Source organism: Desulfatitalea tepidiphila, assembly GCF_001293685.1.
GTDB lineage: Bacteria > Desulfobacterota > Desulfobacteria > Desulfobacterales > Desulfosarcinaceae > Desulfatitalea > Desulfatitalea tepidiphila.
The window spans coordinates 629,311-686,064 of sequence record NZ_BCAG01000006.1 but is presented as its reverse complement, the minus strand read 5'-3'; the positions used below and the strand labels follow the sequence as shown (position 1 = coordinate 686,064).

Annotated in this window: 57 protein-coding genes and 1 tRNA gene (1 of these 58 only partly in view); 32 read left to right on the top strand and 26 right to left on the bottom strand. The window is 53.9% G+C overall.

From position 1 onward, the window contains the following. On the top strand, positions 1–230 hold the 3' portion of the coding sequence (locus tag DFT_RS23015) for an HU family DNA-binding protein (protein WP_439950920.1). 160 nt of this gene lie to the left of the window's left edge; 230 of the gene's 390 nt are visible here — the last part of the coding sequence; the start codon falls outside the window, past its left edge; its stop codon occupies positions 228–230. A gap of 205 nt (positions 231–435) precedes the next feature. Here DFT_RS23015 and DFT_RS23010 read toward each other — a convergent pair whose 3' ends face one another. Continuing rightward, positions 436–933, bottom strand: coding sequence for a regulatory protein RecX (locus DFT_RS23010; protein WP_054033727.1), 498 nt, complete (start codon positions 931–933; stop codon positions 436–438). Positions 934–1,240: 307 nt separating this feature from the next. On the opposite strand from DFT_RS23010, the gene DFT_RS23005 reads away from it, so the two are divergent. Continuing rightward, entirely contained in the window at positions 1,241–1,918 is a 678-nt protein-coding gene (locus DFT_RS23005) for a hypothetical protein (RefSeq protein WP_054033725.1), read from the top strand. 48 nt (positions 1,919–1,966) lie between these two features. On the opposite strand, the gene DFT_RS23000 is transcribed toward DFT_RS23005, so the two are convergent. From DFT_RS23000 to rplU, 7 genes are read right to left on the bottom strand one after another with little or no spacing between them, the layout of a single operon-like run. Next, a complete protein-coding gene (locus DFT_RS23000) occupies positions 1,967–2,521 on the bottom strand; it encodes a type I restriction enzyme HsdR N-terminal domain-containing protein (RefSeq protein WP_161807236.1) in 555 nt (184 codons plus the stop codon). A 20-nt stretch (positions 2,522–2,541) separates the two neighbouring features. Continuing rightward, positions 2,542–4,092: a 2,3-bisphosphoglycerate-independent phosphoglycerate mutase gene (gpmI, locus tag DFT_RS22995; protein ID WP_054033721.1), complete on the bottom strand. Its 1,551-nt coding sequence runs from the start codon at positions 4,090–4,092 to the stop codon at positions 2,542–2,544. Positions 4,093–4,102: 10 nt separating this feature from the next. Then, positions 4,103–4,513, bottom strand: coding sequence for a ribosome silencing factor (gene rsfS / locus DFT_RS22990; RefSeq protein WP_076750838.1), 411 nt, complete (start codon positions 4,511–4,513; stop codon positions 4,103–4,105). Further along, on the bottom strand, positions 4,510–5,205 hold the full coding sequence (nadD, locus tag DFT_RS22985; protein ID WP_054033719.1) for a nicotinate-nucleotide adenylyltransferase: 696 nt from the start codon (positions 5,203–5,205) through the stop codon (positions 4,510–4,512). Before nadD ends, rsfS begins: the two co-directional genes overlap by 4 nt. After that, the gene (gene obgE / locus DFT_RS22980) at positions 5,192–6,199 is read right to left on the bottom strand and encodes a GTPase ObgE (RefSeq protein WP_054033717.1); all 1,008 of its coding nucleotides are present in this window, start codon (positions 6,197–6,199) and stop codon (positions 5,192–5,194) included. The genes nadD and obgE overlap by 14 nt, the downstream gene beginning before the upstream one ends. After that, positions 6,196–6,450, bottom strand: coding sequence for a 50S ribosomal protein L27 (gene rpmA, locus DFT_RS22975; protein WP_054033715.1), 255 nt, complete (start codon positions 6,448–6,450; stop codon positions 6,196–6,198). The genes obgE and rpmA overlap by 4 nt, the downstream gene beginning before the upstream one ends. A gap of 38 nt (positions 6,451–6,488) precedes the next feature. Beyond that, positions 6,489–6,800, bottom strand: a complete 312-nt coding sequence (gene rplU / locus DFT_RS22970) for a 50S ribosomal protein L21 (protein ID WP_054033713.1) — start codon at positions 6,798–6,800, stop codon at positions 6,489–6,491. 245 nt (positions 6,801–7,045) lie between these two features. Between rplU and fdhD the strand changes: the two genes are divergently transcribed. Beyond that, on the top strand, positions 7,046–7,864 hold the full coding sequence (gene fdhD / locus DFT_RS22965) for a formate dehydrogenase accessory sulfurtransferase FdhD (protein ID WP_235506310.1): 819 nt from the start codon (positions 7,046–7,048) through the stop codon (positions 7,862–7,864). Continuing rightward, complete coding sequence (locus DFT_RS22960; protein WP_054033709.1) at positions 7,861–8,883, top strand: tRNA dihydrouridine synthase; 1,023 nt, start codon at positions 7,861–7,863, stop codon at positions 8,881–8,883. Before fdhD ends, DFT_RS22960 begins: the two co-directional genes overlap by 4 nt. Positions 8,884–8,945: 62 nt before the next feature. On the opposite strand, the gene DFT_RS22955 is transcribed toward DFT_RS22960, so the two are convergent. The 5 genes from DFT_RS22955 to DFT_RS22940 form a co-directional block, all read right to left on the bottom strand. Then, positions 8,946–9,125, bottom strand: coding sequence for a hypothetical protein (locus tag DFT_RS22955; protein ID WP_054033707.1), 180 nt, complete (start codon positions 9,123–9,125; stop codon positions 8,946–8,948). A gap of 118 nt (positions 9,126–9,243) precedes the next feature. Next, entirely contained in the window at positions 9,244–10,032 is a 789-nt protein-coding gene (locus tag DFT_RS27080) for a helix-turn-helix domain-containing protein (RefSeq protein ID WP_200907131.1), read from the bottom strand. Positions 10,033–10,063: 31 nt separating this feature from the next. Further along, positions 10,064–10,876 (bottom strand): electron transfer flavoprotein subunit alpha/FixB family protein, encoded by an 813-nt coding sequence (locus DFT_RS26615; protein WP_076750837.1) that lies wholly within the window; start codon positions 10,874–10,876, stop codon positions 10,064–10,066. After that, complete coding sequence (locus DFT_RS22945) at positions 10,873–11,652, bottom strand: electron transfer flavoprotein subunit beta/FixA family protein (RefSeq protein WP_054033705.1); 780 nt, start codon at positions 11,650–11,652, stop codon at positions 10,873–10,875. The genes DFT_RS26615 and DFT_RS22945 overlap by 4 nt, the downstream gene beginning before the upstream one ends. Before the next feature lie 98 nt (positions 11,653–11,750). After that, positions 11,751–12,893, bottom strand: a complete 1,143-nt coding sequence (locus DFT_RS22940; protein WP_054034133.1) for an acyl-CoA dehydrogenase family protein — start codon at positions 12,891–12,893, stop codon at positions 11,751–11,753. Between the two features lie 499 nt (positions 12,894–13,392). Between DFT_RS22940 and DFT_RS22935 the strand changes: the two genes are divergently transcribed. Next, positions 13,393–14,505, top strand: a complete 1,113-nt coding sequence (locus DFT_RS22935) for a hypothetical protein (RefSeq protein ID WP_054033704.1) — start codon at positions 13,393–13,395, stop codon at positions 14,503–14,505. A 282-nt stretch (positions 14,506–14,787) separates the two neighbouring features. On the opposite strand, the gene DFT_RS22930 is transcribed toward DFT_RS22935, so the two are convergent. After that, complete coding sequence (locus DFT_RS22930) at positions 14,788–15,168, bottom strand: response regulator (protein WP_054033702.1); 381 nt, start codon at positions 15,166–15,168, stop codon at positions 14,788–14,790. A gap of 207 nt (positions 15,169–15,375) precedes the next feature. Further along, a complete protein-coding gene (locus DFT_RS22925) occupies positions 15,376–15,792 on the bottom strand; it encodes a YkgJ family cysteine cluster protein (protein WP_054033700.1) in 417 nt (138 codons plus the stop codon). A 103-nt stretch (positions 15,793–15,895) separates the two neighbouring features. Here DFT_RS22925 and DFT_RS22920 point away from each other — a divergent pair, with 103 nt between their 5' ends. The 13 genes from DFT_RS22920 (at position 15,896) to DFT_RS22860 (ending at position 26,670) form a co-directional block, all read left to right on the top strand. Then, the gene (locus tag DFT_RS22920) at positions 15,896–16,483 is read left to right on the top strand and encodes a thioredoxin family protein (RefSeq protein WP_083453725.1); all 588 of its coding nucleotides are present in this window, start codon (positions 15,896–15,898) and stop codon (positions 16,481–16,483) included. A gap of 286 nt (positions 16,484–16,769) precedes the next feature. Beyond that, positions 16,770–18,833: a PAS domain-containing hybrid sensor histidine kinase/response regulator gene (locus tag DFT_RS22915; RefSeq protein ID WP_054033697.1), complete on the top strand. Its 2,064-nt coding sequence runs from the start codon at positions 16,770–16,772 to the stop codon at positions 18,831–18,833. Then, entirely contained in the window at positions 18,823–19,140 is a 318-nt protein-coding gene (locus DFT_RS22910; protein WP_054033695.1) for an Hpt domain-containing protein, read from the top strand. The genes DFT_RS22915 and DFT_RS22910 overlap by 11 nt, the downstream gene beginning before the upstream one ends. 189 nt (positions 19,141–19,329) lie before the next feature. Continuing rightward, on the top strand, positions 19,330–20,235 hold the full coding sequence (locus DFT_RS22905; protein ID WP_054033693.1) for a hypothetical protein: 906 nt from the start codon (positions 19,330–19,332) through the stop codon (positions 20,233–20,235). An 81-nt stretch (positions 20,236–20,316) separates the two neighbouring features. Then, positions 20,317–20,994: an outer membrane lipoprotein periplasmic chaperone LolA gene (gene lolA / locus DFT_RS22900; RefSeq protein WP_054033690.1), complete on the top strand. Its 678-nt coding sequence runs from the start codon at positions 20,317–20,319 to the stop codon at positions 20,992–20,994. A gap of 29 nt (positions 20,995–21,023) precedes the next feature. Next, entirely contained in the window at positions 21,024–21,938 is a 915-nt protein-coding gene (gene nadA, locus DFT_RS22895; RefSeq protein WP_054033688.1) for a quinolinate synthase NadA, read from the top strand. A 91-nt stretch (positions 21,939–22,029) separates the two neighbouring features. Further along, a complete protein-coding gene (thiM, locus tag DFT_RS22890) occupies positions 22,030–22,836 on the top strand; it encodes a hydroxyethylthiazole kinase (RefSeq protein ID WP_076750867.1) in 807 nt (268 codons plus the stop codon). Positions 22,837–22,841: 5 nt separating this feature from the next. Then, positions 22,842–23,084, top strand: a complete 243-nt coding sequence (locus DFT_RS22885) for a hypothetical protein (protein ID WP_054033684.1) — start codon at positions 22,842–22,844, stop codon at positions 23,082–23,084. A 4-nt stretch (positions 23,085–23,088) separates the two neighbouring features. Further along, on the top strand, positions 23,089–23,976 hold the full coding sequence (locus tag DFT_RS22880) for a diacylglycerol/lipid kinase family protein (RefSeq protein ID WP_054033682.1): 888 nt from the start codon (positions 23,089–23,091) through the stop codon (positions 23,974–23,976). Further along, a complete protein-coding gene (locus tag DFT_RS22875) occupies positions 23,973–24,701 on the top strand; it encodes a lysophospholipid acyltransferase family protein (protein ID WP_083453723.1) in 729 nt (242 codons plus the stop codon). Before DFT_RS22880 ends, DFT_RS22875 begins: the two co-directional genes overlap by 4 nt. 17 nt (positions 24,702–24,718) lie before the next feature. After that, complete coding sequence (locus tag DFT_RS22870; RefSeq protein WP_054033677.1) at positions 24,719–25,435, top strand: SIMPL domain-containing protein; 717 nt, start codon at positions 24,719–24,721, stop codon at positions 25,433–25,435. Positions 25,436–25,666: 231 nt separating this feature from the next. Then, a complete protein-coding gene (locus DFT_RS22865; RefSeq protein WP_054033675.1) occupies positions 25,667–26,155 on the top strand; it encodes a YchJ family protein in 489 nt (162 codons plus the stop codon). A gap of 59 nt (positions 26,156–26,214) precedes the next feature. After that, positions 26,215–26,670 carry a chemotaxis protein CheX gene (locus DFT_RS22860; RefSeq protein WP_054033673.1) on the top strand — a complete coding sequence of 152 codons (456 nt, stop codon included), beginning with the start codon at positions 26,215–26,217 and terminating at the stop codon, positions 26,668–26,670. Between the two features lie 7 nt (positions 26,671–26,677). On the opposite strand, the gene DFT_RS22855 is transcribed toward DFT_RS22860, so the two are convergent. The 5 genes from DFT_RS22855 to radA form a co-directional block, all read right to left on the bottom strand. After that, positions 26,678–28,138 carry a glutamate synthase subunit beta gene (locus tag DFT_RS22855; protein WP_054033671.1) on the bottom strand — a complete coding sequence of 487 codons (1,461 nt, stop codon included), beginning with the start codon at positions 28,136–28,138 and terminating at the stop codon, positions 26,678–26,680. Positions 28,139–28,149: 11 nt separating this feature from the next. Then, positions 28,150–32,691, bottom strand: a complete 4,542-nt coding sequence (gltB, locus tag DFT_RS22850) for a glutamate synthase large subunit (protein WP_054033669.1) — start codon at positions 32,689–32,691, stop codon at positions 28,150–28,152. A gap of 21 nt (positions 32,692–32,712) precedes the next feature. Then, positions 32,713–33,453 (bottom strand): YebC/PmpR family DNA-binding transcriptional regulator, encoded by a 741-nt coding sequence (locus DFT_RS22845; protein ID WP_054033667.1) that lies wholly within the window; start codon positions 33,451–33,453, stop codon positions 32,713–32,715. A gap of 12 nt (positions 33,454–33,465) precedes the next feature. Beyond that, positions 33,466–34,080: an RlmE family RNA methyltransferase gene (locus DFT_RS22840; protein ID WP_054033665.1), complete on the bottom strand. Its 615-nt coding sequence runs from the start codon at positions 34,078–34,080 to the stop codon at positions 33,466–33,468. Positions 34,081–34,147: 67 nt separating this feature from the next. Further along, on the bottom strand, positions 34,148–35,512 hold the full coding sequence (gene radA / locus DFT_RS22835) for a DNA repair protein RadA (protein WP_235506309.1): 1,365 nt from the start codon (positions 35,510–35,512) through the stop codon (positions 34,148–34,150). 183 nt (positions 35,513–35,695) lie between these two features. Here radA and DFT_RS22830 point away from each other — a divergent pair, with 183 nt between their 5' ends. The 3 genes from DFT_RS22830 to DFT_RS22820 all read left to right on the top strand — a co-directional run bounded on the left by DFT_RS22830 (position 35,696) and on the right by DFT_RS22820 (position 37,001). Continuing rightward, a complete protein-coding gene (locus DFT_RS22830) occupies positions 35,696–36,589 on the top strand; it encodes a lytic murein transglycosylase (protein ID WP_054033661.1) in 894 nt (297 codons plus the stop codon). A 7-nt stretch (positions 36,590–36,596) separates the two neighbouring features. Further along, positions 36,597–36,800 carry a PLDc N-terminal domain-containing protein gene (locus tag DFT_RS22825; protein WP_054033659.1) on the top strand — a complete coding sequence of 68 codons (204 nt, stop codon included), beginning with the start codon at positions 36,597–36,599 and terminating at the stop codon, positions 36,798–36,800. 126 nt (positions 36,801–36,926) lie between these two features. Next, positions 36,927–37,001, top strand: a tRNA-Glu gene (locus tag DFT_RS22820). 54 nt (positions 37,002–37,055) lie between these two features. On the opposite strand, the gene DFT_RS22815 is transcribed toward DFT_RS22820, so the two are convergent. Both DFT_RS22815 and DFT_RS22810 read right to left on the bottom strand, forming a co-directional pair. After that, positions 37,056–38,162 carry a site-specific integrase gene (locus DFT_RS22815; protein ID WP_054033657.1) on the bottom strand — a complete coding sequence of 369 codons (1,107 nt, stop codon included), beginning with the start codon at positions 38,160–38,162 and terminating at the stop codon, positions 37,056–37,058. A gap of 347 nt (positions 38,163–38,509) precedes the next feature. Further along, complete coding sequence (locus DFT_RS22810) at positions 38,510–40,369, bottom strand: DUF927 domain-containing protein (protein WP_054033656.1); 1,860 nt, start codon at positions 40,367–40,369, stop codon at positions 38,510–38,512. Positions 40,370–40,720: 351 nt separating this feature from the next. Between DFT_RS22810 and DFT_RS22805 the strand changes: the two genes are divergently transcribed. From DFT_RS22805 to DFT_RS22790, 5 genes are all read left to right on the top strand, one after another. Further along, positions 40,721–42,025, top strand: a complete 1,305-nt coding sequence (locus DFT_RS22805) for a site-specific integrase (RefSeq protein WP_054033654.1) — start codon at positions 40,721–40,723, stop codon at positions 42,023–42,025. Between the two features lie 356 nt (positions 42,026–42,381). Beyond that, complete coding sequence (locus DFT_RS22800; RefSeq protein ID WP_054033652.1) at positions 42,382–43,899, top strand: hypothetical protein; 1,518 nt, start codon at positions 42,382–42,384, stop codon at positions 43,897–43,899. A gap of 140 nt (positions 43,900–44,039) precedes the next feature. After that, a complete protein-coding gene (locus tag DFT_RS22795; protein WP_054033650.1) occupies positions 44,040–44,834 on the top strand; it encodes a radical SAM family protein in 795 nt (264 codons plus the stop codon). Positions 44,835–45,001: 167 nt separating this feature from the next. Further along, positions 45,002–45,169 (top strand): hypothetical protein, encoded by a 168-nt coding sequence (locus DFT_RS26400; protein ID WP_161807235.1) that lies wholly within the window; start codon positions 45,002–45,004, stop codon positions 45,167–45,169. Then, positions 45,169–47,493, top strand: coding sequence for a DNA primase family protein (locus DFT_RS22790; protein WP_054033648.1), 2,325 nt, complete (start codon positions 45,169–45,171; stop codon positions 47,491–47,493). Before DFT_RS26400 ends, DFT_RS22790 begins: the two co-directional genes overlap by 1 nt. Positions 47,494–48,060: 567 nt before the next feature. On the opposite strand, the gene DFT_RS22785 is transcribed toward DFT_RS22790, so the two are convergent. Next, on the bottom strand, positions 48,061–48,993 hold the full coding sequence (locus tag DFT_RS22785; protein WP_054033647.1) for a hypothetical protein: 933 nt from the start codon (positions 48,991–48,993) through the stop codon (positions 48,061–48,063). 429 nt (positions 48,994–49,422) lie between these two features. Between DFT_RS22785 and DFT_RS26395 the strand changes: the two genes are divergently transcribed. Next, positions 49,423–49,587 carry a hypothetical protein gene (locus DFT_RS26395; RefSeq protein WP_161807234.1) on the top strand — a complete coding sequence of 55 codons (165 nt, stop codon included), beginning with the start codon at positions 49,423–49,425 and terminating at the stop codon, positions 49,585–49,587. After that, positions 49,580–50,566, top strand: coding sequence for a hypothetical protein (locus tag DFT_RS22780; RefSeq protein WP_054033645.1), 987 nt, complete (start codon positions 49,580–49,582; stop codon positions 50,564–50,566). Before DFT_RS26395 ends, DFT_RS22780 begins: the two co-directional genes overlap by 8 nt. 524 nt (positions 50,567–51,090) lie before the next feature. Here the strand turns inward: DFT_RS22780 and DFT_RS22770 are convergent. Further along, positions 51,091–51,882 (bottom strand): heterodisulfide reductase-related iron-sulfur binding cluster, encoded by a 792-nt coding sequence (locus tag DFT_RS22770; protein ID WP_054033639.1) that lies wholly within the window; start codon positions 51,880–51,882, stop codon positions 51,091–51,093. Positions 51,883–52,649: 767 nt separating this feature from the next. On the opposite strand from DFT_RS22770, the gene DFT_RS22765 reads away from it, so the two are divergent. Further along, positions 52,650–53,744, top strand: a complete 1,095-nt coding sequence (locus tag DFT_RS22765) for an SPL family radical SAM protein (protein ID WP_054033638.1) — start codon at positions 52,650–52,652, stop codon at positions 53,742–53,744. A 77-nt stretch (positions 53,745–53,821) separates the two neighbouring features. Then, on the top strand, positions 53,822–54,049 hold the full coding sequence (locus tag DFT_RS26040; protein ID WP_152972124.1) for a hypothetical protein: 228 nt from the start codon (positions 53,822–53,824) through the stop codon (positions 54,047–54,049). A 114-nt stretch (positions 54,050–54,163) separates the two neighbouring features. Here the strand turns inward: DFT_RS26040 and DFT_RS22760 are convergent, their stop codons facing one another. Further along, entirely contained in the window at positions 54,164–54,790 is a 627-nt protein-coding gene (locus DFT_RS22760; protein ID WP_054033636.1) for a tetratricopeptide repeat protein, read from the bottom strand. A gap of 329 nt (positions 54,791–55,119) precedes the next feature. Between DFT_RS22760 and DFT_RS22755 the strand changes: the two genes are divergently transcribed. Further along, positions 55,120–55,443, top strand: coding sequence for a hypothetical protein (locus DFT_RS22755; RefSeq protein WP_054033634.1), 324 nt, complete (start codon positions 55,120–55,122; stop codon positions 55,441–55,443). On the opposite strand, the gene DFT_RS22750 is transcribed toward DFT_RS22755, so the two are convergent. After that, a complete protein-coding gene (locus DFT_RS22750) occupies positions 55,429–56,265 on the bottom strand; it encodes a hypothetical protein (protein WP_054033632.1) in 837 nt (278 codons plus the stop codon). The two genes, DFT_RS22755 and DFT_RS22750, sit on opposite strands and share 15 nt — an antisense overlap. A 123-nt stretch (positions 56,266–56,388) precedes the next feature. Between DFT_RS22750 and DFT_RS27410 the strand changes: the two genes are divergently transcribed. Then, on the top strand, positions 56,389–56,574 hold the full coding sequence (locus DFT_RS27410) for a BRO family protein (RefSeq protein ID WP_369688342.1): 186 nt from the start codon (positions 56,389–56,391) through the stop codon (positions 56,572–56,574). Positions 56,575–56,754: the final 180 nt, after the last annotated feature.

Here is a 56,754-nt window from a genome sequence, read left to right as displayed (position 1 = left end):
GCGTCACAAAAGCAGCGGCCCAGACCGCGCTGGAATCTTTTGTGGACAGTGTGACCAAAGCACTGAAGAAAAAAGACGGCAAGGTCACCTTGGTGGGATTCGGCACTTTTCAGAAGGCGCGCCGCAAAGCCCGAAAGGGTAGAAATCCGCAGACAGGAGAAGTAATCAAGATCAAGGCCTCCAATGTTGTTAAGTTCAAACCCGGCAAAAAGCTCAAAGAGTCGATCTAGTTTTACACCTCAGGTGTTGCGCCCCAAGAAATCTTTACGAAAGGCAGCCCTCTATCGGGACGGGCTGCCTTTTTTCGTTGTGTTGGGATCCTATTCTTAAAGAGTTCATGAAGCAAACCGGCCTTTGAACATTTGATGACCGCAATGGCGATGGGACCAACCGGTTTTCCGAAGATATCGCAAGTAAATTTTCAGCAACCGATATTCAGATCCCATCGAGATCGAAACCTCCCGCGTCGTTTATGACTTTGAGGATCACTTCACTGGAAAAACCACGTTGCTGGAGAAAACGAAAGATGCGAGATCTGTCGCGCTCGCAAAAGATCTCTGGATGGCCGGGTTCCGTCTGTGAGATCCGCTTCTTTTGAAAAGCCTTTCGGCAATCTTCGATTTGAGATTCCTCCGGGCATTGGCGTTCGATGGTCCTCTGGATATAAGTCGCATCGATCCGCGCTGCCTTCAACTTCTGTACGATGCGCAACACACCATAACCTTTGCGACGCAACCGGTCCGCGTAGCCTTCACAAAAGCGCCTATCATCGAGGTATTTCATCTCGATGCACGTGGCGATCACCGGAGAGATCATATCGCCTGAAAACCCCCGCTGCTTGAGTTTCTGTGAAAGCTCGAAGCAGCTGTGGTCGCGACGGCTCAGCAATCGCAATGCGGCCGTGAGGCAGCTTTTATCCGTGTGCCGATTCATAATGGAGATCGGTTCCTTCGTGGGTTCGGCAAATAGACAAGGATCAGATCAAGTGTCATGGGTCCTCTTATTGTCCTTGTCTATAACATTGACCATGGTGCGCCTCAAGATGGAAGGGCTCGTATCCGGTAGGCGCACAGGGCGAGGGTGCGGATTTGACACGGCTGCATCAAGACTTAAATTACCCCTTAATGTTTGCAGGCCTGAGGGGTATGCTGGTACCGGGCTAATTTGAGAATGGATCTGCCGGATCCATCGTGTGCGGGACCGGCAAAACGATCCAACATAAAGCACATTGGAGAGACGTATGGCCATAGAAACAAGGCAGGAATACATGGAACGGGTGATGGCGATGCCCAAACCTCGTTGTCCCTACTGCAATGAAGAGATGAAGCTGTGGGAGGTGCCGCCGATCACCTTTTCGGATGGGCTGGGATGGGGGGTCCCCTACCTGTTTCTCTGTTTTAACGATGAGTGTCCCCTTTACAGCCAGGGATGGAAGGATATGGAAGAGAACTACGCCCAGCATGCCTCCATGCGCTGTTTCAACTATCCCGGAACAGAGCAGTTCGAGTGCATGCCGGTCTTCAGTTCCATGGGGGGACAGGGGCAGATTATCGATGATGAGGTCCTCGCCCAGGAGGAGATGCTCAAAGAGCAGACCAAAAAAGGGTTCTCCATCCTTGCGGATTGTTATGTGAACAAAGACAATTTGACCATCATCCGATTGCTGAGCGACGCCTGTGAGCCGATACGTGTCCGTATCAAAGCCGCGGAGATGATCGGGGATATCGGTGAATTGGACGCCATCGAGCCGTTGCGTTTCATGAAGGCGGCCAATCAGAAACTCCAGGAGGCCATCGACGCCGCCGTGATGCATATACATGAACGCTTTTTTACCCGTGAATGCCCGTTTTGCGCGGAGATTATCAAAAAGCGCGCCAAGATATGTAAAAACTGCGGCAGAGAAGTCGCCGGACTGTAATACGGTATGGGCACGCGTTGGTAAGCTTATCGTGAATGTGCGCGTGCCCTACCGGCCGGATGTGGGCAACCGCTTGTTGACGTTCATGATGTCGTATGATCGAAAGATCAGTTGCTGTCTCGCACGGCGGATCTCGGCCAAAGGCAGTAAGCGGTTTGGATCGAATGACTCTCTTACCTGCTGCTTTGATGGAATGGCCCCCGGACCCTCGCCGATTTTTCTTCCGCTGACCGTATCCCAGACGATGGACGTCCGACCATCCGATGCCACGGCCAGCGGAATCTGGTAATCACACAACAGCCTGGCCGCTGCGATCACTTCCCGTTCACGTGAAGCCAGCGAACCGGGTGCGCATTTGATGACCATGTATCGCCATCCGTCGATGTGGACCACCAAATCGACGAACGAGCGGTACGCTTCTTTACCCATATTAAGAACGATGGGTGCATCGACTTCGATATCTTCCCTGGCATACCCCTTTGATTCCAAGAGAAGGCGTTCCACCGCCTGACGATTGGCCTCCGCACCCGAATCGGGAATTTCACGGCCGGTGATATGATCGATCAGGGTTTCTTCCATGAGGGTCTCTTCCGTCCTGTCCATGATACTCAAATGCCTTTCCATCAAGGTGTATCGGTAATCAACGGCTTGCCCGTCATTTGGGCTGGCTGCGGGATATTGAGCAGCTTCAGAATGGTAGGGGCGATGTCACCCAAAACCCCTTCCCGGAGTGGTGCCTGCTTGTGCCGATCGTTCATATAGATGATGTGTACGAAGTTGGTGGTGTGAGCCGTGTGCATCTTGCCTTCTCTGTTGAGCATGGTTTCCGCATTGCCGTGGTCGGCGGTGATCAGGATGGCCCCCCCTTTGGATTGGACCGCCGCCACAATGCGTCCCACACATCGATCCACCGTTTCACAGGCCCTGATCGCCGCCGGGATGTTGCCGGTGTGACCGACCATGTCCATGTTGGCGAAGTTGAGCACGATCAAATCGTATCGATCGGAGGCGATGCGGTCGAGCACCTCGGCGGTGACCGCTTCGGCACTCATCTCCGGTTTGTGATCGTAGGTTGGTACGTCCCTGGGCGAGGGGATCAGGCAGCGATCTTCATTCTCAAACGGCTTCTCTTCACCCCCATTGAAAAAATAGGTGACATGGGCGTATTTTTCGGTTTCGGCAATACGCAGCTGGCGCAGGCCGGCCTTGCTGACCACCGCCCCGAGGATGCCTTCGAGATGCTCGGGGGGAAAGGCTATCGGCAGATCAAAGCTTTCGTCATACAGGGTCATGCAGACATAGTCGCTCAGTCGGGGACGGATTGCTCGCTCGAATCCCTTGAACCCGTCGTCGGTGAAGGCCCGCGTGAGCTGGCGGGTGCGATCGGCTCTGAAATTGAAAAAGAGAATGGCATCCTCATCGCGCACGGAAGAGAGCGGCTGACCGTCCGGGCCGACGATCACGATGGGTTTGACAAATTCATCGGTTTCACCGCGGGCATATGCTTGGCGTATGGCTTCCAGGGGATCGCGTTGGTGCAGCCCTTCGCCCAGGGTGAGGAGACGATAGGCCTTTTCGGTACGTTCCCAACGGGTATCACGATCCATGGCGTAATATCGGCCGCAGATGGAAGCAATGGCCCCGTTGCCGATGGTTTCGATGTGTCGTTGGACCTGTTCAACATAGCCGATGCCCGCATCCGGGGAGGTATCACGGCCATCTAGAATGGCATGCACATAGACCTTGGCCAGACCCTTTTGCTTGGCGAGATCCAGCAGAGCCAGGAGGTGGGTCAACTGGCTGTGTACGCCGCCGTTCGATATCAGGCCGATCAAATGCAGGCGGCTGTCTTTTTCGATGACACGCTGCATGCATCGGTTGATCGCGTCGTTTTTGAAAAAGGAACCGTCCGCGATGGCGTTGTCGATGCGCAGCAGGTCCTGATAGACCACCCGGCCGGCACCGATATTCAAATGGCCCACCTCGGAGTTGCCCATGATGCCATCGGGCAGTCCCACCGATCGACCGCAGGTTGTCAATTTAGTGTGGGGATATTCGGCCAGGAGTTTGTCCAGGTTGGGGGTGTTGGCCAGGGTGACGGCGTTTCCGGCACCCGGCGCATCGATGCCCCAGCCGTCCAGGATGACCAGCATGACGGGTTTGGGTCGTTGCATGATTGTCTCCCTATTCGATAAAGACCTCTTCGCCTTCGAACCCCTTTGCATCGGCCTCCCGCTGCTCGGCCATGCTCTTGGTGGTGATGCGTTTGGCATCGCTCCACAAGCCTTCGAGGTCATAGAAGGCACGGGTGGTTTCATAAAAGACGTGAATGATCACGTGGCCGTAATCCATCAAGACCCACAACCCTTCGGTTTTGCCTTCGACACTCAAGGGCTTGATGGATTTTTTTCTCAAAAAGCGCTGAATATGATCGGCAATGGCGCTGACCTGCCGGTTGGAGCGTCCGCTGCAGATGATGAAGGTGTCGGCGATGGACGTCAATTGTCGCACGTCCAGTACGACCACGCCTTGCGCCTGTTTACCCAGTACGGACTGAACGAAGAGATCCAGGTCGGCCTCGCGCTTATCTTTCATGAATATAGACCCTTTTGGTGAATGTAGCGTGCGACCGGAGCCGCAACCCACTCATCGATTGATGCCCCCGCCTGGATGCGGGCGCGAATTTGAGAGGACGATATGTCCACAGGCGTAACCGATACCAGATAGATGCGCTGCTTTTGATGATGCGTCAAGACGGTCCCATCCGATTCGGGTGCGTAGGCCCGGGAGATGTGTGTTTGAACATAGGCCAAGACCTCCTGGCGGGTGGTTGGCGACCAGAGCCCGGATCCTGGTCGGGACATGACAACCATCGCCGTTTCCTCGAAGAGACGATCATACGCTTTCCATGTATGAATTTCCATAAAGGCGTCCAGGCCCAGAAGGAATACAAGCAGTTGCGTTCGGGACAATTTGCTTTTGATCAGGCGCACCGTATCGATGCTGAACGAAGGCCCCGTGCGTTCGAGTTCCAGAGAACAGACGTCGAGTCCGGGCTGTCGATTGAGGGCTAAGCGGACCATCTCCAGCCGATGCTCGGCTTTCGCCAGCTTGCCGGTGCTTTTGTGGGGCGGCAAGGCACTGGGGATGAAATAGACGACGTCCAGGTCGAGCTGCCGCCGGACATCCAGAGCGACTTGAAGGTGTCCGCGATGGATGGGATTGAAGGTCCCGCCGAAAAGACCGACGCGCTGGGCGCGGTCCTGCTGCCGTTCATTGGGTTTCATCCAGAGCGTCTAACTGCCGGCGAATGTGTTGTTTCAATGCGTCAAGTCCCTTGTGGGTCGCCGCGCTGATCCTGAGAATCTTGGAGCCCGGCAGGGCTTGGCAGAAAGGATCGGCCAGCTGGTCGGTTCCGGCCAGATCGATTTTATTCAGTACCACCAACTGGGGCTTTCTCGCAAGGGCGTCGCTGTACATGGCCAGTTCGTGGTTGACCATGCGATACGATTTCAGCGGGTCGTCTGGGGTCAAGGTGCTGGCGTCGATCATGTGCACCAGCATGCTGGTGCGTTCCACATGGCGCAGGAATCGGATACCCAGGCCGGCGCCTTCGTGCGCCCCTTCGATCAATCCCGGAATATCGGCCACAACGAAAGGTTCGCCCTGGTGGGATGCGACCACCCCCAGATTGGGGGTCAAGGTGGTAAACGGGTAATCGGCGATTTTGGGCCGTGCCGAAGAGATGGCACTGATTAACGTGGATTTGCCGGCATTGGGCAGCCCGATGATGCCCACATCGGCTATGGATTTGAGCTCCAGCTTCAAGGTCAGACGCTGGCCGGCCTCCCCCGGTTGGGCAAAACGCGGTGTACGGTGGGTGGCCGATTTGAATTTGGCATTGCCCTGGCCGCCGCGTCCGCCCCGGGCCACTACGACGGTCCGGTCGGGATCGACCAGGTCGTATAGCAGGTCGCCGGTTTCGGCATCGAAGATAGCGGTGCCTACCGGCACCGGGATGATCAAATCTTCGCCGCCCCGGCCGCTGCGCTGGCTGCCTTGCCCATGTCCGCCGGACGGGGCTTTATACTCTTTTTTGAATTGAAGATGATAGAGGGTGCGTTTGTTGGGAGCGGCTTTCAGGAGGACATCACCGCCTTTACCACCATCACCGCCGTCCGGTCCTCCCTTGGGAACGAAGCGTTCACGCCGGAAGCTGACGCATCCGCGTCCACCGTCGCCGGATTGAACGATGATGGTGGTTTCGTCGATGAATTTCACGCGGCATAAACACTGACCTTTTTGCCGGTGCGGCCCTTGCGTTCAAAGGTGACGATGCCGTCGATCTTGGCAAAAAGTGTATAATCCCGACCCATGCCGACGTTGTTGCCGGGATGGATTCTCGTGCCCAGCTGGCGTACGATGATGTTGCCGGCTTTGACCGTTTCTCCGCCGTAGCGCTTGGTGCCTCGGCGCTGGCCCTGACTGTCGCGCCCGTTTTTCGAGCTTCCGCCCGCTTTTTTATGTGCCATGGTAAATTCTCCTTACAAATCAAACGAATCGGATGCGGCTAGGCATCGATGCTATCGATTTTGACGGCCGTATAGAGTTGGCGATGCCCTTGTTTGCGACGATAGCGTTTTCGTCGTTTGTACTTGAAAACGAGCACTTTCTTGCTTTTGCCCTGTTCGACGATGTGGCCTTTGACCGAGGCGCCTTCCACCACCGGTTGGCCGATACGAACCGCTTCACCGTCACCGAGCATCAGTACATGATCGAAAGCGACCTCGGCGCCGACATCTCCGGTTAACTTCTCGACACGCAGGATCTCCCCGGTCTCGACTCTATATTGTTTGCCGCCAGTGGCAACGACTGCGTACATGTGTCAACCTCCCTGAAATCAAATGCCTGTCCTGAAAAATGCGGAATATTAAGCTATTGAATTTTTTTGTCAAGAAAAATGTGTTGGGACTTTTCGATTTTCCGCGTTGGCATTCGGGCCGAAATCCGATATTCGGGTATCGGATTTTACACTCGCCAGGACATCCTTATATACTATCTGCGCGGGTGCGAATATAACTTAGGCGCCAGGCGATTGGCAATCCCAAACAAGGAAAGCGACCCATCGTGAACGACACGCGATCAACCATGATCCAATGGCACAACGGCGAGCGGCGGCCGCTCGAAACCGAATTCATCGAAGAGGAGCCCCTTTCGATTCGCGTCCAGGGCAATCCTTATGCCGTGGTCATGCGTACGCCGGGCGACGAACTGGCCCAGGCGGCCGGGTTCTGCCTGACCGAAGGCCTGGTGGACGACCCGGACGACATCGTCAACCTGGCCTCTTGCGATACGGACGACACCAACGTGGTGACCGTCACCCTGACACCTCGACGCAGCACCCAAATGGCCGGTCATCTGGATCGGCGCGGCTATATCAGCCAGACCGGCTGCGGGTTGTGCGGCAAGACCCTTATTGCCGAGCTGTTTCAGCAGTTGCGCCCCCTGGACGACAGCACCACCATATCTTTGCCGGCAGCCGAGGGGTGCATTCGTCGTCTCGATGAATTCCAACCGTTGCGGCGCCGCACGCGGGCCAGCCATGCGGTGGCCCTGTTCGATGCGCAGTTGCGGCCTCTCGTGGCCATGGAGGACGTCGGCCGCCACAATGCTCTGGATAAAGCCATCGGCCGGCTTTTCCTCGACCGGCGCCTGGACCTGGCTAAAGTTGCGGTGCTATCTTCCCGCATCAGTTATGAACTGGTCCAAAAAGCCGTTCGGGCGCGCATCCCCATTTTGCTCGCCATGTCGCGCCCCACCACCCTGGCCGTGGCATTGGGTGCGCGTTTGGGGATGTCATTGGCCGGTGCCCGCCGACCCGAAGGTCTTTACCTCTATTGCAACACCCAGCGGTTCGTGGATGATGCCGATGGTCGCTCCCAATGAATCCTCTTCTTTCAGATAGGCTCGGCCGGCCCCTCGTCGTGGGCGGGCGCACCCTTCCCAGCCGGTTGGTGCTGGCCCCCATGACCTGTCTCGGGCATGTGGCCTTCCGGCAACTTTTGGACGAGATGGGCGGTTGCGGCCTCTTTTTTTCCGAGATGTGCAGCGCGGCCCGCATTCCCCAGGAGAATCGGCACATCTCGTCCTATTTTCGTTGGCGGGACGAAGAGGCCGATCGGCTGGTGGTCCAGATCCTGGGTTCCGATCCAGCGCGCATGGCCGCTGCGGCGCGTAGGATCGATGCCGAGGGGCTTTTCGGCGTGGACGTCAACCTGGGTTGCGCGGTGAGCGAAATCTGCAAGTACAACCAGGGGGCGGCCCTGCTCAAGGATCCGCGTGGCGCGGCCGCTCTGGTGGCACAGATCCGGCGGGAGGTGACGTGTCCCCTATGGGTGAAGTTTCGCACCGGCTGGCAGGACGATCCGCGCATCCCGGTGGACCTCGCCCGACGGCTGGAGGATGCCGGCGCCGACGCCCTCACCTTTCACCCGCGCGTGGCCCCCGACGTTCGAAACCGCCCGGCCAAGTGGGACTACATCGGCCGGGTCAAACAGGCCGTCCGCATTCCGGTGTTCGGTAACGGTGATGTATTTGACGCCGACGACTGCCTGCGGATGTTGCAGACCACGGGGTGCGACGGCGTGGCCCTGGGCCGCCTGGCCATCTCCCGGCCCTGGGTCTTTGCCCAGTGGACCGGTGCCGAGCCGCCGCTGAATCACACTCCGATCGATGCGGCCCTGCGATTGATCACGCTCCTCGAACACCATTTCGACGCCCGGCGCGCCTTGCGGCGCTTCAAACGCTATGGCGCCTATCTGGCTGCCAATTTTGCATTCGGCAATACACTGTACAACGCGATTCGCAACGCCGTCGACATGGAGGCTGCCCGCCGGGCGTTGATCGCCTTTTTCGAATCCGACCCTCGCCTGCTCAGGCGCCCCAATATGAATTTATTGAGATAGTTTTAAGTGTTAAGTTTGAAGTGAAGGTATGCGTCCGTCTGGATGACGGCCGCAGGTCGTTTTCAACTTGAGAAACTGCCGCAGCGGCCTTCCAGGATGCAGACTTTGATGAATTTTTTTTCGGCTTCCCGATAATCTTCGACCGAGTAATATTGGGTGTTTTCCCGTATGCGGAACAGCTCCCGGCCTTGCCGGATGAGCCGGCGAAGCCCCCAGTCGTGCTGCGGTCTGATTTTATTCATAGGCGCTTCCCGTCGTTATCTATTGGTGAATTGGAATGGGCACACGAACCTTGCATGGGCGTGTCGTCATCGAACATCGATTCTTACCATAGGCTTGATCCGGGAATTGGCAAGGGCGCTAGACGGTATAGAGGACGACCAGACAGCGGGTGGGAAGGCTGGAGAGACTTTTGAGTTTGTGGGGCACGTCGGAATTGAAATGGATCGACTCCCCGGGTTTGAGGACGTGCTGTTTAGCGTCCAGGGTAAGTTCCAGGTCGCCCTCCATCACGTAGATAAACTCTTCGCCTTCATGCTTGTAGGCTACCGGCTTATGGTCGTGGTGGGCTTCGATGGTGACCATGAAGGCACGCAGGTGGCTGTTGGCCGCTTCCGGGGTCAGGGTGGTGTAACTGTAGGCCTGGGTACGTTGATAGTAGGCCTGGGCGCGGCGGTCGCGGATGGCAGCCTGGGTCTCTTTGTTCAAAAAAGTGGAGGGGTCGATCTTCATGGCTTGGGCCATGCGCAGGATAAAGCCGACGGGAGGCGAGAGCTGGCCGGATTCGACCTGTTCGATGAATTCGGGACTCTGGCCGGTGGCATGGGCCAGGTCTTCCTGGCGCCATTCGCGCGCCTCCCGCAGTTGGCGGACCAGGGCGCCGAACCCAGCCTTGGCGTCGGTGGCCGATTCGTCAGCGCCGATGCCGCAGGTGGCGTCGGCCAGTTGCCGCATGGCGGCCTGCTGGGCGCGCTGATTCAGCAGCGGCAGAAAAACGGTGGCGTCGGCCACGATGCCGATGTCGGCAATTTGAAAAATGGGCGCCGACGGGTCACGGTTGATGGCCACGATGGTTTCCGCGTCCATGATGCCCGCCGTATATTGAATGGCGCCCGACGCTCCGGCCGATATGAGCAGTTTCGGCCGCACGGTTTTTCCGGTCTGGCCGATCAGGCGCGCTTCATTCCACCCAGTGGTAGAGCACCGGCGGCCGGGTGGCGCCGACCTCTCCGCCCAAGGCGGCGGCCAACTCCCGGACCAGCCCGAAGCCGCGCATGTCGCCCAATCCAGCGCCGCCCACCACCACGGTTTCGGCATCTTCCATGCGTCGGGTTTCGCCGGATTCCATGGTCCGCCGCACGATCTGCAGGCCCGCCGGCAACTCAACGTTTTCCAGTGCGATTCGTTCGATGGCGGCCCGGTCAGGTTGAGGTTGCGCAACGGCGACGCCATGGGGTTGCACGGTCACGAAGGCCATGGGCCACCCGTCGGCCATGGTGATATGCGCCAGGATCTGACCGCCCCAAGCCGGGCAGCGGCCGACGAAGCGGTTGTTGTCGCAGGTCAGTTCGGTACAGTCGGCGATCAGGCCGGCTTGGCAGCGTTGGGCGCAGATGGCGGCCGTTTCCCGGCCGAAATCGTTGAGCGGCATCAAGACCAGCCAGGGTCGCCGGGTTTGAATGAATTCGGCCAATACGTGGGCGTACAGATCGGCGCGGGGCACCCGCAGATGCGGGTGTTCCAGGCAGATGACCGTCGTGACCCCCAGGGCGGCGGCGTGTTCGGCGGCTCCTTCGATGGGTACGCAGGCCGAAAGATCCAGGGTCGAGCGCTCGGCAGCAATATCGCCGGCGCTGGTGCCGAGCAGCAGCAAGTGGATGTCGGCGCCTGCCGTGTGCGCCAGCGGCAACGCTTTGGCCAGCACTTTCTGGCAATCCTGCCAATGGCGTGCGGTACGCAGATCGCCGTATACCCAGATGGATCGCTTTATCATGACGGTATCTTACCCATGGTTGTCAATTCCGCGATCAAGGCTTCGACCTGTTCACGGGGCTCGCCACCGAGCATCCGGCAGGTGCGCTGGTGCTTGATCTTTTCCAGTTTGGCCACCCGTGTGGGCGAACCGGCCAGTCCCGCATCCTCGGCCTTCAAACCGATATCGGTGAGGCACCAGGTCTGCACGTCGATTCCATCGTGCGCCTGGGCAATACCGACCAGCGGGATCGGCCGAGGTGTAAATGCGCGCGGGTGAATGGTGACGGCGGCCGGAAGGGTCACCTGCCACGTCTCCTCCCAGTCATCCATCTGGCGTTTCATCTTCCACCGATTCGTTTCGGGTTCGATCGCTTTCACACCGCCCAGAAAGGGCAGTCCGATCACCGTGGCGGTCTGGGGTCCGACCTGGCCAGTGTCGCTGTCCGAGGTTCGGGTGCCGAACATCACCAGGTCGAACGGTGCCAGGTGGCGTATGGCAGCCGCCAGCACCCTGGCGGTGGCCAAGGTGTCCGAGCCGGCCAGGGCCGCATCGCTGACCAGGACCGTCTGATCCACACCCATGGCTCGGGCTTCGGCCAATGCTTCGATGCTCACCGGTGGTCCCATGGAGAGCGCCGTGATCCGCCCACCCGTTTGATCCTTCAGGCGCAGGGCGGCCTCCAACGCCGGTCGGTCATAGGGATTGAGTTCGCTGTTTTCAGGCGTACGTCGGCCGACACCCTGGGGCGCCTCGCGAACCACCGACTTGATGCAGACAATCATGTGTACCGACATTACTGGACCCGAACCGTTTTCTTGGATTTTCGAATGGCAAACCCCAAGTTAAATCGACAACATACCTTCACGTTAAACTTAAAACTTTAAACTATCTTTTACCCCAATACCTCCCGTGCGATGACCATGCGGTGCACTTCCGAGGTGCCTTCGTAGATGCGCGTCACCCGCGCATCGCGGTAGTAACGCTCCACGGCATAGGCCTTGGAGTAGCCATAGCCGCCATGGATCTGCACGGCCAGATCGGTGACCCGACAGGCGGCCTCCGACGCGAACAGCTTGGCCTGGGCGGCCGCCCGGCTCACCGGCGCGCCCCGGTCCTTGAGCAGGCCCGCTCGATAGACCATCATGCGGGCCGCATCCACATCGGTCGCCATATCGGCGATCATCATCTGGATGGCCTGGTGGCGCGCCAGCGGAACGCCGAATTGCTGGCGCTGATTGGCATACCGCACCGCTTCGTCCAGGGCGGCCTGGGCAATACCAAGGGCCTGGGCCGCAATACCGATACGGCCGGTATCCAGGGCCGCCAGTCCGATGGCCAGACCCTGGCCGAGTCGTCCGAGCAGGTTTTCTCTGGGCACCTGACAATCGTAGAGGCGGATGGATGAGACCGGGTTGGCGCGCATGCCGCACAGATCTTCCAGATCACCGACCACAAAGCCCTTGATGCCCCGTTCCACCACGATGACGCTGATGCCTTTGCGGCCCGCCTGGGGATCGGTGCGGGCAAAAATCAGGCAGACATCGGCAATGCCGCCATTGGTGACAAAGACCTTGTTGGCGTTAACCAGCCAATGATCTTGGGCAGGTAGTGCCGTGGCGCTGATGGCACTGGCATCGGACCCCACATTGGGTTCGGTGAGGCAAAAGGCGCCGATTCTGCGGCCGCTGGCCATTTCCGGGACCCAGCGGGCATGCTGTTCGGGGTTGCCGAAGGCCAGGATGGGGTAAAGGGCAACGCTGTTGTGAACGCTCAGGCACAATCCGATGGCCGCGCTGACGCGTGATACCTCTTCGATAATGATCGCATAGCTCAATGCGTCCAAACCGGCCCCTCCCAGTTTTTGGGGGGCCTGTATGCCGAAATAGCCCAGCGGGCCCATTTTTTCCACCACCTCCCAGGGAAAACGCGCTTCCTGATCGATTTCGGCGGCAATGGGGCTTAGTTCATCTATGCAGAACGCCCGGACGCTTCGGCGCAGCACGCGATGTTTGGCCGTTATGAAGGGTTCGCTCATCACCATACCTATCTAGTGCCCCTCCACAAATGGCCAATTGATCCGATATCAGCGTTCTGCTCAAAATTTTATCCTCGGAATATCAGCCATATGCCTGCGGTAAAATTTTTCGCACGGCTTGATCTCAAGCCAATTTGCCTATTTGTGGACGGGCACTATCTGTGTTCATGCGGGCCGCAACCCACGGCGCAACCGCAAGCACGGGTTATTACCTGTTTCGGTAAGGGTTGTAAATAGTGTCCATCCGTAAAAGGCGGAATTGCCGCTTTCCGTCAAGGTTTCAGCGGAAAAGCGTCCATGCGCCGGGTCACCGACAGGAGGATTCGGCCCCATCGGACATGTCGCACAATTGAAGAGTTTTAATATTAACAATTAGATGTCTTGATTTTGGGAGGTTTTTTCCGAGGGTGCGGGTTGGCCTGCTTTTTGCTGTTTTCAGGCCAGGGCGTCCGACATTCCGATGTGCGGCTAAATCGAGCCCTGGTGTCCGGAGGTTGCCATGTACCCGGCCATAAAATCGGTCATTGTCTCCATTACCATCGGGTTGTTGATCCATTTTTCGTCCATAGGGCTTTTGTATGCCCAGGCCACTTCATCGGATATCGTCGTCGATGACTATTCACGCCTGCTCCACTTCATCAACGGGGATCATCTCGAAGCGCCCCTGCTGCTCCTGGCCGACAGCCAGGGTGAGTTCGATCAGCGTCTAAATCGCGAGAATCTGGATTACTTGAATCAAAACAAGAGCTTGTTGGAACGCATCCGGGGTCGGCTGAATGCCGACACCATGAAATGGGAGCTTTCCGGATCGAGCAAACGGCTGCTCGTGGTGCCCGAGCATCGTCCGGAATATGCCCGCCTGTTTGAGGGGTACTGCCGCCGCGCCGTCGATTACACCCTGAATCGTACGCAGTTGGCCAATCCCTATCTGCAGATCGCCACATTGCAGGCGCCGGTTGCGCTGGAAAACGAAGATGCCGGCCGGGGAATCACCGCCTATCTGGTTCACAACATTGCCGACGAATATATCGAAGAGTACCTCTTTTATACGCAGGAAGACCGCCGAACCAAAATAAAGATCAAACTGAGCAATCGTGTTTTTACCGGCCGGATCGGCTCTTATACCTCGAGGCTGACCATCGGTCAGGACAGCCGCATCGAATTCGTGCGGGACCCATACACGTTGTGGCAAAACAGCGCCAAAAACCCCATCAACGTACTGGTTGTCCCCATCGAAGAAACCTTGCACATTGCCTTGCGCCCGGCCACCGAAACGGCGATCCGAACCCGCCTGGAACAATACAAGCCGGAAAACATCCAGGATGTGGAAGCCGTGGTGCAAGAGTGGATGGCCGTGGAAGAGGCGATCGTGGGGGGCCTGGTGTCCCGGTTGATGCCTGAAATTTTTACGCATCTGCTGTCCAGTGCCATGGAAAAGGAGATGGCCGACTCTCTGGCCGAACGGGATGCCCATGAACAATATCGCTATCTGCATCAGGGTATCCGGGTGGTGACCGACCTCGGCGTGCGGTCGGCCATCGACCTCTATCTCTCCGAGCCGGCCCGCTTTCAACGACTTATTGGATCGGCGGAACTGGCCGCGGCATTGTAAGTCTTGACGGCAACGGCATTTTTCATGGCTATCAAGGCTTTGACGATACAGTAAAAAGTCGCAGAGGCGTCATGCCGGACTTGATCCGGCATCCAGAACATTTTGAATAAACCGGATCCCGGCTTTCGCCGGGATGACGGGAAACGCGAATTTCGGACTTTTTACCAGATTGTCAAGTCTCTAAAGGGCGATTAAAAAGGGCAGGGAGTTTGCATTTCCCTGCCCTTTCTATAGGTCTAAAAGGAGCTGTTGAGTGGGTTTTTGAGGATGTCCGATATGCAATCAATCTTTGGGTTTAAGTTTGAGAATGGCCATGGCGCGTTCGAGCAATTGATCGCCTTTGAAGGGTTTGACCACATAGTCGCGAACGCCCATTTTGACGATTTTCATGACGTTTTCCTTGCCCGATTCCGCCGTGAGCATGATGACGGGAATTGCCTTGAGGTCTTTTTCGGATTTAAGTTTGGCCAGCATCTCGATGCCGGTCATCACGGGCATGGTAATGTCAAGGATGATCAGGTCGGGTTTTTCCTTGTTGGCGATCGCCAGGCCTTCCACGCCGTTTTCACCCTCGAACAGTTCACAATTGTAAGGTGAGAAAGCTTTCTTAACGATCATGCGGATGGTTTTACTATCGTCAACCGTCAATATCTTGTAGGCCATACAGTTCCTCCTAAAAATTCACCATCTTGAAAATCGACGCGCGTTGGCCCGTGAGTCGGCCTGGCCGGCGGGCATATGCCTGTCCCAAAAGCGTTCATACTGATTAACGGCAATTTCGGGATTTTCTTTAGAGTTTTCTGATGTAAAATTGGCGACGGAAATCCGGAGATGGCCGGTCCACGGCAACCTTGGGCGACAGCGTTCCTGTTAGATCTCCATGGTGCTGAGCGCAATTTCCATGATCTGCGCTTTGCTGTATCGTTTGCCATGGCCGATGCCCGGACATTGGCGCGCCGCTTCGCGCCAGCGGGATTCGGACCGTACGTTTCTGAACCAGAAAGGAAATGTGCGGCACTGATGGGGACGGACCGAATAGATCGTGCAGCCTTCGCGATAAAAGAGGCAGTTGCCGTGGTCGTCTTCTTTGATGCTGAAGCTGTTTTTGTAAGGATACAGATAGCCTTGGATCAGGTCGGAGACAGACAGGCCCAGGTAACCGGCTATGGGACCGATCTCCCCGGAGGCCGCATAAATGGTGCCGGGCGCACCAGTGCAGCACTTGCCGCAGCGCTTGCATTCGAACGACAGGCCCGTTTCGAAAAAGGTCTTGGTTTCGGGACACATAGAGGCAACCCTTCGTTTACAAAGCCGATATCATTATTATGATAGGATCCTTAAAGCCCCGGCGCGCGAGTGCCGGGGGTCATAAAAAGCAGGGGGTACCCGCATGAGTTCGTCGATTGTCACCTGCCGCCACTGTGGCGCTAAAAACCGTATTCCCCCCGACAAACCTCCAGAGGATGCCAACTGTGGCCGGTGCCACCAGCCGCTGATGGGACCATCGGCCCAACAGGGCGCAGAGAGCCCGAAGATCACGCTGCGCTGCGGTCAATGCCGGACCAAGAACCGGGTCCCGGTGAGCAAACTCCATGAAGGCGCCAAGTGTGGTCGCTGTGGTGCGCTGCTGCCCCATGGCGATGTCTTGACCGGTCGGCCGGTGCTGGTGAGCGACACCAATTTCGAGCACCTCGTACTGCGATCGCCGTTGCCCGTCCTGTTGTACAGCTGGGCGCCGTGGTGCAGTGTCTGCAGCGGCATCAATGCGATGGTGGATCAATTGGCCGACGAGGTCAAAGGAAAATTCCGCATCGGCAAACTCAATGTCGATGCCAATCCCAAGTTGGCCGGTCAATTCAATATCCTGAGTGTTCCCACCTTTTTTGTTTTCGACGGCGGCGAATTGAAGCAGCACCTGCCCGGCGCCGTTCCCAGGCACGAATTGCTGCTCAAGATGGCTTTCTATATATATGCCTGACAACGGTCCCCACCCGGTTGCGGGCGCCGCGTTTCAAAAGCGCCGCCGGTCGCATGACCCTGAAAAGCCAATTCCGTTTACTTAAGATGTTCAGATTTTCATACGGGCGGGACTAAACCCCGCCCCTAAGTTGCAGGGTTATGGCAACTGCCTGTAATACAGCTCCAATCTCGTAGGGGCGGGCTTTTTGCCCGCCCACGGCATCCGCGTCGATATCGGGCAAATTGGCCATTAATGGATCGGCACAAATCTAAAGTGCACCGCAAAGCGGACCGATATATATCGCATGCCAACGGCGAACCAAACCACTATCATCGAGCTGGTCAAGCGCATCAAGGCGCTTGAGGTCGAGCAGGAAAAGACCCGCAGGGCGCAGGAGGCGCTCAAGGAGAGCGAGGAGCGCTTTCGCCTGATATCCGAAACCATCCATGTGGGCGTTTTCGAGATCGATGACCGTGGCAACTGCCTCTACACCAACACCCGGTATCAGGAAATATTCGGGCTTAACCTGGTGCAGAGTCTGACCACCCACTGGCATGATTTCGTGGCCGACGAAGACAAGAGCGACATCATCCGAAAATGGCAATCGGCATCGGAAAAAATGGGTACCTTTTCCACCGACTGCCGCATCGTCAATGCCGCTGGAACCCGTCGGTGGATTCACGTGCACGCCTCTCCGGTTTTTTCCGACGAAGGGGGGCGCTACACCGGCACGGTGGAAGATATCACGGCGCGCAAGGAAAACGAGCACGAGCTGGAGCAGGCCAAGGAGGCGGCCGAAATGGCCAGCCGGGCCAAGAGCCAGTTTCTCGCCAATATGAGCCATGAGATCCGGACACCCATGAACGGCATCATCGGGTTCACGGATCTGCTGCTGGAGACGCGGCTCAACGAGGTGCAGGCCGACTACACCCAGACCATCAAACGCAGTGGGGAAGCCCTGCTGCTATTGATCAACGACATCCTCGACTTTTCCAAGATCGAATCCGGCGAACTGGAGTTCGAAGCCATCGAGTTCGACCCCGAGCTGCTCATCTACGACGTGTGCGAACTGGTGCGACCCAAAATCGGCAACAGACCGGTGGAGTTGATCTGCAACATCGGCGATACGATTCCTCCCCTGGTCAAGGGGGATCCCCTGCGGTTTCGCCAGGTGATCACCAACTTGCTGGGAAACGCCCCCAAGTTCACGGAAAAAGGTGAAATTTGTATCACCTTGCAGGTCGATGCCGAGACCGATGACAGGGTTTTTCTGCACACCCTGATCCGGGATACGGGCATCGGGATCCCCGCAGACAAGCTGGCCATCATTTTTGAACCCTTTCAGCAGGCGGACGGCTCCACGACGCGCAAATACGGCGGCACCGGGTTGGGCCTGTCGATCTGCAAACAGCTGGCCACCATGATGGGCGGCGATACCTGGGCCCAAAGCGAGGTGGGCGTCGGCAGCACCTTTCATTTCACCGCATGGGTGCATAAGGCCGTTCGCCAACCGGCGGCGAGGGTCATGCCGCCCCTGCTGAAGGACAAGCGGGTGCTGGTGGCCGATGACCATCCTGCCACGCGTCAGATTCTCGAGCAGATGCTGACCATGGCCGGGATGCGTGTCGTGAGCGTGGATGGGGGGCAACAGGTGGTGCCCGCTTTGACGGCGGCCGACGTGCCTTTTGATGTGGGGCTGATCGATCTGGACATGCCGGACCTCAACGGTTATGCCGTGGCCGAACAGGTGCGCGGCGCAGGTTTGCCGCTGACCCTGATCGCCCTTTCATCGGCCCTGGAGCGCGATGCGGCCAGGTGCGAGGCGGCCGGCTTCGACGGATTTCAGGCCAAACCGGTTCGCCGGGAGCGATTGCTGCAGATGGTGGGGCGCCTCGTGGGCGAGGGCGCCAAAGACAGAACGGCGCCCCAGGTTCAGCGCAGGATGCACACCCAGTATTCGGTACGCGAAGCCATGAAGCATTCGGTCAGCATTCTTCTGGCCGAAGACAATCCCGTCAACCAGAAATTGGCGGTGATGATGCTGGGCAAGGCCGGTTACCAGGTGGAGGTGGCCGGCAATGGCAAAGAGGCAGTGGAGAAATTTCACCAGGCGCCCGAGCGGTTCGACATGATTTTCATGGATGTGCAGATGCCAGACATGGATGGCAAGGAAGCCACCCAGGTCCTGCGGCAGATGGGGTACGCACAGGTGCCCATCGTGGCCATGACCGCCCATGCCATGAAAGGGGACCGGGAGATGTGCATAGAAGCCGGTATGAACGATTACATCACCAAGCCGATCAATCGGGAAAAGGTGTTTGAAGTGATTTCCAAATATGTGTTCGAGGGATGCGCTCATGGACTTTAAGGTGTTGGGAGAACAGCTGGGACTGGACGAGGACGAGTATCGGGAGTTGATCGAACTGTTCATTGATTCCGGCGGCAGCGATTATCAGAAGGTTCTGGATGGTCTGGCCAGCGGTGATGCCGACCTGGTGCGCAGCAGCGCCCATACGATCAAGGGGGCCTCGGGAAACCTGGGATTGATGGAGGTCAGCGACGTGGCTTCTGCCATCGAGGTGTGCGCCATGAACCATCAGTTGGACCGGGTGTGTCAAGCTGTCGAGAAGCTCAAAAGCCAATTCGAAGCCATCCAGGCCTTTGTCAGGGCATAAGCAGCAGGTCCAACTGAATGTGATTCACCCTGAAGGGTGTGTTTTTCCAAGCGTAGTCTAATAAAAAATTCGCGTGGCATCGGCGACCTGTCCCACCCGGGCCGGGTTCAAGGAATGGCATTCAGTTAGAATCGCTGGGGCAAAAGCGCCCACCTGGCCAAACGCAACCGCTTCTGGTATGCTGGCCCCATGAACACCAACGCATCACTGGCGGGACTGGCTCGTTGGATTCGGGATCGGCTGCAAGACGGTATCCGTATGGACCCGTCGCTCCTGGACCATCTGGAGGCCACCTTCGGGACCAGCGATGTCGCCGCCGTTCTGTCCGATCCCACCGGCAGCGAAGCGGCCTCTTTCCTGGAACTGCTTCTATTTCCGGATGCCCGAACGCGCCTCGAATTCGAACGCCGATGGGGCGGCAACCGCTATACAGTACAAGATTTCGACGCCCTGTTGTATGTCGTCATGGATCGGCCCGTAACGGTCGCCATTCATTCGTCCCCCGAATCCGAACCTTTCACGTTGCAGCTCCCAGAATCCGCAGTCACCGCGTTCGTCGAGAGATTGAACATCACCTGGCAACCGGTGGCAGGCTTGGGTGACATGCTGGGGGGCACCCTCACCGGCGAGCAGTTGCCCGCGGTCCGCTGCCGACTGCGCCACCTGCGACTGATTTGGCACCTTTCCCAGATTGAACTGCTCGAACGCTTCCTGACACGGTTTCCTGGGGATGCCCCCGATGTTGACGCCTCTTTTGATTTTCTGTCGGCCCTTTTGGCGGAGATCGGGCCGGAACAGGAGCCGTTCGCCTTTCTCGTGGCTCAAAAATTTGGCTTCTTTCAAGCCCTTTGCAAAGCCGAACGTTTCGAACGCCTGCGACAGACCACCAACATGGAGACGCTCATGCTCCAAGGCGCCCGGGCCGCCCATGGCAGTATGGACGAGTGGCGCGAAAAGATGCGCCGAATCGATCGCCTCTGTGAATCACTTTACGGACAGACCCGTTTTTTTCATGAGCCCGGCGAACAGTCCCTCGATGCCCCGCGGCAGGCCGATGACCGACAGATGGCCGATCTGGTTCGCTGGTTAAGCTAGCTATTTACAAATCCCGTTGAGTTTCTTAAAAATAGCTTTTTCATCGTCTACTACGGAACGATCCGACTTGGAGGCATTTGGATGGGCCCATTCACAAACAGACTGATCAGGTTGGCGGCATGCTTGGCCCTGGTCGCTTTTACTCCCCTCGCATCACCGGCCGATGCCGGTTCCCCCTCATTGGATCAGATTCTCAAAGGCATCGAAAAACGATACGCCGGCAAGGGGTTTTCGGCCTCTTTTTTTCAGGAGTCGATGCTCAAGGCCATGCAGATCACGGACACGGCCGAAGGACACCTCACGGTCAAGCGACCGGGCAACATGCGTTGGGAATATACCATTCCCGAGCAGCAGAGCATCATCACCGACGGCAAAACCATGTGGATTTACCGGCCGGCCGACAATCAGGTCATGGTGGGCAAGGCGCCGGCCTATTTCGGCCACGGCAAGGGGGCCGGATTCTTGTCCGATATCCGGCTGATTCGCAAAAGCTTCACCATAGAGCAACAGCCGGCAGACAACGAGGATTACTACCGTTTAAAGCTTCTGCCCCGCGAACCCACCCAGGAGTTGGCCGATATCATTCTTTCGGTGGCCAAGCAGACCTATCAGATCGACCAGGTGGTTTCGCACAATGCCTATGGCGACGAGACCCGCATCGTGTTCAGTGACTTCAGCTTCGACATCGACCCGGCCGACGACTTGTTCCGTTTCACCATCCCCGCCGGTGCGGACGTGGTGCAGATGGACCAGTTCTAATCTGTATTACCTATAGAAAGGGTGACACCATGCATTCCGATTCAAGAGAGTGGGTCGCCGAGATCAAGACGTTGGCCCGGCAGCGCAAGGCCATTATCCTTGCCCATAATTATGAGCCGCCCGAGATTCAGGATATCGCCGACTTGTGCGGCGATTCATTGGAGCTGAGCCGCCAGGCGGCGCGGACCGATGCCGAGGTGATCGTGTTTTGCGGCGTTCATTTCATGGCCGAAACCGCGTCGATCTTATCGCCGGAAAAGAGGGTCCTGCTGCCCCGGCCCGATGCCGGCTGCCCCATGGCCGACATGATCACCGCCGAGGCCCTCACGGCAAAAATGGCGAGCCTGCCGCCCATGCCGGTCATCACCTATGTCAATTCTCCCGCCGAGGTTAAGGCGCTCTCCACGGTCTGCTGCACGTCGGCCAACGTGGTCAAGGTGGTCAACAGCCGGCCGGAAGACGAACTGTTGTTGACGCCGGACCGCAACCTGGCCATGTATGCCGCATCCCAGAGCACCAAAAAGATCCATCTCTGGGATGGGTTCTGCCCCATTCACGAGAGCCTCACAACGGAAGATGTGAACCGGGTCCGGGCCGATCATCCCGAGGCGGTCTTTCTCGCCCATCCGGAATGCCGTCCGGAAATCCTGCGCATGGCCGACGTCGTCGCCAGCACCTCGGGCATGTTACGGCATGTGGCCGCAGCAAAGGAACGGGCCTTCATCATCGGCACGGAGCAGGGGTTGATTCATCCCCTTCAAAAAGCCAACCCAGACAAGCGATTCTATTCGGCCTCCAATAAGTTGATTTGCAAGGACATGAAAAAGATCGGGCTGGCGGATGTCCATCGCTGCCTCAAAGATATGGACAACGAGGTCAAGGTGCCAGAGCATATCCGACGGCCTGCGCTCAAGGCCGTCGAGCAGATGATCGCACTGGGTTGAAGACGGGTCCGGTTGGCAGAGTTTTTCTGGGGTGTCGGGTTCATCGGGTTTATCGTACGAACGAGGTGTATAGGGATTATTTGAGATGCAGATGGATACGTTTACCCTGGATGCGCTCGAACGTGTCAGAACCAGCGCACCCTTGATTCACAACATCACCAACCTGGTGGTCATGAACAGCACGGCCAATATCCTGCTGGCCGTCGGTGCTTCTCCGGTCATGGCCCACAGCCGGGCCGAAGTGGAAGAGATGATCGCCATGGCCGGCGCCCTGGTGCTCAATATCGGCACCTTGCAGCAGGATTGGGTGGATACGATGATCCTCGCGGGCCGGGCGGCCAATGCCAGGGGCATTCCGGTCATTCTCGACCCCGTGGGGGCCGGCGCCACCCGTTTTCGCACCCGCGCCGTCCACGCCATCATGGCCGGTTGTGCCATATCGGTGCTGCGCGGCAACGCCTCGGAAGTGCTGGCCGTGGGGGCCGCCGATATCCGCACCAAGGGGGTGGACTCCTCCCTGGCCCTGTCCGAAGAGATCGTCGCGGCGGCCAAGGACATGGCGCTCTCCCGGAACTGCATCGTCGCCGTGTCCGGCGAAAGAGATTGCATCACCGACGGCAAGAGGGTATTTCGCGTGGGCAACGGCCAACCCCTCATGACCCGGGTGACCGGCATTGGATGTGGGTTGTCGGCGGTTGCGGCTGCATTTTGTGCCGTGGCGCCCGACGCCTTTTTAGAAGCGGTGACGGCGGCGTTTGCCTTTTACGGCCGATGCGCGGATCTGGCGATCGGCGTGAGCGACCGGCCGGGCAGTTTCTATATAGCCTTCCTGGACTGGCTTTATTCGGCGGGGAAAAACGAAATCACCCAAGGGCTCAAGATCAGCATGGAGGGGTAGCCAAGATGCGTGTCGATCTGGGATGGGACATGATCGTGTGGGGAGACCTGACCCTGGCCCGGCTGCTGCAATATGCGATCGTGGCCGTTGTCGCCTTCATCTTCCTCAAGATTTTCAAGCGGCTGTTTTTCAAGAAGAAGACCAACCTGCAAAACACCGTTTACTTCGTCTGCCGGCACTGCGGATGGGAAGGGCAGGTGAGCAAATTCGGCACCCGCTGCCCCAAGTGCAACCAGCCGATGCGATGATCCTATGAAGCTTCTCATGCTGGTGAATCCATTGGCCGGTCGCAGGCATGGTATCAAGATTGCCCATGAAACCCGGGCCATTTTCAAAACCCTGGGCATAGACGTTCAAATCGGCTGTTCCCGTCACGTGCGACACCTGGCGGCCATCGCCGAGATGGAGGTCGACAACGGCTGGGACGGCATCGTGGCCCTTGGCGGCGATGGGACCGTTTTTGAGGTGGTCAACGGCATGATGCGAGGCAATCCTCGGCCGAAAATTCCCCTGGGTATCATTCCGGTGGGCTCGGGTAATTCCTTTGTCCGCGACTTGGGCATCCGGCGCCGGGAAGACGCCATTCGCAAAATCGCCGCCGGTAAGACCCGACCTGTCGATCTGGGCCGATGCGACTGCGACGACCAGACGATTTATTTCATCAATATCCTCGGCTTCGGGTTCGTTGCCGATGTGGCCCTGAGGGCCGCCCGGTTCAAACGCTGGGGAGACTTCAGCTATCTGATCGGCGTGTTTTTCGAAACCCTGCGGTTGGCTCCCTGCCCCCTGGAATTTGAAATCGACGGACAGTGTTTTCGACGCGACAATGTCTTCGTCGAGATCTGTAATTCCACAAAAACCGGCGGCAACATGATCATGGCACCCCACGCCCGCATCGACGACGGGCTCCTGGATGTGGTGCTGCTCAATCGTATCGGCCGGCCGCGCCTGCTCTCTGCCCTGCCGCGAATTTTCAACGGCACCCATCTTCGGCTGCCCGAGGTGGAAACATTCACCGGCCGCACGATGCGCTTTCGACCGGCCCGACCCCAGTCGTTGACCCCCGACGGCGAGATCGTCGGTCAAACCCCCATTACCGTAACGGTCTTGCCCGGCCGGGTGCAGGTGTTCGACGCATGATGGATCGAAGGATGCGTGTCAGGGAGAGACTCATTTGCCTGCTGGCCTGGACGAGCGGTCTGTGTGCCTTCGTGCCCATCGGCCTGGCGGTGCTCCTGGCCGGCGCATTCCTCCACCCGCGCCGTTTCGACCACTGGACCAAACTCGGCTGCCGGATCATCGTGCGCGCCCTTGGCATCCGGGTCACGGTGGCGGGCCGCGACCATTTACCCCGCAACCGCATCTGCCTCTTTGTCTGCAATCATGTGAACATTTTCGACGTGTTCGTCCTCTATGGGTTTATTCCCCGCTATTTCCGGGGGGTGGAGCTGGACGAGCATTTCGACTGGTTTTTCTACGGCCGCATCATCCGCCGGCTCGGCATGATCCCCATCAGCCAGACCAATGGCCGCCGGGCGCTTCAGAGCCTAAAGATCGCCGCGCAGGCGATCGAAGCGGGCGCATCGATTTTGATCCTGCCCGAAGGCGGTCGCACCCTGGACGGGCGGCTCCAGGCCTTCAAGCCGGGCGCCTTCGTGCTGGCCAAACGAGCGGGCGTGGACATCGTGCCCCTGGCCATGGTCGGGGCCTTCGAGATCAAGCGCAAGGGTAGCCTGATGATTCGACCCGGTCGTATGACCCTGCGCTTCGGCGCACCCATCGCCTATGGGGAGATCCAGGCGATGCCGGTGAAGGCGATTTCAGGCCTGGTGCGGGAGCGGATATCGGTATTGTGTGAAGGTTGATTAAAAAGGAGGATTCGATGCAACAGAACCATGTCAAAAGCGCTCTTATTCTGGGGGTGTGCCTCTTGTTGGGGCTCACCGCACTGGGTTACCTGCTGGGCACCAGCGCACTCAAGTTCAAGGCCTACGAGCGCACGGTCACCGTAAAAGGACTATCGGAACGGGAGTATCCGGCCGATATTGTCATTTGGCCCATCAGCTTCGTGGAGGCCGGAAACGACTTGACCGAGCTGTATCTCGTCACCGAAAGGCACACCCAGACCTTGATCGCCTTTCTGGAGGCCAATGGGATCGAACGGCAGGAGTTGACCGTATCGGCGCCCGGCATCAGCGACAAGCTGGCCCAGGGCTATGAAAAGGCGCGCATCGAATTCCGATACATGGCCACCCAGACCGTGACCGTGTACAGTTCCAAGATCGATACCGTGCGAGCGGCCATGAACAAAATGGGCGACCTGGGCAAGCAAGGTATCGCCATTGCGGACAATACGTATGAGCATGCCACCGAATATCTGTTCACCCGGCTCAACGAGGTCAAACCGTCCATGATCGAACAGGCCACCACTCAGGCCAGGGAGGTGGCGGAAAAATTCGCCAAGGACTCCAAGAGCCGGCTGGGCAAGATCAAACGGGCCAGCCAGGGGCAGTTTTCCATCGGTGACCGGGACCGTAACAATCCGCACATCAAAAAGGTGCGGGTCGTTTCGACCATCGAATACTATCTCTCGGATTGAGCGGATTTGGTCAAACGCCACTTGCCCGGCTGTGACCTTTTAAGGTATGGGAGTGCGGAAATACTTTAAAGCGTGTCCATCCAGAAATAGGCAAATTGGGTCGAGATCAAGGCGTGCGAAAAATTTTGCCGCAGGCATATGTCGAATATTCCGAGGATAAAATTTTGAGCAGAACGCAGATATCGGGCGAATTGGCCATTGGTGGATGGATACACAACGAGGAGCATCTATATGGAACCATGCCCTTGCGGTAGCGGTCAGACTTACGCGGCCTGCTGCCGGCCATTGATCGAAGAGGGACAACCCGCACCAACGGCCGAAGCCTTGATGCGCGCACGCTATACGGCCCATGTCAAAGGGGCCGTGGATTTCGTTGAGGAAAGCACCCATCCCCGCAAACGCGGGGGCGTCAACCGCGACCAGGTGTTGGAGTGGTCCAAGACAGCCGAGTGGCTGGGGCTGGAGATCGTGGCTACCGAAGCCGGCGGCCCGGAGGACGCGACGGGTACGGTGGAATTCAACGCCCGGTATCGACAGAAGGGCAAGCCCATCGACCACAAGGAAATCGCCGAGTTCGTGAAGAAGGACGGCAAATGGTATTTCATGGACGGCAAGGCGCCCAAGACGGTGCAGTTTGTCCGCCAGGGCCCCAAGGTGGGCCGCAACGATCCGTGTCCCTGCGGGAGCGGGAAAAAATACAAAAAGTGTTGCGGCGCTTGAGCGCCCACCAGCTGTTGCTGGACGGCGCCGTAAACATTTAAAGAAAGGTGATTCGTTTGATGGATGTCAAGTATATCAATCCGTTCCTCTCGGCCGTGAAGAACGTGTTCGAAACCATGATCGAGGTCCCCTACACCCTGGGCAAGCCCACCATCAAAAAGGATATGACCTCGACCTTCGAGATCAGCGGCATCATCGGCATCAGCGGCGAGGTGACCGGGTGTGTGGTGGTCAGTTTTCCCGAGAAGATCGCCCTCGAGCTGGCGTCGGCCCTGCTGGGAGAGAAGCTGGAGAAGGTGAACTCGGACTGCACCGATGCCATCGGCGAGATCGCCAACATGGTGGCCGGCGACGCCAAGAAGGATTTTCCCCAGACCAATACGACCATCTCGGTGCCGAGTGTGGTGCTCGGCTTGCACCGCATCGCCTTTCCCAAGGGCGTTCCCATCATTTCGATCCCCTGCCAGACCGAAAAGGGCGCCTTCGCCATCGATGTGGCCATCAAAATGACCTGATTTCAGTTTAGCGGATCAGGGGCAGGTCACAGCACCCCTTGGCCGGCAGGTCGCTCTTGCCCATGAGGTAGATATCCACTTCCCGAGCTGCCTCGCGGCCTTCGGAGATGGCCCAGACGATGAGCGATTGGCCGCGATGGGCGTCACCCGCCGTGAAGATGCCCGGGGTATCGGTCATGTAGCCGGTGCTGGTGGCGATGGCGCCCCCGGCCGTGGTCCTGAGGCCCAGCCGGTCGGCCAGCGGATGGGTTTCCGGGCCGCTGTAGCCGATGGCGATGAGCACCAGGTCGGTTTGCCACACCCGTTCGCTGCCGGCTATCTCTTCGATGCGCGGCGGCCCGCCGGGTTGGGCATGCATGCGGACCTCCACCGTGGTCAGCGCTTCGACCCGATCTTGACCCGAAAATTCCTTGGTCAACACGTTCCAGTGGCGCTCGCCGCCCTCCTCGTGGGAGCTGCTGGTCCGCAGCCGCATGGGGTAGTAGGGCCAGGGTTGGTGCGCCGGCCGATCCGGGGTGGGTTGGGCCGCGGCCTCGAAATTGGTCACCGAACGGGCGTTCTGGCGCAGGCAGGTGCCGACGCAGTCGCTGCCCGTGTCCCCGCCGCCGATGACGATCACATCCTTCCCCTCGGCGCTGATGCGCTCGATGCCCAGGTCGTCGCCGGCATTGATGCGATTCTGCTGGGCGAGAAACTCCATGGCAAAGTGAATGCCTGCCAGCTCGCGGCCGGGCAGGGGCAGGTCGCGCGGCACCGTGGCCCCCAGGCAAAGCACCACGGCGTCGAACGCTTTGAGTGTTTTCGGGTCCAGGTTGACGCCCACATGGGCGTTGACGCGGAATTGGATGCCCTCCTGCTGCAGGATGTCGATCCGCCGGTCGATCACATGCTTTTCCATCTTGAAGTCGGGAATGCCGTAGCGCAGCAAGCCGCCGATGCGGTCGCTGCGCTCGAAAACGGTGACCCGGTGGCCGGCCCGGTTGAGTTGCTGGGCGCAGGCCAAGCCCGATGGCCCCGAACCCACCACGGCCACGCGCCGTCCGCTACGTCTTGTCGGCGGCCGGGGCTGGATCCAGCCCTGGGCAAAGGCGTACTCGATGATCTCCTTTTCGATCTGCTCGATGGTGACCGCCGGTTCGTTGATGGCGAGCACGCAGGCCTCCTCGCACGGCGCCGGGCAGAGGCGGCCGGTGAATTCGGGGAAGTTGTTGGTGGCACCGAGCCGTTCGATGGCCTCTTTCCAGAGTCCGCGGTAGACCGCATCGTTCCATTCGGGAATCAGGTTGCCCAGGGGGCAGCCCGAGATGCAGGTGGGCACCCCGCAATCCATGCATCGCGCGGCCTGGGCGGTGAGCTTCTCTTTGGGAAACGGTTCGTAGATCTCCCGATAGTCGCCGATGCGCACCTCCACCGGACGCCGTTTGGGCAGCTCGCGGTCATACTCCTTGAAACCGGTCGGTTTTCCCATGTGGGCCTCGCCTATTCCTTGCCCGGTCCGGCCTCGCCGGCCAGGGCCCGTTTGTAATCGACGGGAATGACCTTGACGAATCGAGGCAGAACCGCCTCCCATCGATCGAGCACCCGCCGGGCCACCGGGCTCCGGGTATGGTCGAAGTGGCGCTGGATCATCTGCTGCAACTCGTCACGGTCCTCGTCCGTTGCCACCGGATCGAGATCCACCATCTCGCGGTTGCAGCGCAGCCGGCCGAAATCGCCCGCTTCGTCCAGAACGTAGAGGATGCCGCCGCTCATGCCGGCTGCGGTGTTGCGTCCGGTGGGGCCCAGGATCACCACCAGGCCGCCGGTCATGTATTCGCAGGCGTGGTCGCCGGTGCCCTCCACCACGGCCCGCACGCCGCTGTTGCGCACGCAGAAGCGCTCGCCGCAGATGCCGCGAACATAAGCCTCGCCGCCGGTGGCGCCGTAAAAGGCCACGTTGCCGATAATCACATTCTCTTCGGCCGCGAAGGTCGCCCCCTCGGGCGGTCGGATCACCAGTTTCGCTCCCGAGAGTCCTTTGCCGAAATAGTCGTTGGCATCGCCGTGGACCACGGCTGTCATGCCCTTGACGCCAAAGGCGAAGAAGCTCTGGCCGGCCGATCCCCGGCAATTCAGGACCAGGCTGTCGTCGGGCAGGCCCGCCTCGCCGAAGCGTTCGCAGAGCTCGCTGCTCAGGCGCGTGCCGAACGTTCGGTGGATGTTGCGCAGAATCACATCGACGCGCACCGGCCGGCGCTCGTCGAACAGCGGTGTGGCCTGGGCGCGCACCTGCTCCTCCAGGGTCTCGTCGAAGGGCTGATCTTTGATATCGCCGCAATGGGCCATGACATGCACCGGTGTCCTGACCCGGCGCAGCACGTCGGTGAGGTCCACGCCCCGGGCTTTCCAGTGGTCGATGGCCGGCGTAAAATCGAGCACCTGGGTGCGGCCCACCATCTCCGACACCCGTCGGAAGCCGAGCCGGGCCATGATATGGCGCAACTCTTCGGCCATGAAGCGCATCATGTGAATCAGGTGTTCCGGACGGCCGGCAAACTTCTTGCGCAGTTCCGGGTCCTGGGTGGCGATGCCCACCGGACAGGTGTTCAGGTGGCAGACGCGCATCATGATGCAGCCCAGGGCCACCAGGGCGAGGGTGCCGAAGCCGAATTCCTCGGCCCCCAGCAGGCAGGCGATGGCCACGTCGCGGCCGGTTTTGAGCTGGCCGTCGCATTCGAGCACCATGCGGTCGCGCAAGCCGTTGATCACCAGGGTCTGGTGAGCTTCGGGCAGGCCCAGCTCCCAGGGGGCGCCGGCATAACGGATCGATCCCTGGGGAGAGGCGCCCGTGCCGCCCGTGTCCCCACTGATCAGGACGCAGTCGGCCCCGCCCTTGACCACGCCGGCGGCGATGGTGCCCACGCCCACGGTGGAGACCAGCTTGACGCTGATGCGGGCCCGTCGGTTGGCGCGTTTCAGATCGTAGATCAGCTGGGATAGATCTTCGATGGAGTAGATGTCGTGGTGCGGCGGCGGCGATATCAAGCCCACATACGGGGTGCTGTGGCGCGTCCGGGCGATCCAGGGGTAGACTTTGAAGCCGGGCAGCTGGCCGCCCTCGCCGGGTTTGGCGCCCTGGGCCATCTTGATCTGAAGCTCGGCGGCGCTGATCAGGTAGTCGCCGGTCACCCCGAAGCGGCCCGAGGCGATCTGCTTGATGGCGCTGTTGCGCCAGTCGCCGTTGGCATCGGGCTTGTAACGGTCCGCATCCTCACCGCCTTCGCCACTGTTGCTGCGGCCGCCGATGCGGTTCATGGCGATGGCCACGGCCTCATGGGCCTCTTTGCTGATCGAGCCATAGGACATGGCGCCGGTCTTGAAGCGCCTGACGATGTCGGTCCACGGCTCCACCTCTTCGAGGGGCACCGGCGGCCGGTCGGGGTGAAAATCGATCAGGCCGCGCAGCAGCCCTTCGCTGCGGTTTTGCGCGTCCACCGTCGCCGAGTAGGCTTGCCATTTGTCCCAGTCATCGTCGAACACGGCCTGGCGGAAGCGGGCCAGCATGGTCGGGTTGTACTGGTGCGCTTCCCCGTCGCGGCGCCACTTGTATTTTCCGCCAGATGGCAGCACCGGCGGTGCGGCCGCATCCCAGCGTTGGAAGGCGCGTGCGTGGCGGGACAGAGTTTCCGCAGCGATGCTTTCCAGATCGGCGCCTTCGATGCGCGTGGCCGTGTCGGTAAAGAAGCGTTCGACCACAGCCGGCGACACCCCCAGGCATTCGAAGATCTGGGCCCCCTGGTAACTCTGCAGGGTGGAGATGCCCACCTTGGACATCACCTTGAGAATCCCCTTTTCCACGGCATGGATGTACTTCTCCACGGCCGTCGCCGGGTCGGCCACCCTGAGCTCGCCGGCCGTGACCATGGCCGCTGCGGTGTCGAAAACCATGTAGGGGTTGATCGCGCCGGCGCCGTAGCCGAGCAGGCAGCAGAAGTGATGCACTTCCCGCGGTTCGGCGCTCTCCACCACCAGGCCGCAGCGGGTGCGCAGCCCTTCGCGGATCAGATGGTGATGCACGCCGGCCACGGCGAGAAGAGCGGGAATGGGCGCCCGCTTCTCGTCGGCGGCGCGGTCGGAAAGCACCAGCACCGTGGCGCCTTCGCATACGGCTTCAGCCGCGGCCCGGCAGAGGGCCGTCATGCCCTGGTCCAGCCCTGCGGCACCCCTGGCGGCCGCAAAACAAGCGTCCAGTCGGACCGTATGGATGCCGGGTCGATCGCTGGCACACAGGGCCGCCAGCTGGGCGTTGGTCAGAACAGGTCCGTCCAACCGGATGCGGCGACAGTGCCACGGGGATTCGTCGAGCAGGTTCTGTTCGCCGCCCAGGTAGGTGTGCAGAGAGGTGACCAGCTCTTCGCGGATGGCGTCCAGGGGCGGGTTGGTCACCTGGGCGAAGAGCTGCCGGAAGTAGTCGTAGAGCAGTCGCGGACGGCGCGACAGGATGGCCGGCGGAATGTCGTCGCCCATGGAGCCGGTGGGCTCCTTGCCGTCTATCAGCATGGGCGGCAGAATCAGCTTGAGGTCCTCCTGGGTGTAGCCGAACAGATGGTGCCGGCGCCGCAGGGTGGCGGTATCGGGCGCCATCGGTGCTTTGGCCGGCGCCAGCCGCTCCAGGGTCAACTGGTTGTCGCGCAGCCATCGGCCATAGGGCCGGCGGCCGGTGACCGCGGCCTTGATCTCCTCGTCCGGCACGATGCGGCCGGCCTCCAGATCAGCCAGGAACATGCGACCCGGTTGCAGGCGGCCTTTGTGCAGCACCCGTTCCGGGGCGATCTCGAGCACCCCGGTCTCCGAGGCCATGACCACCAGGCCGTCGCGGGTCACAGTGTAGCGCGAAGGGCGCAGGCCGTTGCGGTCCAGCACCGCTCCGATGCAGCGGCCGTCGCTGAACGGCACGGTGGCCGGTCCGTCCCAGGGTTCCGAAAGGTGGGCATGGTACTCGTAAAAGGCGCGGCGCTCGCCGGTCATGGCCGCGTGGTGCTGCCACGCCTCGGGAATCAGCATCATGATGCAGTGGGGCAGGGTGCGTCCGGCGTGGTAGAGCAGCTCCACCACGCTGTCCAGGCTGGCCGAATCGCTGGCGCCGGGGCGTACCACGGGCATCAGCTTGGCCAGGTCCCGGCCGAAAAGGGACGACGCCATCCGCGCCTCGCGCGATCGCAGCCAGTTCAGGTTGCCGCGCAGGGTGTTGATCTCGCCGTTGTGGGCGATGAAACGAAACGGATGGGCCAGGTCCCAGGAGGGAAAGGTGTTGGTGCTGTAGCGCTGGTGCACCATGGCCAGGGCGCTCTCCAGCTCGGCCTCGGCCAGGTCTGCAAAGAAACCGCCCACCTGGTCGGCCGTGAACATGCCCTTATATATAAAGGTGCGGCTGGAGAGGCTGGGAACATGAAATTTCTTCTTTTCCGACAGGTCGGCGGCCAGGACCGTCTTTTCCACCTGGCGTCGGATCAGGTAGAGCCGGCGCTCGAAGTCGGCCTGATCCGCTGCCGTGTCGCCGCACCCGATGAAGATCTGCTGGACGTGCGGTGCCGCATGGCGCGACAATGGGCCCAGAACGTCCGGCCGCACCGGAACCGGGCGCCAGCCGAGCACCCGCTGGCCCTCCTGACGGGTCAAGGTTTCAAGCTGAGTTTTGCAGAAAATCTGCTGGTCGGCGGCATGGGGGAGAAAGACCAAACCGCTGGCATATCGGCCGGCCGGGGGCAGATCGATGCCGTCGTCTCGGCACAGCCGCCGGAAGAAGCGGTCCGGCATCTGGATCATGATGCCGGCCCCGTCGCCGGTCTCCGCATCGCAGGCCAGTGCGCCGCGGTGGGCCAGGTTGAGCAGAATCTGCAGGCCGTTGGCGACGATATCGTGGGAGGGGGTACCGTCGAGGCGGCAGATGAATCCGACACCGCAGGCATCGTGTTCCCAGCGCGGATCATACAGACCCGTCCGAGCGGGCGGATCAGGCGGCAGGTCGGACAACCTCGTCATATTCGGTCCTTCCCCAATGGATTATTCGTCCATGATGTCGTCGGGCAGGTCGGCGTTATTGTAGACTTTCTGAACATCGTCGCAATCCTCCAGGGCGTCGATGAGACGGATCAGCTTCTGGGCCGTCTCGCCCTCCACCGGCGTCAGGTTCTGGGGCACCATGCTCACTTCGGCCACCACGCAGGGGATCGCTTTTGCGTCTATGGCCGCCTTGACCGCCTCGAAACTATCCGGCGCGGTGATCACCTCGAAATTGTCCCCGTCGTCGCGCACATCTTCGGCACCCGCCTCGAGGGCCAGCTCCATCAGGGCATCTTCCTCCACGGTGCCCTTTTCGATGACCAGGTAGCCTTTCTTGCCGAACATCCAGGAGACGCAACCGCTTTCACCCATGTTGCCGCCGTGTTTGGTAAGGGCGTGGCGGATTTCGGAAACCGCCCGGTTCTTGTTATCGGTGACGGAATCGATCAGGATCGCCACACCGCCCGGACCGTATCCTTCGTAGGTGTTCTCTTCGTAATTGACGCCCTCCAGCTCGCCGGTGCCCTTCTTGATGGCCCGCTCCATGTTGTCCTTGGGCATGTTCTCGGCCTTGGCCGCGATGATAGCCGCCCGCAAGCGGGGATTGGCGTTGGCATCGCCGCCGCCCAGGCGGGCGGCCATGGTAATTTCCTTGATCAGTTTGGTGAACACCTTGCCACGCTTGGCGTCGGCCGCGCCCTTGCGGTGTTTGATATTGGCCCACTTACTGTGCCCTGACATGTGTCGTTCCTCCTACTTTTTGCGCAGGCCGATGATGAAGATCTCACGGCTGGCTTTTCGACTGCTCTGGGGTTTGAAGATCTGCATGCGGTCGAACCGCATTTTGACATCGTCACAAAAGGCTTTGAAGTCCTCGCCTTGAAAAATTTTGCACACAAAATGACCGCCGGGTTTCAGCAACGCGTCGGCCATGGCCAGTGCGGTTCGGCACAATTCAAAGGAGCGCACCGCGTCGCTGAACTTATGGCCCGTGGTCTGGGGCGCCATGTCGCTGAGCACCACCGCGAACCCATTGCCCAGGGCCTCCTCCGTGTTTCGCGCCACTTCGCAAATGTCGCCCACAATCGTGGTGACGTTGCCCGGCAGCTGTTCAGTCACCGGCTTCAGGTCCACACCCACGACCCGGCCGCCCGGGCCGGTCTGCTCGGCTGCGAACTTCAGCCATGAGCCCGGCGCACACCCCAGATCCAGGATCCGGTCGCCCTTGCCGATGATGCGATGCTTTTTCTGGATTTCATCCAGCTTGTATACCGATCGGGCCGGGTAGTTTTCCTTTTTGGCACGGCGGGTGTAGTGGTCCTGCCACTGGCCTTTTCGGCCACCCGGGCCGCTGATTTTCCGCTTCATAGTATTTATGCCTGGCTTAAGTCAATGAGATCGAAAGTGTCAGGGGGCTTGCCGTTTGGATCATAGTTTAAAAAAGGGCTTCCAGGGCGCGCTCCACCGTGTCCACCCCGATCAGTTCGATCTGGTCCGGCACCGCCACGCGCTTCAAGCTGCCCTTGGGCGCCAGGCAACGGTGAAATCCCATTTTTTGGGCTTCGGAGAGCCGGGCGGCCATGTTGCCGATGGCGCGCACTTCGCCGGCCAGGCCCACTTCGCCGAGGACCAGGGTCTCGCCGGTCACCGGCTTGTCCAGGAAGCTCGAGGCAATGGCCGCCAGCACGGCGAGATCAACGGACGGTTCGTCGATCTTCACACCGCCGGCCACATTCATGAAGATGTCGTGCCCGAACAAGTGCATGCCCAGCTTTTTTTCCATTACCGCCACCAGCAGGGCCACCCGTTGCGGGTCCAGGCCCAGCACCGTGCGCCGGGCGGTGCCCAGGTTGGTGCTGCTGGCCAGGGCCTGAAGTTCCACCAGAATGGGCCGCGTGCCTTCCATGGTGGCCGTCACCACCGACCCGGCGGCATTGTCGGGCCGTTCGGAGAGAAATACGGCGGACGGATTGGGCACTTCGATCAATCCCCCGGCCTGCATTTCGAACACGCCGATTTCGTTGGTGGAGCCGAAGCGGTTCTTCACGGCGCGCAGGATGCGGAACACATGGTTGCGGTCGCCTTCGAAGTAGAGCACCGTGTCCACCATGTGCTCCAGCAGCTTGGGACCGGCGATGGCGCCCTCCTTGGTCACATGCCCCACCAGCAGGGTGGGGATGCCGCTCTTCTTGGCGTTGAGCATCAGACGCATGGCCGAGTCGCGCACCTGGCTAACGCTGCCCGGCGCCGAGGCGAGGTCGCTGCTGTACATGGTTTGGATGGAATCGATCACCAGCACGTCGGGCCGATGGGTCTCGACCATCTTCAAAATGGCGTCCAGATCGATCTCCGACACCACAAGCAGGCGCGGCGCGCCGGCCCCCAGCCTGCGGCTGCGCAGGCGCAACTGTTGCACCGACTCCTCGCCCGACACATAGAGCACCTTGCTCGTGCCGGCCGCCATGCCGTGCAGGGCCTGGAGCATCAATGTGGATTTGCCGATGCCCGGGTCCCCGCCGATGAGCACCAGCGATCCAGGCACCAGGCCGCCGCCCAGCACCCGGTCCAATTCGCCGATGCGGGTGGAGAGGCGCGCCTGGTCTTCGACATCCACTTCGTCGATGGGTACGGGCGCAGGAGCTTTGAGCGCCGCCGAAATACCGCGCAGAGGGCCGCCGCGCGCTTTGTCGGCCATCTTTTCCTCGGCAAAGCTATCCCACTGGCCGCAATCCGGGCATTTGCCCAGCCATTTGGGCGACTGATAGCCGCATGCCTGGCAGCTGTAAATCGTCTTCGCCATGGGTTTTACCACCGTCGCCATTCCGGCCGCCGCCTGGTCTTCAGACCGTCGATTTCTTCAAGGAATCCAACCATTACCAATTGACAGCCCGCACCATAGCATGTCATTGTGGCCCTATCAAGCGCGGCCGCAGGGCCGCAGCCGCGCGAACCAAGACTTCCGGTCAGCCCTACAGGACTTTTCATGAATCGAGCAGGTTCATTCCTTGAATGCTGGATCAGGGCCTGGATCGTCCCAATTTTCATTATTCTGGGGCTTCTGGCCGCCATACCGTCGTCCGACGCCGAGGACGGGACCGCCTCGTTTTTTGACGCTCTGCAAAAGCGTCTTGTCGCCGACGGGTACGATGCCGGGCGCATCCGGCAGCTTTACAGCAACGCGGAGGTCGTGTTCGAAGCTCAGAGCGTAGCCGCCTATTTCCAGCACAACGAGGCCAAACTGGACTACGGCAAGATGACCCATCACAGCTGGATCGACGAAGCCCGCCTTTACATGGCCACGCACGCCGACATCCTGACCACGGCCCGGCAGAAGTTCGGCGTGGACCCCAAAGTGATCACGGCCATCATCCTGGTGGAGACCAAGTTCGGCCGCTATCTGGGCAAGCGCTCGATCCTCAACACCCTTTCGACCATGGCGGCCCTGACCGAACCCGGCCCCAGGGAGTATCTCTACCAGCAACTGAATCAAAAGACCCGATTCCGCCGCGACGATTACGAAAAAAAGGCGGACAGCAAATCCGACTGGGCCTATAAGGAGCTCAAGGCCTTTCTGACTTACACCGACCTGCACCGGGTCGATCCCGTTTCCGTGGTCGGATCTTACGCCGGCGCCCTGGGCATCGCCCAGTTCATGCCCAGCAACATCCTCGCCTACGGGCAGGACGGCGATGGCGACGGCCGGATCGATCTCTTCGTGGATGCCGACGCCATCTTCAGCATCGCCAGCTACCTGCAAAACTACGGCTGGAAACCCGGTATCGACCGCAACCAGGCCTTCAAGGTCGTCTACCACTATAATCACAGCAAGTACTATGTGAACACCATCCTGGAAATCACCGGTCTGCTGGAAGGATAAAACGAACATGAACGCAGCGGAATGGATCGTCCTGGGTGGCATCGCCTTTTACCTGCTCACCGTCTGGGCCGTCATCGACATCTCCAAAAAAGACTTCGGCGGCATCGAAAAAAAGGCCGCCTGGGCCTTCGTCACCCTGGTCCCCTTTATCGGCCCGATCGTCTATTTCAGCGTCGGCATCCGCAAGGGGGTCAAAAAGAGTGCTCCATGAGGTTTGGGCTCAATCCATCCGGGCTTCTCAAGGAGATCACCGGTTGTCGGCGACCGGGCCACGCCGCCAATTTTGGTTGACAAACACGCGGCCATTCTATATGCCACGCACTACCTTTACCGATGTGGTCCCATCGTCTAGCGGTTAGGACACTGGCCTCTCACGCCAGTAACAGGGGTTCGAATCCCCTTGGGATCACCAAAAAATCAATAGGTTACAAACCTTGCCTCTGCCGCTTGAGGAGTTGACGGCTCCTCAGACGGCTTTTTTCTTTCCTGCTGCCCGGGCCTTTTTTGGCCTTTCCTCCAATTTTATGACCCGAGCGGGTGACGGTTTCAAATCTTCCAACGCCTCCCGGACCCTTTCCAGACCGATGCTTCTTAAGTAGCGCTCGGTTGTGTTGGGGCTTTTGTGCCGGAGTATCGTCTGAATGACAGCGACCTCGTATCCCAACTTGAACAACAGGGATGCAGAAAAATGCCTTATAGCGTGGAATCCAAAGACCTTGACTCCGGCTCGTTCACATAGGCGCCGCATGAAATGGATCCGGTAACGAAAGGGCTCGCCCAGATAGTCTCTACAAAATTCGGTCTTATCCAGGCATAAAAACACATGGGGCTTGTCCTTGATGGGCCTGTTTTCCCACCACCACCGCATCGATTTGCGAAGCTCTTTGGTCATGGGTAGCCAGTCATACTCGTAAGTGCCCCCATGCCTCTTTCTGGTCCATATTCTTACGCGGTTGTTTGCAAAGTCGATATCCTCCCATGTGAGCCGGAAGATTTCACTTCGACGGGCCGCCAGGTGCAAAAAAGCCAACAACATGACCTTGTCCTGGCCTTCTGCTAACGCATACACCTTCCAGAAGTCCTCATCCGGGGGGACGTATCTCGGCTGCCGTATCTCAGGCATTCGCTCCACCAGGCAGGGATTGGGGCCGGGAAGGGGAGGGTCCATGTATTTCATACCCCAGTTCCATGCCGCCACCAGGTTCTTCCGGTCCCGGTTTGAAGCATTCCCAGACCGCTGCTCCTTCTGTTCAACAATATATTCCATCAGCAGGGCTGGTTTTAGCTTTGACACCGGCATGTCAGGATCTAAGATCTTGAACAAGCGCTTGAATAACGAGCGTTTTTCGACATACGTGTTGTGAGAGAAGCTGGGTCGGGAAAAATCGAGATATTTTTGCGCCCAATCATTCAAACAGACCGTGTCGGTCCTGCCTGACCACTCGCTTACGGGCTTTTTCCGCATCTCCACTTCCCAATCCACGGCCTCCTTCTTCGTCAGGAAGACCCGTTCGCATTTCTGGCCCTCTTTGCGCACCTGGGCATACCACTTGTGATTGCGTTTGTATGGCATTGATAAACTCCTTTTCAAAGAACACGATACGCGATCCCACGCGTATCCCGCCTAATTGATGATAGTATTTTCTAATGGTTTTCTGGTCAAGCCCTGTGTATTCGGCGATCTGCTTGACGCCGAGGACCTGGCCGAGTTGACTCTTGATTTGATCCATGATGACCTCTGTCCTTCCCGGGTCCAGAGGTAACATCTTATAAATTCGGTCAGTTATGACCTGTAACTAAATCGGTGTTGCGGGTAATTGCGGTAGGTTGGCCGGTGCACTATGGCGGTGACCGTAACATGATCGGGGTTCGGGACCCTAATTGATTTTAGTTGTTGTAACGATTCACTGCCGGGATTGATTAATCCATCATACCGCAGCGTGCTTTAAATTCATTGATATCGAACTGCCATGCCTGCAGCCGGCTGGCACCCATTCTGACTTGATGGGTGATGCGGCCTGGGCCTGACCTTATTATGAGGTTTTCCCTGTCCAAGGCGTCCCTTAATGTTTCTTTGCTAAAGGACATTTTTCTACCAGAAGCCCGAAAGTGCCGTTGCAGGACTTCGAAGGTTGGATCAGGAAACAGACAAATAATTTGGTTTTCACGGACCTTGCCAATCAGGCGACCGCTGTTTTGATCCGATAACCCTTGTACCATGATGGAACCGGTGGCAAATCTCTGGCTGAGAATCTGATAAAAAACCTCGACCGGACTTTGAATCCTTATGCGATTTGCATGTGCGGCGATATGGTTTTCGACTATCTGTCTGTATTCACGAATGATTGCATCTGCGCGGCCCTCATTGACAACCTGTAAATGCTCAGCGTATCTAACAAATAGCATAAAGCCCCAGGCATTTAAGGCCCAGTTGCTGGCTACGCGAAATCCGTTGGAAAAATCGGCTATGGTGGCGCTAATTCTTGCCGTCTCTTCATTTACGCAATTCTCAAATTGCTCAGTCCAATCATCCTGAGCCAAAAGCCACTGCAACAAGGCGGGCATTAACATGCTGTATTCATCCCGGCGAGCCCAGCACTTGTTACCAGATTGCTGATTCTGGTCCGGCTCCACATGAATAAGTAGGGTGCGACCGGAGACCGATTCGACATCGTTTATGAAATCCTCGCCTGTTGACAGGATCAGGCCTCTTACGCCTCGCATGGGCGTCAACTTGAGACCGCCACCGGCAGTCAGACGGCTGCGTCCCTGAGAGTTGGCACTGTTCTGAATGATTCGGATGACCTTTTTCGGATCAATTATCGATGTTTTCAAATCGTCGATAAAAAACAGCGCGTCACGGAAAAAATACCCCTCATATTCAATCGAATTCGCAGTGGAGGTCCAAGGGATGGGCCTATCGTTGAAGGCACAATAAAAGGATGCGGCAAGGTTGCCAAGAAAGGTCTTGCCACAACCTGAAGTTCCTTGAAGATGCATCACGGGCTTTTGTCTGCCAATTTCACTAATCTGTGATGCAAAGGCAGCCGCAACGATATGACCGATCAGCGGATAGACGACCTGGTGATACTTGAGCTGCATAAAATCAGCCAGAATATGGTCGACCAAATCCTTGATCCGATCCTGGTTAGGTGACAAAAAACCAATGTGACGGGAAAAATTGCCCTCACTCAAGTCAACGTCGATCTCTGGTAATTGATCAATACCGGCTTTTGAGATCACCATGCCGGGCGCTAAATACATTCCATGATTGTCAAAACCCATGCTTGAAGTGATGGTCTTCGTTGGTGGTGTGGACATCTCCTGGGCAGCAATTCTCAAATCATTTTGATTGCCATAGATGATAGCCCTTGATCCGGCCTGTGCAATGATTTGATTTGCCAATCGGTTGCCGCAAAATTCCTCTACAGGAATCATCAACTCGATAATTTCGTCCCTTAAATGCACTTCGATTTTAAAATCCCGGCCTGTGACAGTGCCCTCATCCATTCGGATATACTGTGCGGCAATTGTCAGGTAAAAATTGGCAACCCGAGTGTCCTTGCCCCCTGTCACTTTAAATAGGTGGCCGTCTCGGATTTCATAAATCAAATCCCTGGATTGTTCTTCAATTTCCGTCTCGACTGTATCCGCACCCTTTGCAGCTGGTGCCTCGACCGGCCTTGTATCATCAGCCCCGGTTGAGTTCGGGATGGAGCTTCTATTACAACTTTCTGTGACTTCATACCCTTTGATAAGTTCAACCAAATTTTCTTCCATTTTATAAATCCTTTCGTTTTGATTTCGCATGCTTGGAGAGTGTGTCAGCAGAGTCAGCAGAGTCAGCAGTCCCACAGGCATCATCGATTGAGATCATTGGACACAATTTTCCGAGTCTTGTATTTGTATGATTATGTTTGGTGTTTGCAGGATTTCGAAAAATTGTAAAAAATGTAATGTGATATTGGGTTGTTATGTAAAAATTGCCGTCATCGGCACTGACAATCGTCGCAAAAAAGAGTAAGCTGCTATAGACAGTGGCTGATTTATAGAAGATTTGGATGGTGCTGTTGCTTGCCCGCAGGATTTAGGAAAATGGCGTCTTCAAGCTTATACATGAAAGGAGGACATATGGCCCGGACCCGTTTAACAACAGCTGAAATCCAAAAAGCCATTCAAAAGATTAGACAGGTGCAGACCCCAACCATCGATGGTGAAGTATTGGCCAATATGGCGGAAATTTGCCATAAGTGCGCATTAAAAAATCATGAAGTCCGTGGATTAAACATAGGTGACGTATCCCAGTCTGGTATTGCTCGCAACACCATATCAGTTAATGGAACCCCGATTCCAATTTCAGATTGGGTAAAGACCATTGTTCAAAATCACATGAATCACTTAAAAAAGGCTGGCCACAGATTCTATCCAAAAAAGCCATTGTTCCCACAGAAGAAGTCAGGATCAAGATACACTCCTGAATCATTGAATAATCACATAGATAACTGCCTGAACAACATAGACTCGGGTTTTCGCCTCGAAAATATCAGACAAGCGGGCATCCGTGATCATTTTTATAAACTATTGAAACAGGGAATGTCTGCCAATGAGTGCCTGAAGCAAACGGCCGATTTTGCAAGAGTTGATAAAAACGATTCAAGTGAGATGCGGCATTTAAAAAATCTGCTTGATGGTGAGATTCAGAGCACTGGAAATAAATCTCCGAAGCCAGGCGAGTTTGAATATTACTTAGAAAAAATTGAGTATGCGGCTAATTATCGTAGAAAAAATGTCGAGTTGATTTTGGATCAACTTGAAATGAATATGTATGAAATTACTACAAAAGAAAAAAAATCATTCTATGAAGAAGCATTAGATCCGATATGGTCAAAACTTAATCAAATTAAAAATGAACTAAATAAGGAGCCAAAACTTGACAGCAAAGAAAGGGTTGAATCAATTAAAGAACGTTTGAATAAAGTTAATCTTGAGATTAATAAATTGAAAAAGTCGAATTGCGAAGAAATTGTCGAATCCAACTTGCTGGATCTCGAAGAAATATACTGTGAAATAGCGGAGCAACCAAAACTAAATGATGAAGAGAAACTAGAGTGTATATTGCAACACCTTGAGGATTTGAGAAATGAAATAAAGAGTGCACGACAGCTAAGTAATGATGTAAAAAAGCAACTGAATAAAATGATCAACGATGAGAAGAAAAAAATAACCGATAGCTTTTCTGCTCAAAACTCACCGCCGGTCGGAGAATTCAAATCAATAGCTGATGCCATCAAAAATTTTAACCCTGAAAATGACAAACACGATTCTTCTTCAATGGATTGGGCGCGCTGTTTCGGATATGACGAACACCAATCGCAGAATGAAAAGCGGGATATAGATTCTAATAAAGACTTGAATAAAGATGATGAGGCCATTTGACACCATTCAAATCGTGAAACTCCAGCTGAATCCCATTTTTCATTTCCACCGAAAATATCCTCGTACAAGAAATGAACTTGATATCACAGTGTGACCGAATATTCTTGTATGCCCTCCCTAAAAAAATACGAATTATAATATAATTACAGAATGGTAGATGGTTTTCGACAACTATCCTGCATTGTATCAACAAAATTACATAAACGAATAAATCGTTTAAAAGCATTTTTTGGTGCAATGGAGGTGATGCATATGAGGGTATAAAGGCAAGCCGCATGTAGTTGTTTGTTTATGGGCCGATCCGATTTCCGGGTCGGCCTTTTTGTTTACATTTTTTTGCGAAAGGAATTTCAATCATGAAACAATCACAAAAAGTTGACCCAAAGGGTCATGAAGTACAGAATGAAGACATTATAATTGATATGCCTGCAACCAACACAGGCGTTATACCGGATAAGAATATCCTTCCGACAGTGTTCGCGGGGCATTCCGATCCGATCCATCAGTTCATCGAATGGCCAATTATACGGCCCGATGGTGCTCTTCAACCGATCCAATATAGGGCATCGGGCCACCTGCAGTCCATTGGGATCACCCCTGAAAATATTCAGGCAGCGAATCTCATTTCAATGTGCATGTTGTCTGCCCGATTAGGTCACCCCATCTCTGCAATGCTCGAACCCGATAACGCTCAAGAAGCAGTCCAACTACTGGATCAATGCTTAAGAATCGTTCCGAAAGATGCGGTCATCGAGTTTCCGGAATTCAAACAGGAACACCTATATATAGATCATGGGAGACTACTTGATGGCAAATGCATCCTTAGTCCAACAGTAAATGGCTTTAGCAAGGTATCTCGAGATTTGGAACTGATTCTCACCCGCGGATATAGTGTCCAGCAAGAGGTAACAAAAGGAAAATACAAGGTTGACCTGTCCGAGCATCGATCCGAGATGCGTGTGTCAGTGCTCGGTATTACCGGCGGCACGCCTGGTAAAGAGCTTAGCCTTCCTTCAGTTTTGAAAATTCCTGTCGTTGGGAATCAGGGAGCAATTTCCCAAAGCATGCCTGACCTATATGAGCGATACGGCTTGATTCATTCGCCCCTATTTAAGTTTCGAAAATCTTTTCAGAGGTTGAAGCCACAGCCGGTGGTTATTCCTTACGAACAGCAATTGGAAACCGCTTTTATTGAAAGTGGTTGTGATCATGCTGTTGAAAAATTGACGATTCTGAAACACCTGATTTCTATCTGTGCCATCATCGGTAATCCCCCCACGGTCGAGATGGCGGAGCTTGGGGCTTTAATGTTCGGTACGGATGAAGATGAGGTGCGTTACTGGCTAATAAATGCAGGTATTGCAAAAGGTACGGAACCGGTGTCCAACGGGCCGCTTGTTGCCACAAAAGTCGAATATCACATCAGCCGTTTGCTGCTAGATGGCATGCTACTGGTCGGGTCGACACGTTTTTCTGACCGTCAGAAGATGGTTTTCGATGCGGTCAAAACCTTGAATATGGCCAAACTCAGCACCGCCTTGTTGACCAAAGACGATGATGTCGAAAAACTGTCCACGATCGCACAAGGTTCTGGATATTGGGCCACACGAGAAAAGATATTCGAAAAGATAGGCAGATCCGATGCCCAATTTTCGTTATCGAGCATGAGCAACGATCTTATGGCTCTTGTGACGATGGGTATGCTGGAGCGTGCCAAGCCCCCCAAGAGCCGCTATTACGGCTACTATATCACGACGCCAACGCTTGAAAATGCAATTGGGTTGCCGGCTCCTGAAACGATCCAGGATCCGATCTATGAGGGTAAAGAGGTGTTGGTGGTCAATCCGTTATCCGCTCAAGTCGAGAAGATTTAAAAATTTAAACTTTTAAAAATTCGGCAGCTTGAGCGGATAAATTTTTAAAACTTGAAACCTTGCCATGATGGCAGAGCTAAGGAGCCAATCTTCGTTTAAGGGGATTGGCTCTTTTAATTTTACTTTGAAAGGAAAAAAAAATGATTAAAAAATCGATAAAATGTGAAGGTACGCAAGAGTGGTCAGTAAAGACTGTAAATTGCTGCACCGGTTGTTCCCATGATTGTCTGTATTGTTATGCCAAAGAGATGGCCGTTCGTCGAAAACAACTGACGGTGGGACAATGGCCGCTTGAACGAGTGCGGGAAAAGGACGTGTACAAGTCTCATAAGAAATATCCTGGCCAGGTCATGTTCCCATCTACACATGATATTACCGATAGTAACTTGGATGCTTGTGAAAACGTCATTTGGCGGCTTGTTCAAGCGGGCAATCAGATCTTGATCGTATCCAAACCTCATTTCAACTGCATTGAGCAACTGTGCGTTTTTCTTCGCTCCTACAGAGATCAGATCCTATTTCGCTTTTCCATCGGCGCCCGCGATAATCGCATTCTTTCATTTTGGGAGCCGAATGCCCCAAGCTATGATGAGCGCAAGCAGTGTTTAATCTACGCCTGCCAGGCCGGATTTCAAACATCGGTAAGTGTCGAGCCCATGCTCGATTCTGCCAACATAGACGCGCTTGTAAGCGATTTGTTGCCATATGTGACCCATTCGATATGGATCGGTACGATGAACCACCTGGTCCGCTTAGAGAAGCATGCAGACCCTGTTATGCTACAGGCCATCGATAACGTGCGTCAGGGGCAAACCGAAACCATCATCAAGGCAATTTATCGGCGCCACAAGGACAACCCGATGATCCGGTGGAAAAAAGAGATTAAAAAGATCGTGGGTATTCCAATTCCCAAGCAAAACGGGTTGGATATTTAAGCAGAAAATTAAAGAAAAATAATGGCGGGGCGATCTCCAACAGGGGGTTGCCCCATTTTTTTGCACGGACGAGTTTGCAACTGAATACTTCATGCTTCATTCGCGGTAACAAATCAATACAAAAGCAATTATCATTGCTGTTCATTTCATTTACAGGAGGAAACATCATGAGAACACGCCAATTTTCAAAATCCCTCAGCGTGGCGCTGCCACAGGAACACTTCGATCTGATTAAACGGATTACAGACGAGCAACAGACCAGTATGGCCGAATGGGTCAGAGATGCAGTGGCATCGGCGCTGAACAATATCAATCGAGAGGAGGATGAAATGTAATGAATCCTCAAAACATGATCACAGACAAAGAGCAATTCAATAACACGGCAACACATTTTTTAAGCAGATTGTTTGAAGCATCTATGCAGAACGACTGCGGTGAAATCCAAATTGACGGGTTTTACAACGGACCAAAATATCAATCCTACCACAACACAATACCTGACGCCGTCGATGCAGCATATCGAGCATGCCAGCAAGGTCTTGATGTCTATTTTGGAGTTAATCCACGGGTTGGAAAGGCAGGCAAAGAGGAAAATGTACACTACCTGTCGTCCTTTCATGCTGAGATCGACTATGGACATGATGGCCATAAAAAGAAGCCGGAATACGATACGTATGATGAAGCGCTCACTGCAATAAAGGCATTTGAAATACCAGCGTCACTTGTCATTCACAGCGGTGGCGGATTTCATTGCTATTGGATATTGGACTTTCCGGCAGAGGTTTTAAAAATAGGCCTAAATGACCTTAAGAACGTCAACAGGGCGATTTTAAGTAAAATCCATGCTGATGGTGGGACGCACAATATTAACCGCATATTGCGCGTTCCTGGGACATTTAACTTCAAGATCCCTGGCAATCCCCGTCCTGTAATTATAATTGATGACTCGGGGCCGACCTATGATCTGAAAGCGTTCGAATCATTTATGGATTTTCAGCCCAAACCCAAAGATAATGCGATACCACAGGCCACCGTCTATGATTCACCCTCTTCGGATTGGGATAAAAACATATCCTCACTTCCGGTATCGGATAAAATCAAAAACCTGATCCTGCATGGTAAGGATGGATCATACCCGTCCCGGAGTGAGGCAGACCAGGCGGTTATCATTGCCTTGGTAAATAAGGGTTTTGACGCTGGCCAAATCAAGGTCATATTTGAAAACTATGCCATCGGCGCCAAATATCGGGAACACTCCTCGCCAGAGGCCTACCTGAAACACAGCATTGAAAAGGCCAAGGAGTTTTCCCATCTAACAGAAGAAGAGCGCCAGGATCCCCTATTCATATCAGGTGCCCTGCAAAAAGACGACAAGAGTAAATACACCCTTAAAATCGTCAACTTTCAAGAATTCATGTATAAAAAGCATATGCTCAAATTCCTTGAAAAAGAGCGGGCTTTTTTCAGATACAATGGCCAATGCTATGAACAGTGCAGCGATGACCGGTTGAATAATATCTGTCAGGCCGAATTGGGTAAGCACCGTGAGCTGTTTACGCCGGCATCGAAAGCGAACTTTATCCACTATGCCATTGGAAATGATCTGATCGATATCGAAACGGCATTTGAAGACCAGGTCCGTTACCTGACCATGCAAAATGGCTTGTATGACCTGTCCCGGTACAAGTTAGTCCCGCATAATCCGGAAATATTTACGACCAACCTACTGCCCTATGATTATGCTCCCAGCGCCAAATGTCCCAGGTGGCTCCAATACTTGAATGAAATTTTTATGGGTGATAAAGCGACAATCCTATTTGTACAGGAGGCGGTCGGTTATGCATTCCATAAGGCCATTCCCAAGGCGGTCATATTCTTTTTAATCGGTGATGGTGGCAATGGAAAATCGGTGTTCATCGATGTAATTAGCTGCCTCTGTGGCAAGGACAATGTGGCTAACATCAGCTTGAATCGTTTGAACGATGAAAAATATCTGCCAGAACTATTCGGGAAAATGATCAACGTATCGGGGGAAACGCCCAATGCCAGGTGCATGAATACCGACCTGATCAAGTCCGTCGTCGCTGGTGATTGGGTGACAGGCCGGGAGGTGTACAAGAAACCATCGAAATTCAAACCCTATGCCAAGCACTATTTGGGAATGAACACACTGCCTGAAATCGAAGACAATACCTATGGCATGTGGAGAAGAATTCATGTGATCGAATTTCCGAAAAAATTTACCGAAAGTGAAATGGATGTGGAGTTGACCGGAAAGCTGATGAATGAACTGTCCGGGATATTTAACTGGGCGCTTGAAGGGTACAGACGGTTAAGGGATCATGATTTTATATTCGCTGTCAGTGATTCCATGAGAAAATCGAAAAGTCAGTACAAGCAAAAAAACAACAGCGTTTGTGAGTTTATCGAATCCCATTGTGACATCATTTTCTCGGATGACAGGTCAGCTCCACTAAAAGAGGTCTATAAGCTTTACCAAAAATTTTGTGAATCCGCCGGCATAAAACGAATGACATCGAAAATTGATTTTCGAAAGGCGCTTGAATCTGAAGGATATCTGATTGCAAATTCGAGTAGACACGCCAATCAACTTCGGATATTTGCACCTGACAATGAAATCGTGAATTTACAGCAGTAAACGAGGGATTGTCCTGAGCTATTATTCTTGGGATGATCTCTCGCTTATTTGAGTGGATTTTGTGCCGATGAGAATTTTGATGTGTGAAAATTAAAGTAAAAAAATGAAGAGCGTTGCTCTTCCCAAAGGTGCTTGCTGCTAAAAATAATAATCCCCGCAGATTTAGATTAATAAAATTAAAACGGATTAAAATGTTTTTAATCCCATAAATAAACTGATTCCAACATCTTACAACGAAAATTAAAAGATTAACTCACTTTATATCCCAAATACTCAAAAGTATAAAAATAATACAATATATAAAAAAGCATATATATAGTATAAAAGTTCAGATCTTCGTTAATCTTTTAATTTTTCAACTACTATATTGTTATTATTCTAAATATTAGATTAAAAAGGTTTTTAAAATAACTTCGTATTTTTTAATCTCACCGAGATGGCATTTACAGTTTATCAGCAGCTAATCATTGGTCACATATCTATTTATCTTCTTACATCGTCTCAAGATTAAAGTTTTTAAAGCAGCAGCGACTTTGGGAAAAGCAACGCTTTTCGATTTTCTAATTTTTAAGCTGGTACTGTGGCTGCGGTAGTTTTATTTTTCAATTTTTTTTCTGAATTTTTCATTTGATCAAGTTTAACCATCAAGGCAAGATAATATAAATCTGCGTTGGACAGTATGCTCTTAAGCATTTTCTTTTTGTTCGAATAATCGGGATTTTCAAGCTCTAAAACATATTTGTCAAAAATAGGAAGTGTATCATTCTTATTTTGGTATCCTCTGCCATAACATTTTCCACACATTGTCAAATCGATTGTGTCATAATTTTCATTGTGTAAAATATCGAATGGTTGAGATTTGCAATGGGAACATTCATATTGATTTCTTTCAAAATTGCTATATTTAGTAGACTCCAATAAATTGTTCTGTAAATCAGTAAAGTTTTTGTTAATGAATTTCTTTCTTTTATCACGAGCCTTTTTGTATTCTGCGAAATATTCGATAAATTTTTTAATTTTTTTATTTTTAATCCTATCGAAATTTGGTTTTTTAAAATTTAAGTTAAGGCCCTTATAGTTATGGCCATTATACAAATTATAAAAAATAGTAGAGGCAATTTCCTTATCATCAAGATCAATCGCGGTAGTTGGTATATAGAATCCATAATCCAAGTGAGTTTGTGTGGTCGGTCTTCTTGCGTTTGTCACAAAATCCACAAAACCAGTGCCGTTGCAAACTCCACAGTACGAAGACATGAAACCTTCGCCGATTTTTATACTTGAAAATCTACCTTCGTTTTTTCTCTTCGAATATGGGTAACTAATTGGTCCTTTAGCATTGCATCGATAACATATGTAATGCCCTTCCGGAGCCTCAAATAGATACTGAAATACTTCGTTAACAAATTTAATTGATTTTACAAAACGTTCACTTATTTCTTTTTTAGATGGACCGAGTTGATCAGATTCAAGTATTTTTCGGTGTGATTTTTTGATCATTTTTGCCTCCTGTTTACGATTCCTATAAATGGTTTTCAAAAGCTTTGCTTATCTAAAAATTACACTACTATAGAATGTGTTTTCGGTTAGTCTGTCTGAAACTTTAGAAAAAATTGAGCTGTAACATCTAAAAATTGTCAAGCCCTTTGAAATTACATAGAAAACCATTTGACTGAGAACTAATTAGCGGTTTCCTCGATTCAATAAAAAATTTGTTGTTCATGGAATTTTTTAAATGAAAAAATGAAGAAGGAATAATGCGACAGCAGATTTAGAATCCAACAGCGTTTCCTTAGATGCTTTTTACCATTTCATCATTTCGTTTCGATTCTTGCTCGGATCTTTTAGTTACCGACTCGCACTAACTTCTAAAAAATTCAGAACAAAATATAAATCAAATACAATTTCAATTCATAGGAGGATTTAAGCATGCGGAAAAAATTCTATACTCGCAATGTCGGAGTGCTGCTCACAGAGGATAGTTATCAGCGGTTGGTCGACATCACCGACAATCTGGAAGTCACAATATCAGCGTATATTCGCGACTTGCTTCAAAAAGAAATCGACCAAAAGGAGGAAAACCTAAATGCATAATTTCAAGAATAAAAATGAAAACGTTAGAGATCTAATAGACCTCATTACCGAGGCGCAACCCTTACACGATCTGCTGGAAAAAAGCGGTATTTCAAAAATCACGGAAGTTAAACCCATAAAAAAGTACCAGCGAAAAGGCGACCGTGAAGGCATCCTATTAAAAGTTAAGAAAGATAATGACCCTGAGGCAATAAGAGTTCTTATTGACCTCAAAATTGGCGAACCTGCTGTTGATCAGATCATCGATGCCACCTTCGGGATTGGAAATGACTGTGATAGAAGGATCATTCTATATGCACCTGGTACGAACACCAGCGATCTTCAAAACCCTGCAGCAGACGAGCTTGTAGTGTCTTCATTGGTACAATACCTTCAGCGATATCCATTAGGATTCAGTCTCTTCCAAATCGATGAAAAGACACTCACATTTGGTTTGCCAGAGTATCTTGAGCCCATCGATGTATCTGATGATGAAAAACTGCCATTTGGTCAATTGCCATCCAAAGAGCGCGTTTTAGCCCATACCTTCTGGACCGTTTACTTCAATTCGTTCAATGAAGCGTTTTATAAGCCCTGGAAAACATTCGATGACGAGATTATGGCGACGAACGACTGGGGTCACACCATCTATATTGATTGCTGCTTTTTCGGAGAAATACAACTCTATTGGGATAACCAGGGGGTGCGGTATGTGATTAAACAAGAAGACGATAACCATGAATATTTGAAACGAGTCTTGGATCTTAAAATGCCTGAACTTAAAAACCGATACGGTGATGATTCAATGGAATTTGAAAATATGGTTGGAAGATTGCCAAAACTGCATATCAAGTATTCTGATAAGCAACTTGACTGGTTGACCACAGCATCGCCAGCTGAAATATCAGAGTTTGCGAAGATAATTTACGATGATGCATGGGGACTTCGATGGTTTATTGAGGAGACCGCTGATCGTTTATTTGAAGATAAAGTTGCATAAATTTTCAAGAACGACGTCTTTTATAGGCGTTCATATTTTTAAATGGAGGAAACGCAGATGGCAATTAAGTACTGTCCATATTGTAACAAGATCGGCAAGACAAGGGTTTTATCGGATTATGAACAGGTGCCATGGAGGGGCATTATGGTTAAACGGCGCCGAGTGATTCATTTGATCGATGATGGCGGTTGTGGTCACACCTGGTATACCGTGGAGTTGCCATTTGAGATGCTGCCAGATGAGGACGCAAATGGAACGGGATGTACGCAATGATGGGAATATTGAGCGAAAAAAAGGATAAGTGCATCGTGAAATAGTGGGTCAGGGGGGCGGGTGTCCTTGTCTGTCTTGGGCACTGGCCAGTCAGGATTAGATGGCCGGTGTCACACCAAAACCCCTCAGATGTAAAAAACATCCCGGTTCCGTTCTGTGATCTGCAGATTTGAAGCGCGCTTCTCGGCAGACTCAATTTTTCGTTTTGAAAAGCAAATACAGTTTGGACATCCTCCCAAAGCCTAATTTCATTATGCGGTCTGAATCATATCAATAAATTCGGGGAGCATCATAATATTCACGTGCCGATCTTCAGGCATATTGACAACGGCCTGTGAATAGCACCCGGTGCAGATGTGAACCATGGTGTCGGCTTGAACGTGATCGAGCATGTGCCCCAGGCCAGCAGGTGTAAAACAACAGGAAGGCGCGCTGATCCTGTTTACGGATAGCCCTTTGATCTTGTCGAAGACCTGATTCGTTGATTTCAAATCCACGGGAACAGGTGCAAAACGTCGGTGTAACTTATAGCATCCGGCATAATAATCGATTTGTTGATTGCATTCCAAAGTGCCCATGGACTCAAGCAGGACCTCGGGAAAATAGATGATGTTCTCCTCTGGAAACGCAAACTTATAGATTGGATAGCATGGCGAGCAGAAAAGAATGATTCGGTTTGCCCCCAGCTTTTTCGCCTGTTCGATGTTGTTGCCGACAAATTCTTTTGAAAGCGTGTGACACTCTTCCATCGCCGTTTCGTCTTTTGCCTTGATTGCCGGACGATACAGATAATTGCCGCAGCAATATTCCTTGGACAAAAAGGTGAAATCAACGCCTGCGCGTTCCAGTATTCGGGCGAATTTTTCAACTGCATTGGGAACCATTTTCAGATTTTGACAGCCCATAATAACCACATTTTCCGCCGGGCGATCAAACGGTAGATTCATCGCTTTCATCGTTTCGATGCGCTCGGGCAAATTGTCAAAGGTGTGCCCGAGGGCCCGAATGGTTTCGACCATTTTTGTATCAATCAACGGGTGCATTATCTTGATCCTTTACTGTGGTTGGATATCTTGGTTCCGTTTCTTGGTCATGAAAAGCTCCTTTTAGGGTGTGGCCCAGAGCTTAGCACATTGTCCAGTTTTTGGGGACCACCGCAGTTCGATTTAGGATCGTGTGAACGTTGATGCTTTTGAGGCCATTGTCAGCACGCGATGAAGGTACGATATGGTGATCGTCCAGATCACCATATGACGGCACGTTTCCTGTCATCCAATCTCTTGCCCCCTGCAAAACGAGCAAATTGAAAATACCGTTATAAATCGATGTTCCTTTTTTGTTTCTTTGCGTAAGTCGATGTTCCTAAAATTGTTATGGAATTCCTGCAGCATCGGTGGCCGGACATCATCATCGTCCATCCAGGCTTTCAAGTCGAGGAAATCGCGCGCGCTGGTGGATTCCACAGCGCCCGAATAACGATTAGTGAAAACTGACGCCCAATACCAGTGGCGAATCTTGCGTTGCGCGTCAAGACGCTTTATGGCCGGTAGCTCCCGACACACAGCCTGAAGGGCCGAAAAGATCGGCAGGAGGAAACATAAGGAAGGTACTGAGATGAAATCGCACCAAATCCCTGCGGGTGTTTCAGTAGGTTTATTCCCTTTTTTTGGATAGCTATTCTTTAGTATTCCGATAATTTGCCGATTCTAATCAAACAGGTCCTCAAATGTGCAGAAAAATATGGCGGTGCACTGTTAATTATCAGAGAATTGATGGTGCCGCCAAAAATAAAAACAACAGGAGAGCGTTTATGGATACTGAAACAATCGTGGAATCAAAGCAAAAAAGATCTGAAGATGACAACGTAAAAGAGATTGTGGATGATATCGTCATCCCTGCTTTCCATAAAGTCCCCGAACCAAAAAAGAAAGCGGACACCAAAAAGACTGTTATTTTTCATGATAAACCTGGCACGGCCCTCACCAAGCAAAAAGAAATCGACAGTCACAATTTTCCTTTCACCTTGAATACCGGTATCGGCTGTCATTTTGGTTGCCAGTATTGCTATGTTCAAGGATACCCTTTCAACCTCCAAGCTGAATTTCCAATTGAAGCAAAAGTAAAACTCTGGATTGCAGATAAGTTGGATAAGGAACTGGAAAAATACAAGCATTTGCCTCAGCATTTAAAAAGGGTACAGGTGAACCCTGCTACGGAGGGATATCTGCCGTTAGTAATAGCTAAGGTGGAAAAAGAACTCAAGCGCGACATCATGGCCGAAGTGCTTCAAGTTTTCAGAAAGCATTGGGAAAATGATAATAAATGGATGGTGCACCTGGTCACCAAAAGTCACATGATCTACAAGCATTTAGACATTATCCGCGATATGACGGATCAGGTTCAACTTGAAATCACAATTACTACACTTGATGAAAATCGAAGACGTAAAATGGAAGGGTGGGCTCCATCCGTTTCCAAAAGGTTAAAGGTGATAGAGAAATTTGCCTCGGGCGGTGTTTTCGTTCGTGCTATGTGCATGCCGTTAATCGGAGAGCGGGAAGATGCAGAGGCAATCCGAAACGTCTGTTTTGATAATGGTGCACGGGCATTCAAACATAAGGGCGTTAATTATTGGGACGAAAGTGCCTTGCTCACTGGGGAAACTAAACGAACAAAAGGTCGAGTGGACGAAGTTTTCAAGGATCTATTGGTGAAGAGTGGCGAACCTTATCTGGTTGATGGTGAGATTCAGAAAATGGTCGCCATGATGCCAGTTATCGTGAAATCTGGGAAATCAAAACGATGGATGGGATACAAGTTAGCTAACCTCAGAAATCGTAATATGGTTATAGTAGATTCTGGTTATTCGGACATCAATGATATCGATTGGGGATATGTAAAATAGTTGTTTCTATTATGGTAAATTGCGGCAGGCGTGGGCAGTATCAGGGCGATTTCGATCAAGAATCCCAGGAGTGTTGATTGATTGAAGTGGATAAGCGCTCGGATATTGAAAAAACACCACGATTCCAGATCACAATCTGCGGATTACAGACGCGCTTCTCATTGTTCCAAATTTTCTGGCTGAAAACGAAAAGCGATTCTGCTAGCACCAGCACCAGGCGCCTGGAACTTTTTATAGGAGGACTCCTAAATGCACAACGCAAACACATCACCCGGAAAAACATGCATCGACCTGGATCAACCTGAAATTTATCAAGGGTTTATGCAGGGATATCTTCAGCTGCTCCGGTCAAAGCTCCAACAATACAAGGTCATGGACCAAAATGGCAGCCTGAGAGAGATCCAATCAATCCACCGTCTCTAACTCTGGTAGTGGACATGGGTTAAAATTCCATCGATCTGTATTGCTTTTCTAAAATCAGCAAGTGCTTTTTCTGAATCATTTTTTTCCAGCCAGCAATATCCGCGCTTCATATATGCATCTCCCCTTTGAGTGGTTAAATTGATGGCCCGAGAGTATAAATCTATTGCATTATCGAAATCTTTAAACACAGAAACAAATAAATTTCCTAAGCGGTAATATGCGGTATCATAACCATTATGGACATAATTGGGATCTCTTTGAACAATTCTGATAAACATCGCATAGCCTACCTGTGTAAAAGTTTCACCAATAGTTGAGGGATGGTCTAGATCACAAGCATATAAAGCGTCATTAAATAGTGTTGCTAAGTCTTTTTTATCTATAAATTCTATAGGTGCTTCAAGTCCGTCAGCGAGGTCGATAAGGTCCATTGTTAATATAGCATCGACACAAGGCTTATCCAGCGTAACTGTAGAATCCTTATCCTCACTTTCAATAGCAATATTTTCCTTAAAACAAGTTCCTCTAACTTTACATTTCCAGCATGGCAACTTATGTTTTTCAGAGTTATAAAAATTAACATTTTGGTTATCTATTTCATAAGTTCTCGTATTAGTTGACATTCTTTATTCTTCTCCTTTATGTTTATTGTGAAAATTATTTAAAGCTTTTTACGACTGAATGATCATTGGGATCAGTTAGCAAATTTTATGTTTCTATCAATAAATATTTTCGTATTTAAAAAAGTGTTTGTTTGAAAATTTTATGAACAAATAGGAGTATTTTAAAACATTAAAAATGAACCTATCTGTTAATCAAATTTTGCTTTTTTTTAAAATTAAAATTCTTATCGGCTTTCTATAATATTATCTTAAGATAAAAATTTTTTGGCACTGTATGTTTGCCAATCCAGGCAGCACTGCCAAATTTTCAAAAAAGGAGGACTTCATATATGCGTAACACATTCAAGTTGCCCAGCCAAACGTACATCGAGCTTGACCAGCCAGAAATTTACAAGCGTTTTATAGAGGGATATTTCCAGCTACTTCGGGAAAATCTCCAATCATATAAGGTGATGGACGAAAATGGCATATTGAAAGAGATGCGATATTATTGCGGTCAGGAACACAACTCTCGAAATCCAAACTGGCGGCCATTTCAGTATCTTGAACAATACTGTCGTAAGTGGGGCTACGACGACATGGAGGCACAGGATGTTATCGAGGAAAAGATCGGCCGCCGGTTGACATGTGAGTGCGAGTTATTGGGGGGATGAACGGCCGTAATTTGATAACTGAAAACCGTACCTGCCCCACTCGTATAGAATCCTGTCGAGGTAGTACGGTTCGATCTCGACGGCATCTGCCAGCCACTGCGATAGCAGGAAATGCCTCTTGTTGCTCAGGTGCCTGCAGTCCTCATACCCTCCGAACAGCCCCTTGAACTGCCCAAGAAAATGGTGATCGACCTTGACGAAGCGGACGAATCCGATCTCCTTTATGAAATCGCAGATCAACGCCGGACCCACATTGTAGATGGGCTTGGCAAAGTTAACGACAAATTTCCACATTGCCTCAGGGCTGGAGGCCGATACCTGCTCGATTAATTCATAGAAAGGCTGCAGCCCACTCGCAAGGCGCTTTGCCATCTCTTTTGAGCCGTCCAACATCACTCGTAGCATGCGGGGCATAGGTTGGTTGGACGTCAAATCGAACTGCATTTGTCGCTGGATGTTCATGGCAACGGCGTACAAGTTTTTGGGATACCACGTCTCATCATCCAGAAATGAGCTCTCGGCAAACACCATCTCAAGGAGCAGGCCAATAGTACCTGGTGTAGGGATTTGGCCGAGGACCCGAGTGCCATACTTTCGCAGGACCGAGTAGGTGTAGCAGCTCTTGATGAAGGATCTCATGAGTGAGGGGATGTCGCTGGGCTGCTCTGGCCGCCGACCGCTGGCCAGATACTTTATAATCTCCGCACGATCAAGATCATCCATTTTCACGGACGGATCATTTGCCAGCCTCACCAGAATGCTTCGCCGGCTCTCAAGTTGCCGCTTGGCTTCCGCGACCTGCGATGAATCAAGTCGTATCATGGTATGTTCACCCTGAACATGAGGAAGGATCACTGTCGTCACCATAGATCCTAACCAGCAACACACTCAAGAAAAAATTCAACCCCCCTGGTTCAAAGGCCCACAGAATGAGTCGCAGCCAAGGTGCTCACCGCCAAGGACTTGTGTGACGTGCTGGGGTATTTGAATTCCCATGATGCCATTGCAAGGCACTGTAAGCACGCACAAAAAATGACTGTGTTGAAACAGCACAGTCACACAGGGGTGGTGCCCAGTTCATCACCATCATCCCGGAGTCGGATATGTACCGGTCGACCCTGTATATATTAAGGTAAGCGCTGGTATGTGCCGGCGCCCTGCCACCAGAATTCGCCTCCAGTGCCAAAAACAGCGAGCTGGCTCCCGATTTTTTCGACAAAACGGCGGGCCAAGGGTAAAGTATGGCTTTCGGGAGATCGTTAAAAAAACGCTACTCACTCAGGAAAACGAGGGCTCAACGCGGGAACAGTT

Excerpts from the sequence above, each read along its gene's own strand:
- DFT_RS22765 (WP_054033638.1), top strand. The coding sequence starts at position 52,650 with ATGGATACTGAAACAATCGTGGAATCAAAGCAAAAAAGATCTGAAGAT.
- gpmI (WP_054033721.1), bottom strand. The coding sequence starts at position 4,092 with ATGCAACGACCCAAACCCGTCATGCTGGTCATCCTGGACGGCTGGGGC.
- DFT_RS22815 (WP_054033657.1), bottom strand. The coding sequence starts at position 38,162 with ATGCCATACAAACGCAATCACAAGTGGTATGCCCAGGTGCGCAAAGAG.
- DFT_RS22780 (WP_054033645.1), top strand. The coding sequence starts at position 49,580 with ATGCATAATTTCAAGAATAAAAATGAAAACGTTAGAGATCTAATAGAC.
- rsfS (WP_076750838.1), bottom strand. The coding sequence starts at position 4,513 with ATGAAAGATAAGCGCGAGGCCGACCTGGATCTCTTCGTTCAGTCCGTA.
- DFT_RS22845 (WP_054033667.1), bottom strand. The coding sequence starts at position 33,453 with ATGTCAGGGCACAGTAAGTGGGCCAATATCAAACACCGCAAGGGCGCG.
- rpmA (WP_054033715.1), bottom strand. The coding sequence starts at position 6,450 with ATGGCACATAAAAAAGCGGGCGGAAGCTCGAAAAACGGGCGCGACAGT.
- DFT_RS22755 (WP_054033634.1), top strand. The coding sequence starts at position 55,120 with ATGCGTAACACATTCAAGTTGCCCAGCCAAACGTACATCGAGCTTGAC.
- DFT_RS22925 (WP_054033700.1), bottom strand. The coding sequence starts at position 15,792 with ATGTGTCCCGAAACCAAGACCTTTTTCGAAACGGGCCTGTCGTTCGAA.
- DFT_RS22920 (WP_083453725.1), top strand. The coding sequence starts at position 15,896 with ATGAGTTCGTCGATTGTCACCTGCCGCCACTGTGGCGCTAAAAACCGT.
- DFT_RS22805 (WP_054033654.1), top strand. The coding sequence starts at position 40,721 with ATGGCCCGGACCCGTTTAACAACAGCTGAAATCCAAAAAGCCATTCAA.
- DFT_RS22880 (WP_054033682.1), top strand. The coding sequence starts at position 23,089 with ATGAAGCTTCTCATGCTGGTGAATCCATTGGCCGGTCGCAGGCATGGT.
- DFT_RS23010 (WP_054033727.1), bottom strand. The coding sequence starts at position 933 with ATGAATCGGCACACGGATAAAAGCTGCCTCACGGCCGCATTGCGATTG.
- lolA (WP_054033690.1), top strand. The coding sequence starts at position 20,317 with ATGGGCCCATTCACAAACAGACTGATCAGGTTGGCGGCATGCTTGGCC.
- DFT_RS22875 (WP_083453723.1), top strand. The coding sequence starts at position 23,973 with ATGATGGATCGAAGGATGCGTGTCAGGGAGAGACTCATTTGCCTGCTG.
- DFT_RS22935 (WP_054033704.1), top strand. The coding sequence starts at position 13,393 with ATGTACCCGGCCATAAAATCGGTCATTGTCTCCATTACCATCGGGTTG.
- DFT_RS22940 (WP_054034133.1), bottom strand. The coding sequence starts at position 12,893 with ATGAGCGAACCCTTCATAACGGCCAAACATCGCGTGCTGCGCCGAAGC.
- DFT_RS22960 (WP_054033709.1), top strand. The coding sequence starts at position 7,861 with ATGAATCCTCTTCTTTCAGATAGGCTCGGCCGGCCCCTCGTCGTGGGC.
- DFT_RS22860 (WP_054033673.1), top strand. The coding sequence starts at position 26,215 with ATGGATGTCAAGTATATCAATCCGTTCCTCTCGGCCGTGAAGAACGTG.
- radA (WP_235506309.1), bottom strand. The coding sequence starts at position 35,512 with ATGGCGAAGACGATTTACAGCTGCCAGGCATGCGGCTATCAGTCGCCC.
- thiM (WP_076750867.1), top strand. The coding sequence starts at position 22,030 with ATGGATACGTTTACCCTGGATGCGCTCGAACGTGTCAGAACCAGCGCA.
- DFT_RS22825 (WP_054033659.1), top strand. The coding sequence starts at position 36,597 with ATGAACGCAGCGGAATGGATCGTCCTGGGTGGCATCGCCTTTTACCTG.
- DFT_RS26395 (WP_161807234.1), top strand. The coding sequence starts at position 49,423 with ATGCGGAAAAAATTCTATACTCGCAATGTCGGAGTGCTGCTCACAGAG.
- DFT_RS23000 (WP_161807236.1), bottom strand. The coding sequence starts at position 2,521 with ATGGACAGGACGGAAGAGACCCTCATGGAAGAAACCCTGATCGATCAT.
- DFT_RS22945 (WP_054033705.1), bottom strand. The coding sequence starts at position 11,652 with ATGTCGGTACACATGATTGTCTGCATCAAGTCGGTGGTTCGCGAGGCG.
- DFT_RS22750 (WP_054033632.1), bottom strand. The coding sequence starts at position 56,265 with ATGATACGACTTGATTCATCGCAGGTCGCGGAAGCCAAGCGGCAACTT.
- DFT_RS22790 (WP_054033648.1), top strand. The coding sequence starts at position 45,169 with ATGAATCCTCAAAACATGATCACAGACAAAGAGCAATTCAATAACACG.
- DFT_RS26615 (WP_076750837.1), bottom strand. The coding sequence starts at position 10,876 with ATGATAAAGCGATCCATCTGGGTATACGGCGATCTGCGTACCGCACGC.
- DFT_RS22955 (WP_054033707.1), bottom strand. The coding sequence starts at position 9,125 with ATGAATAAAATCAGACCGCAGCACGACTGGGGGCTTCGCCGGCTCATC.
- DFT_RS22795 (WP_054033650.1), top strand. The coding sequence starts at position 44,040 with ATGATTAAAAAATCGATAAAATGTGAAGGTACGCAAGAGTGGTCAGTA.
- DFT_RS22885 (WP_054033684.1), top strand. The coding sequence starts at position 22,842 with ATGCGTGTCGATCTGGGATGGGACATGATCGTGTGGGGAGACCTGACC.
- nadA (WP_054033688.1), top strand. The coding sequence starts at position 21,024 with ATGCATTCCGATTCAAGAGAGTGGGTCGCCGAGATCAAGACGTTGGCC.
- DFT_RS22870 (WP_054033677.1), top strand. The coding sequence starts at position 24,719 with ATGCAACAGAACCATGTCAAAAGCGCTCTTATTCTGGGGGTGTGCCTC.
- DFT_RS22785 (WP_054033647.1), bottom strand. The coding sequence starts at position 48,993 with ATGATCAAAAAATCACACCGAAAAATACTTGAATCTGATCAACTCGGT.
- DFT_RS22910 (WP_054033695.1), top strand. The coding sequence starts at position 18,823 with ATGGACTTTAAGGTGTTGGGAGAACAGCTGGGACTGGACGAGGACGAG.
- DFT_RS22855 (WP_054033671.1), bottom strand. The coding sequence starts at position 28,138 with ATGGGAAAACCGACCGGTTTCAAGGAGTATGACCGCGAGCTGCCCAAA.
- DFT_RS23005 (WP_054033725.1), top strand. The coding sequence starts at position 1,241 with ATGGCCATAGAAACAAGGCAGGAATACATGGAACGGGTGATGGCGATG.
- DFT_RS22800 (WP_054033652.1), top strand. The coding sequence starts at position 42,382 with ATGAAACAATCACAAAAAGTTGACCCAAAGGGTCATGAAGTACAGAAT.
- DFT_RS22905 (WP_054033693.1), top strand. The coding sequence starts at position 19,330 with ATGAACACCAACGCATCACTGGCGGGACTGGCTCGTTGGATTCGGGAT.
- DFT_RS22840 (WP_054033665.1), bottom strand. The coding sequence starts at position 34,080 with ATGAAGCGGAAAATCAGCGGCCCGGGTGGCCGAAAAGGCCAGTGGCAG.
- DFT_RS22930 (WP_054033702.1), bottom strand. The coding sequence starts at position 15,168 with ATGGCCTACAAGATATTGACGGTTGACGATAGTAAAACCATCCGCATG.
- DFT_RS22830 (WP_054033661.1), top strand. The coding sequence starts at position 35,696 with ATGAATCGAGCAGGTTCATTCCTTGAATGCTGGATCAGGGCCTGGATC.
- rplU (WP_054033713.1), bottom strand. The coding sequence starts at position 6,800 with ATGTACGCAGTCGTTGCCACTGGCGGCAAACAATATAGAGTCGAGACC.
- DFT_RS22770 (WP_054033639.1), bottom strand. The coding sequence starts at position 51,882 with ATGCACCCGTTGATTGATACAAAAATGGTCGAAACCATTCGGGCCCTC.
- nadD (WP_054033719.1), bottom strand. The coding sequence starts at position 5,205 with ATGAAACCCAATGAACGGCAGCAGGACCGCGCCCAGCGCGTCGGTCTT.
- gltB (WP_054033669.1), bottom strand. The coding sequence starts at position 32,691 with ATGACGAGGTTGTCCGACCTGCCGCCTGATCCGCCCGCTCGGACGGGT.
- DFT_RS22760 (WP_054033636.1), bottom strand. The coding sequence starts at position 54,790 with ATGTCAACTAATACGAGAACTTATGAAATAGATAACCAAAATGTTAAT.
- DFT_RS22865 (WP_054033675.1), top strand. The coding sequence starts at position 25,667 with ATGGAACCATGCCCTTGCGGTAGCGGTCAGACTTACGCGGCCTGCTGC.
- DFT_RS26400 (WP_161807235.1), top strand. The coding sequence starts at position 45,002 with ATGAGAACACGCCAATTTTCAAAATCCCTCAGCGTGGCGCTGCCACAG.
- DFT_RS22810 (WP_054033656.1), bottom strand. The coding sequence starts at position 40,369 with ATGGAAGAAAATTTGGTTGAACTTATCAAAGGGTATGAAGTCACAGAA.
- DFT_RS22915 (WP_054033697.1), top strand. The coding sequence starts at position 16,770 with ATGCCAACGGCGAACCAAACCACTATCATCGAGCTGGTCAAGCGCATC.